Below are 57,671 nucleotides of genomic sequence, written 5' to 3'. Positions count from 1 at the left end.
ACAGTCCGGCCGCCCTCCTCCTGCCCCCCATTCGCCCTGGCGAAATAGCGATTGCCTGCCCTCAAGTTGCGCGGATCTTTGTCGATATGTCAATTGCATTGATTGTGGGCGCGGGGTGACGAATATGCAGCGTGGAGACAGCAAGATGGGGGATGGCGCACGAAATCCGGCCGCGTGGCCGGCGCCCATCGGGCCATGGCGCGTGCTTCACGCATGGAGCACGCAAAAAACACGGCTGGTCGCGCCGCTGGCGCTCGTTGCGATCCTGTCCGCGATCGCCCTGAATACCGTCATCGCCCTGCGGCAATCTCATGAGCAGCGCTATGCGCTCGCGCAGCAGCGTGCCGTCGAATCGGCCAAGCGGGACCTCGACGAACTGCAGAACGCGCTTCTCGACGAGCATGAGCAGCTCTACACGGTCATCGGCACGCGGCCGTTCTATCGGCGCGCCGCCTACATTTATCCGCTTCCGGCACTGATCGATAACGCCAACGCGGCGCAGCGGACCTGCCAAGGCCGCGAGCGCTGCATCGCCCTGCTCGATGAGCTGAAGGACATGATTCGCCATCTGGGTGCACTGAGCAACCGGCTCGCGATGTACTCCATGCTCAAGCCGGGCAGCGTGACGATGGATACGCCGTCGCTGGGCGAACTCGACGCGCGCTTTTTCCAGACGATGCAGAAAATCGGCGAGATCCGCATGGACGAAGACGCGCATCTCGACCGGTCGGTCACCCGGGCGTCGCGTGATTCGCAAATGGCCTCGGCGCTCCTGCTCGGCTCGGGACTGGCGGCGGCGTTACTGCTGCTGGCCTTTTTGCGCCGCAACGCGCGCATCACGAAATCGTTGCGCAAAGCGCTCCAGACGGCGGACGTCAACCGCAAGAAGTACAAGCGCCTCTTTCAGCTCAACCCGCTGCCGATCTGGATTGTCGACGACGCGTCCATGCGGCTCGTCGCCGTCAACGACATGGCGGCGAAGGCCTTGGGCTATCGCGCGAGCGAGATGCTCGAGCTGACGCTTGCCGACCTGCGCATGAACAAGACCGCGCTGCATGGGGCATCGTTCTCGCACGCGCGCGCCCAGGACGACGGCACGGCCATCTGGGAACACCGAACGAAAAGCGGGAAGTTGCGCTCGATGAACGTGTTCCAGCTGCAAACGGATTTCGACGGCCGCAGCGCGACCCTTTGCGTGATGGAGGACGTCACGGCGCAGCTCGCCGCCCAGGCCGAACTCAGGCACCGGGCCGAATACGACGCGCTCACCGGCCTCACGAACCGCAAATATTTCGACGAGCGTGCGACGCGCGAGCTGCAACAGGCGAGCCGCACGGGCAAGACGCTCGCGATGATCTTCCTCGATCTCGACAATTTCAAGGAGGTCAACGACTCGCTCGGCCACCGCATCGGCGACGCGCTGCTGGCCCAGATCGCGCGGCGCATCGAGCGCGTCGTCGGCGAGCGCGGGACGGTGGCGCGCTATGGCGGCGACGAATTCATGGTCATCGCCGACGGCGCCGCCGCGTTGCTCGAACCGCTGCTCGATGCGCTGCTCGCCGCGATGACGGAACCGATCCAGGTAGCGGGCCATGAACTCTTCATCGAGGCCAGCATCGGCGTCAGCCTCTACCCCGCCGACGGCGACGATGCCGACGCGCTGGTGCGCAATGCCGACGCCGCGATGTATCTGGCCAAGCAGAACGGCCGCAATCAGTACCAGTTCTATCGCCAGGAACTGAGCGAAGCCGCGACCTCGCGCTTGCGTATTTCGACGCGACTGCGCCAGGCGTTCCGCAACGGCGCGTTGACCGTGCTTTACCAGCCGCAATTCGATATGGCGTCGGGCGCGATGATCGGCGCCGAGGCGCTGCTGCGGTGGACCGACGCGGAACTCGGCAGCGTGTCGCCGGCCGTGTTCATCCCGGTCGCCGAGGAAACCGGCCTGATTCGCGGCATCGGCGAATGGGTGCTGCGCGAGGCATGCCGGGAAGCGGTGCGCTGGAATCTCGACCCGGCGCGGCCGATACGCGTCTCCGTCAACGTCTCGCCCTTGCAGTTCGAACATGGCGATCTGATGGGCCAGGTCAGGCACGCGCTGCGCGACTCCGGTCTGCCGCCGGCGCTGCTCGAACTCGAGGTGACCGAGGGCGCGCTCATGCGCACGCCCGATCTCGCCGCGCGCACGTTGGCCGGTTTGCGGGAGATGGGCGTGCGCGTCGCCATCGACGATTTCGGCACCGGTTATTCGAGCCTCGGGTATCTCAAGCGCTTTCGAGTCGATCGCCTCAAGATCGACCGCGAATTCGTGCGCGAGATCGGTCAGGACACGGAAACGGAAGCGATCACGCTTGCCGTCATCGCCGTGGCGAAAGCGCTCAATTTCGAACTGATCGCGGAAGGCGTCGAAACCAGCGGCCATCGCGATTTCCTGCTGCAGAACGGCTGCACGCATGCCCAAGGTTTCCTGTACAGCCACGCCGTGAGCGCCAGCGCGATCGCCGACATCGCGGCAAATGCCGCGGCAGGTCCGGTGCCGCTGCCCGCGTGAACCGTGCTGCGACGCGCTCGCGCGGTGCGACTGCTCGCGGCGAACACAGCGCACCGGCATCGAGCAGGCGAATGCGGCCGTCACGGTGATGGATCGCGTCACCCTGGCAGCAGTAGGACCAAAGTCCGATTGACGATTGATCCACGACATGGGATTCGTCTAGTTTCCGCTTCAGCGTGTTGAATGCAGTAGCCCACAGGAAGGAAGCGATGAGCCATTCGACGTAGGCGTGCGTCGGTAGTGTTCCCGTTCGTGGAGGCCACAGCATCATGCGCGATCAGTTCACGTCGCACCGCAAGTCCGGCTTTCGTCTCCCCGTTCTCGAATGGGTACGCGGCTACCAGACATCGTGGATCAAGCCCGACATCGTCGCGGGCGTCACGGCGGCGGCTGTCGTATTGCCCAAAGCGATGGCATACGCGACCGTTGCCGGACTGCCCGTCGAGGCCGGACTCTACACGGCGTTCGTGCCGATGGTGATCTACGCGCTCTTCGGCACGTCGAGGCCATTGAGCGTCAGCACCAGCGCGACGCTGGCCATCCTGAGCGCGGCCGCGCTCGCTGAGGTTGCACCGGGCGGCAATGCCGCCCAACTGGCCGTCGCGACCGCCACGCTTACCCTGCTCGTCGGCCTCTTCCTCGTTCTCGCTGCCTTGCTCAGGCTGGGGTTTGTCGCGAACTTCATTTCCGAGCCCGTGCTGACGGGTTTCAAGGCCGGCATCGCCGTCGTCATCGTGATCGATCAGCTGCCAAAACTGATTGGCATTCACGTCGTGAAAGGATCGTTCTTTCACAACGTATCTGCGCTCGCCGCGGGCCTTCCCCATGCGTCGATGGCGACGGTCGCAATGGGCGCACTGACGATCGCCGTGCTGGTCGCGCTCGAACACTGGTATCCGAAGTCCCCGGCCCCGCTCATTGCGGTGGCGCTAGGCATAACGTGTGTCGCTTTCACAGGCGTGCAGCGGTACGGCGTGGAGATCGTCGGCGAGATCCCGACCGGATTGCCTTCGTTCGTGATGCCGGATCTTTCGCTGATCGACGCGCTGTGGCCGGCGGCGGTGGGCATTGCCTTGATGAGTTTTACCGAAACGATTGCTTCGGGGCGCGCGTTCGCGCTCAGCGGGGAACCCGTTCCGCTGCCGAACCGCGAACTGCTGGCGACGGGTCTGGGCAACGCGCTGGGCGCGCTGTTCGGCTCGATGCCCGCGGGCGGCGGAACGACCCAGACGGCCGTCAACCGGCTGGCCGGTGCGCACTCCCAACTGGCCGAACTCGCCACCGCGGCCGTGACGCTCGGCACCATGGTGCTGCTCGCGCCCGTCATCGGGCTCATGCCGCATGCCACGCTCGCTGCCGTGGTGATCGTCTATTCGATCGGCCTGCTCAATCCGGCCGATTTTCGCGCGATCCTCGCTATCCGGAGTACCGAGTTTGTCTGGGCGGTCGTGGCGCTGGTGGGCGTCGTGCTGCTCGGAACGCTACAGGGCATTCTGATCGCCATCGTCGTTTCGCTCGTGGCGCTCGCCCATCAGGTCTCCGATCCGCCTGTGTACGTGCTGCGGCGCAAACGCGGCACGAACGTATTCCGGCCGATATCGGACGAGCATCCGGACGACGAGGACTTTCCCGGACTGCTGCTCCTGCGTCCCGAGGGGCGAATCTTCTTTCTCAACGCTTCCAACATCGTGCACAAGATCATGCCGCTCCTCGCCCAGACGCGCCCCAGGGTCATGGCGCTCGATATGCGTTCCGTATTCGATGTGGAGTACACAGCATTGAAGATGCTGACCGAGGCGGAGAGGAAATGTCGCGAGAGTGGGATCGAAGTCTGGGTCGTGGGCCTCAATCCCGAGGTGTTTGCCGTTGTCGAGAAAGCGCCGCTCGGCAGCGTGCTCGGACACGAGCGCATGTTTCTCAATCTCGAACAGGCGCTTGCGGCATGGTGGCAGGCGCAGCATGTCATTTCGCGCGATGGCGTATCGTCTGCCACTAGCCATCCCGGACAGAGAACGCCATGAGCGCTCATCTCCTCTTGCAAGAGGCCATATGAATACCACTACTCCGACACAGCAGAGCGCGGCCGAAAAGCGCGAGCCCGTACTCAATACGGTCGAGCGCGTGACCGAACTGTGCTTTGGCCTGTTCATGGCGTTGACGTTCGTCGGCGCGGTCAAGGCCGTCACAGCGGGCGAGGACGCCGGCCGCAAACTGTTCCTGGCCGCGCTCGGATGCAACCTCGCCTGGGGCCTCGCCGACGCCGTTATGTATCTTGTCCGCACACTCGCGGATCGCGGACAGCGACTGACACTCGCCTTGACCGTGAAGCGCGAACCGGAACGCGCCGCTGCGGTGCGGGCGTTGCGCGCCGCGTTGCCGAAGGCGCTGGAGCCGCTCGTCGACGATGAAGAACTCGAGTTGATTCGCGCGCGCCTGGCTGCGGCGCCTACGCTGCCACCTCGCGCGCATTTCAAGCGCGATGACTTCCTTGGGGCACTGGGCGTTTTTCTGCTCGTCGTCATATCGACGTTCCCCGTTGCGCTGCCCTTTATCCTCGTGAGGGATCACACAGTGGCGCTCGTCATCTCACGCGTACTCACGCTCGCGATGCTCTTCACTGCCGGTTTTGCGCTAGGACGCTACACCGGCGCGGGCGCGATGAAAGCGGGCTTCGCCATGACGCTGCTTGGGATCGTGCTGACGGTGGCGATCATCGCGCTGGGCGGCTAGCCGTCGGTTGCGATGGGCGAGGCCGCGGATGCTGGCGCTCGCGGCCCGGCAGCCGCGCATGCCGAAGACATCGCCCGGATGGCAATTCAGGTTTTCGCCTGGTTCGCCGGAGGATAGACGATCGATCCATCAGGCCGAACGACCGCACCCGCCGTCAGTTGCGCGGGTTCGTGCCGTTGCGCACTCAAGATGTGTAGAACCGTTTCACCGCGCGCGATCAGATAGTCGGCGATGATGCGTCGGTGGCACCGCCACCACACGGCTTCCGAGCACATCACGGCGCAACGCCTCGCGTGCCCCTGTTCGACCAGTCGATCGACGGCCGCGTGAAATGCTTCGGAAAGCGCGTAATCGGCGTAATGGTGAAAGCTGCTGTTGATCCAGAAGCCATTGATGTCCGCGCAGACGGTTCGCGATTTTCCGCGCAGCCCACCGAGAGCGGTTTCGTGCTCGTACGAGATATCGCATGCCGCAAGCGCCGCGGGCAGCGTTTCCTCGTTGAATTGCGGGTTGGTTCTCGACCTCGGCATTTTTCTCACGTCGACGAGCATGCCGATATCCGCACTCCTCAACAACCCGATGAATTCGTCGAGGGTGCGGTCGGAATGGCCTATCGTGAAGAATGGGAGGGTCACTTCCCGCCTGCGCATGAACAATAGCTGGATGATTCGCCGAGCGCTCATTATGCGCCTCCACGAAAGACGCGCGCGCTCGTGATTGCGCTCGCTATGCAGCGGCTAACCCATCGTCGCTCGTTATGCGTGGGCGCCGGTCGTGCGAACCTTGGCCGGCCGGTCGCGCAGCAGCAGCGGCATCAAGCGCCGGTTGGCGGTCTGCGCCGCCCACTCGCAATAGGCGGCGCTGCCGAGCACCCAGCCCTCGAGCGTCGCCCGCATCAGGTTATTGACCTCGGCTTCGTCGAGAGGCTGTGCGCCCAGATCGCGATAAGACTCGTTGCGCTCGAACGGCGTACTGCCGAGCGCGCGGTAGAGCGGATGGTCCTTGACGAACCTGTCGACACGCAGCCCGACGTGGTGCGTGTAGCTCGACCACGGATAGTTGCCCGGCTCTGCCACGAGACGGTTGCGCACCGGCGCATGATCGATCACCTGGCTCGCGAGCAGGAAATAGCGGTCGGGTTCGATCACGGTTGCGCGGTACTCGCCACGCCACATCGCACCGCGGCGTCCGTGGCGGCGATTGAAGGTCTCGACATAGCGGCGGCAAACCGCCTGCATCGCCATGGCTACGCTCGACTCGTACGAGGGCGTGACGAGGAACTGCACCGCGTCGGGCATGAGCACCCACGCGTGGACTGCGAGATCGGCGACGCGCGCGGCGTCCGCGAGGCAGGCGAGGAAGTAAAGGTAATCTCCTTCGTCGAGGAATGCGGGCCCCTTGAGCCCCTGCAAGATAACGTGCTGCGGTTGTTCTGGGACGTAGTGCCGTGCAAGCCGTGTCATGCTGAATTAACCGGAAATCCGATGTGGGGAAGCGATCCGACAGGTATCGGTCGCCTGACGCTGCGTGAGTGGATCTACGATCAAATTCTATGGGCCGCGCTCGCGCGTCTGCGTCGCGAACAGGCCTTTTTTATGGCCTCAATTCGCTGATTTGCCGGATCGCAACGCGCGCTTTTTTATGTCGCCGCTGAATAGCCGTCGCACCGCGATCCGGCACCACTAACTCATGGCAACACTAGCGCACGGTCTCCCTTGGCACGCACCTGAACCGGTCGAAGCCTGGCACGATGTGGCACATAAATTACGTTAGTAGTACTCCGAACGATAGCGGACGCGCCGAAGCCCGAAAACTTCGGCGAGCCGGACCCCGGCCTAACCCAACCGGCTCAGTCCGCGCGCGACGACGCCGCCACGAATGCTTCGGCCTGCAGCGCGACGCGCCACGGCGTCCACGTCATATCAAAAGCCAGCTCCGCGCGGCGCGCGTCGAGCCGGATGTCCTGTTGCCACAGCCGCGCGAGCGAAGACGGCAGCGGCGGCGGCACCTTCACGCCACCCAGTTTGCGCCCCGCGATCCCGGCAATCTTCAGCGCAGGCGCCCACAGCTTCGTTTCGAGCGCAAGACGCCGCGCGCCGATCCGCTCCACGGGCGTGACCCCCAAAATTCGCGCGTACGCGACGAAGTATTCGTTCCACCGCGGCGCATCCGCCATCGCCAGGTTGTAGGCCTGAGCGCCCGCAGCCGGTTTGCGCAGCGCGGCCAGCGCCGCTTGCACGACGTCGTCGATGTGGACGAGATTGCTGCAACCGTCGCCTGCGGCGCCGAGGTCGCCCAGCCGCCTCGCGCGCAGCAGTTGCGCAATGCGCGCCGACCACTGCGGACTGCCGCCTCCATAGATGCAGCCCGGGCGCAATATCGTGAGCGAAGGCAGCGCAGCGAGCAGTCGCTCCGACTCGACCTTCGCATGGCCATAGGAGCTCGCGGCGTCGAGTGCCGCCGCTTCGTCGATACGGCCTTCGGCGGCGCCGTACACCGCCATCGAACTGAAGTGGACCACGGGCAGCGGCGCACCGCGTGCCGCCAACGCGGCAGCCAGCGCGCGCGCATTCGCGACGATCGTCGCCGGCACACCTGCCACGCAGTTGACCACGCCGTCCACGTCGGCCAGCGCCGCGGCGAGCGACGCGGGGTCCGCGGCATCGACACGGCGCAGGCCGATGCCTTGCCTGCGCGAGGCGGCAATCGGCTCGGCCCAGTCGGTACTGTTTAGCGCTTTCACCAGATGGCGGCCGACAAAACCGGTCGCGCCGAGAACGAGAGTACGGGCTTTCATCACGCGGGTTCGGGCTGGATTGCAGTGGGAACGGACAGCGCGCCGAGATCGGCGGCGCCTTTGAGGTGTTCGGCGAGCCGCAGCGCGAGTGCGACGATGGTCAAGGTCGGATTTGCCTGGCCCGAAGTCGGAAACACGGCGGCGCCCGTCACATAAACGTTGTCCGCTTCGTGCAGCCGGCAGTCGGCATCGACCACGCTCGTGTGCACGTCGCGCCCCATGCGCGCGGTGCCAATGTGATGGCCGCCATACGCCCCGTAGCGCGTCATTTCGGCTTCGACCTGCGCGGCGTCATAGCTGAAACGGCCCACGCCCGCCCGCTCGACCTCTTGCGCGAGCGCGGCGAGCGCGCGGCTCACGGTCGCGACGTCCTGTTGCGTGTAGCGCCAGTCCACATGAATGCGGCGCAGGCCGAGCGCATCGGTTTCGTCGCCGAGCGTGATGCGGCTCGCCGGATTGGGCTCCTGCTCCGCATGGAAGTCGAGCGAGAAGCGCAGGTTCGCGGGCCGCACGATCACCGAGGGGAACTTGCGCGCGGCCAGCGTGCGCCGCCGCAGCCAGTGCCACAGGAAACGCGCCGTGTTCGGCGCGTCGGCGACTACGTTATTCAGGTGCGCGAGCGTGGAGCCCGCATAGCCTTCGGGCGTGCCGTCGTAGAGGCGCTTCGCGTACTCGTACGGCACGATGCCGCGCGCGAGATACAGCGCGGAGAGGATGCCATTGCCGTGCCCGGCGTCCGGAATGCGCGGATGATGCAGGCGCGCAATGAAGTTGCCCGCGCGCAGCGCCGCTTGCTGTTCCGGGCGCAGCGCGAGGCGGCGGCGGCAATAGATGCCCTCTTCCGTCACCTCGTAGCCGTGCCACACGGACTGCGCCGCCGCGAGATCGAGCGTGCCGATCGTGCCCGCGAGATGGCTCATGTAATAGCGGCCCACCGCGTCGTGGGCGTTGCCGAGCCCCCGGCCGCTCGGCCCCGGGCTGTTGAGCAACAGGCGCGGCACTTCGAGACCGCCGGCCGCGAGCACGTAGGCGCGCGCGGCCACCTCGAACGTCGCGCCGCCCGTCGCATCCGTCGCGCCCGTCGTGTTCAGTACGCGCACTTGGGCCGCGCCGACGCGTCGCGTCGAACCCGGCAGCATCGGCAAGCGGCACAGGTTCGCATGCTGGAGCACACGCACGCGGCCTTTCGCGAGGCGCGCCCGGTAACGCTGACCGAAATCGGTCGGGCAGCTGAAGCGCTCGAGCGTGTGCGTCGAAAATACGTCGCTGGCAAAGCCGCCGATCATCGGGCGCGGCAGCGCCGCGAACGCGCCTTCGGCCGTATAGGCGAATTCGCCCGCTTCGCACAGCGCGTTGGCTTGCGGGTAGTGGCGCAGCACATCGGCGAACGCGATCGGCCAGCCGCTGTGCGCAATGTAATCGCGCGCCTCGAAGTCGAGCGCGTCGAGCGGCATGCAGCGGCCGCCCCACAGCGTGGTCGATCCGCCGAAGCGCCGCACGCGGTAGTTGTCCGGCGGCGGATGAAGCGCCGCATTCGCCACCGTGCCCGCGTACAGCTGCTGGGTGGCGGGCTCAGGCGCGTCCCCGCCGCTTTCCAGCACGATCGCGTCGAGCCCGCTCTCCTCCAGCGCGAGCGCGAGCGCAATGCCGGCGGCGCCGGCGCCCACGATGCACAGGTCCGCGCGCAGCGTGGTGCCGGCGGGAATCTCACGGGCGTCGGTGATCATCGTCTGTTATGTATGGGAAAGGGAAAACGGGCCGCGGCGATAGTAGCCGATCGCTCGCGTGCAACCACCGGCGCAACCAGAGAAATTTCAGACGCATCCCGATTTTTGTCTCTAAAAAAACACTGTTGTATTACGCGACGCACCGACACAGCAGTAAGATTCTGTCTGAAGTCCAAAACGCCTTGGCAAAAGCCAGGAGACCAGAAAAAAACATAACGTACGTCGCATGACGGGGTAGCACGACGCCGGTTCAACGGGCGCCGTGCGTGGCTCACGTCGTGTGCGCACGTCGGGGTCACAAAAACAACATGAGTACGCCTTACATAACAGCGGCGCCGCAGGCGGCCGCACGGGGTGTCTTCAAGCCGAGCATTCCCTTGTTCGGCCTCAACATCGCCGCCGTGTCGTTCGACACCGCGCTCGACGTGCTTTGCACCGCCGCCTTGCAGCGCGACGGCCGGGCGCGTGTAGCGGTCACGCCGAACGTCGATCACCTGGTGCGTCTCGACACGCAGCCCGATCTTCAACGCCTCTACCGCACCGCCGACTTCCTGTTCGCGGACGGCATGCCCGTGGTCTGGGCGAGCCGCCTGTTCGGCGCGCCGCTGCCGGAACGCGTGACCGGCTCGGACCTGTTGCCCGCGCTGTGCGAGCGCGCCCGCGCGGGCGGCTGGAAAGTCGTGGTGGTGGGCGGCCGCCCCGGCGACGAAGCCACGCTCCTGAACGGCTTCGCACAGCACTATCCGGGCCTCGACGTCGAGGTGATCGCGCCTTCCATGACGTTCGATCCGACCGGCCCCGAGGGCGATGCGGTGGCCGAACGCGTGAGCGCGGCCGCGCCCGATATCGTGTTCGTTTGCCTCGGCATGCCCAAGCAGGAACGCTGGGCCCTGCATCACGCCAGCAAGCTGGAAGGCGGGCTCATGCTGTGCGCGGGAGCGGCCGTCGAGTTCGCCATCGGTCTGCAGCAACGCGCCCCCGCGTGGATGCAGCGCTGCGGTCTCGAATGGTGCTGGCGCATCAAACAGGACCCCGCGCGGCTGTGGCGCCGCTACCTCGTGGACGACCCCCGCTTCGTCGGCATCCTCTGGCGTCACTGGCGCATGGCGCGCGCACAGCAGAGCACGGCGTAAGGCCGCCGACGCGAGCACGGCCGGCTCACGTCCGGCCACGTCTCGCGCGGCGCAAGCGTTAAACCGCATTGCGGCCCGAGACGATCGACGGGATCGTCTTCAGCAGGATCTGCAGGTCGAGCCACAGCGACCAGTGCGTGATGTAGTAACGGTCGTACTCCACGCGGCGTTGCATCTTGTCGGGCGTATCGGTCAAGCCGCGCAGCCCGTTGATCTGCGCCCAGCCCGTAATGCCCGGCTTCACGCTATGGCGCAGCATGTAGCCGGGAATCAGCTGCCGGTACTCTTCGTTGTGCTCCGCCGCATGCGGACGCGGACCCACGAGACTCATCGAACCGCCCAGCACGTTGAAAAGCTGCGGCAACTCGTCAAGCGAAGTCCGGCGTAAATAGCGCCCCACGCCCGTGATCCGGTCGTCGCCGCTGCGGGCCTGGCGCACGCCCTGCTCTTGCGCATCGCCCTCGTTGTGCGCCGCGACGTGCATCGAGCGGAATTTGTGCACCACGATTGCCCGGCCGTGCTCGCCGTTGCGGCGCTGCCTGAACAGCACCGGGCCCGGCGAATCGAGCCGGATCACCAGAGCGATCGCGAGCATGACGGGCCACAGCACCGCGAGCAGCAAGGCCGCGCCGGCAATGTCGACCGCGCGCTTGAGCATGCGCGAAAGCCCCAGAATCGGCACGTCGTGCAGTGCGAGCAGCGGCACTCCGGCGAGGTCCGCGCCGGTCGTCGCGACGTCTTCGAGGTAGTGCAACTCGGGCACGAGATAGATGGCAGCCGTCGAATCGTAGAGGCGCGTCACGATGTCGGCCGTGATGTCCTTCACTTGCGCGGCGTCGGCTCGCGCCATCGCGGGCTGCCCCATCGCGAGGAACACGATCTCGTAGTCGTTCGCGTGGATGCGCACGGCGGCGTCTTCATAGCGGCCGAGATACGGCGGCAGCGTTTCCCCGTCACGCGGCGTGGCGGGCGCATCGTTGTAGTAGCCCATCACGTGGATACCGAGAATCGGAGAACGCTGCAGGCGCAGGTTCAGCTTGCGCGCCTCGCGGCCCATGCCGAAGAACACCGCGCGGCGCAGGTTGCCGGGCGCGTTGTTGACGCTGTGGGCCACGCCGCGCAATACAGCCAGGCCGACGAGCTGCAGCGGCAGCGCAATGATGGCCCACTGCGCGACCAGCGTGCGCAGGGCCGTCGTGCCGCTGTCGCCATGCGTCACGAACAGCAGCACCATGAGCGCGACCGGCAGCCGGCACCAGCGCCATGCGCCGCGGCCGAGCATCCACCAGAGATGACGCGCGCTGGCAATCAGGTGAAAGCGCGCAAACACGACGAACGCCGCCACGGCTAATGCGCCGGTCAACGCACGCGTGTAGGGCGTGTCGCCGCTCTGTCCGCGCAGCAACAACAGCGCCACGAGCGCGCCCGTATTGAGCGCCGCGCTGATGACACCGACCAGCGCCATAAAGAGGCGGTGATGGTGGGTCGACTGGGTGGACATGACGGGTTCGGCCAGTATGTGCGACTGTTTGATACGCCTTGTTGGCATGACGGCGGGATTAGACCGCGAGGGGAATGACCGTCTGCGCAAGGCGCAACAGCGGCAAGCGGCGGACGACGATTCGCTGGAAAGGCGAAACGCGAGTCTCAAACGCTTGCGAATAAACACACAATCCGAACGTACGCGCTTTTTCTAAACATGGAGCGCAATTCGTAGTGCAGACGGCCGCTCCCCGTCGGCCTGACGGCGCAGACTCCTGTTCCGGCGGCGCGAGTGGTCTAGATTCGCGCCGAGAGCCCGGAATGGAGAGCGGCCATCCCATATTCGCGCGTATCTTACCAGCGCATTATGAATTTGCGTGCGTCTGTAAGATGTCACCCTGCAAACGCGCGATATTGTGGCGAATTTGCCAATGCGGCTGATTTAACGCCGCCGTTATTAATGGGGCGGATTCGCGGCTCTAATAAAAATGATTAATGATTTCTTGCGCGCGAACGGGGCAAATTGCATCCGCGCAAACGTTTGATCAAGTGAATCGAAATGCACGGCGGCGCCCGGCGTTATCGCCGGGGCTGCTGCGCCGCGCTATGGCTCGCTCAGTGGCCAGCATAAATCGACCGCTCGCCGACGCTCGCCACGACCGGCGCACCCGCGTCCGAGCTGCCCGTCATCGCCACGCCGCCGACCGCCGTGCTGCCCGGCGCGGCCTGCTGGTTCTTTTGCGCCTGCTCCTCGGCCACGATCGCCTCCGCGTGCTGGATGTCATCCGGGTAGTTGACGTCCTTGGCCACAGGACGATACCCCGCCTGCTCCAACCGCACGAGATCGGCGATCACCTGGGCGCGCGTGACCGGCGCGTTGGCCGGGTCGGCGGGGGTGGCGCTCTGTGCGAAAGCGGCAGCCGGAGCGGCCAGGGCGCAGGCAACGAGCAATGTGGAAACGAGTGCTTTCATGATGTTCGCCTCTCAATGAATGGCCGCTGCATCGGGAAGTGATGCCGCCTCAGCCACCCTCGGCAATGTCGCGAAGGTTGAACGCATTCTGGTCGCGCGGCGCTGACCCAAAGCTGACCTGCTGATTACGAGTTCGTTATCTGGGCGCAGCGCGCCCCCGGCGGCCAGCGTGCTTGCGCGGCAAAGATGACAAATCCGTAATGTCGAGGTCAGCACCGGGTAAGCGCGCCCTCCCGATACTTGCGCCACTCCCGCCTCAACCCGGACCCCGTCATGTGGATCGTCAAACTGGCTCTCAGACGGCCTTACACGTTCATCGTGCTGGCCGTACTGCTCTTTGTCCTCGGGCCGCTCGCCATCATGCGCACGCCCACGGACATTTTTCCGAACATCAATATCCCGGTGGTCAGCATCGTCTGGACCTACAACGGCTTCTCCGCTGAGGACATGGCGCACCGCATCACCTCGAACTACGAGCGCGCGCTGACTTCGGACGTGGACGACATCGAGCACATCGAATCCCAGTCGCTCAACGGCGTGTCGGTCGTGAAGGTGTTCTTCCATCCTGGCGCCGACATCAACCGCGCGATTGCCGAGGCCGCGTCCAACTCCGCGTCGATCCTGCGTGTGCTGCCGCCCGGCACGCTGCCCCCGAACATCATCACGTACAACGCCTCCACGGTGCCAGTGCTGCAACTGGGCCTGTCCAGCGCGACCTTGCCCGAGCAGTCGCTTTACGACCTCGGCAACAGCTTCATCCGCACGCAGCTCGCGACCGTCCAGGGCGCGGCCGTGCCGCTGCCCTACGGCGGCAAGATCCGCCAGATCATGGTGCAGCTCGATCCGAAAGCGTTGCAGGCCAAAGGTCTCGCGCCCGCGGACGTCGTCAACGCCGTGAACGCGCAGAACCTCATCCTGCCCGGCGGCACGGCGAAGATCGGCTCGCGCGAATACAACGTGGAGATGAACGGCAGCACGCAAACCGTCGCGGCGCTCAACGACCTGCCCATCAAGACCGTGAACGGCAGCGTGGTCTATGTGCGCGACGTCGCGCACGTGATCGACGGCTACGCGCCGCAAACGAACATCGTGCGCGCGGACGGAAAACGCGCTGCACTCCTTACGGTCGAAAAGACCGGCAGCGCCTCGACGCTCACGATCATCCAGCAGGTGAAGGCCATGCTGCCGACGATCGCCGCGGGCCTGCCGAGCGCGCTCAAGATCACGCCGCTCTCCGATCAGTCCGTGTTCGTGAAGTCGGCGATCTCGGGCGTGGTGCGCGAGGCGCTCATTGCGGCTTGCCTCACCGCCGCGATGATCCTGCTCTTCCTCGGCAGCTGGCGCGCCACGCTCATCATCGCCGTGACGATTCCGCTCGCCGTGCTCACGTCGCTCATCGCGCTCGCGGCGCTCGGCGAGACCATCAACATCATGACCCTCGGCGGGCTCGCGCTTGCGGTCGGCATCCTCGTTGACGACGCCACCGTCGCTATCGAAAACATCACGCATCATCTGGAGCGCGGCGCGCCGCTGCACGACGCCATTCTCAACGGCTCCGGCGAGATCGCCGTGCCGACGTTCGTTTCGACGCTCTCCATCTGCATCGTGTTCGTGCCGATGTTCCTGCTTTCGGGCGTGGCGCGCTATCTGTTCGTACCGCTCGCCGAGGCCGTGGTGTTCGCGATGTGCGCGTCGTACTTCTTCTCGCGCACGCTGATTCCCACGCTCGCCATGTATCTGCTGCGTGCGCGCAAGCCGGACGCTGCCCCCAGGCGCGGCATCGCCGGTGCGTTGACGCGCTTTCAGGCGGGCTTCGAGCGCCGCTTCGAAGCGGTGCGCAACCGCTACCGCGCGCTGCTTCAGGCTGCGATTGCGCAGCGCCGCCGTTTCGTCGTGCTGTGGGTCGCGCTGTGCCTCGGCTCGCTCGTGCTCGTGCCGTTCACCGGCCGCGACTTCTTTCCCGCTGTCGATACCGGCGAAATCCGCCTGCATCTGCGCGCGCCAACCGGCACGCGCATCGAGGAAACGGCGCGCATCACCGACGAAGTCGAAGCGAAAATCCGCAGCGTGATTCCGCCCGCCGAACAGGCCGCGGTGCTCGACAACATCGGCGTGCCGGTGAGCGGCATTAACCTCACATATGACTCGTCGGACCCCATCGGTCCCGGAGATGCGGATATCCTCATCACGCTCGCGCCAAAGCACGCGCCCACCGCGCAATATGTGGCGAAGCTGCGCAACGCGCTCAACGCCGCGTTTCCGGGCGTGACCTTCGCGTTCCTGCCCGCCGACATCGTGAGCCAGATCCTGAACTTCGGCCTGCCCGCGCCCATCGACGTGCAGATCGTCGGCAACAAACTCGCGCAGAACCGCGTCGTGGCGAACCACCTGCTCGACCAGATGCGCGGCGTGCGCGGCCTCGTCGACGCGCGCATCCAGCAGCCCGGCGACGAGCCCACCATCAACGTCGACGTGGATCGCACGAAGGCCTTGCAAGCGGGCCTCACGCAGCACGACGTGGCGCAGAACCTGCTCATCGCGCTCTCGGGCAGTTCGCAAACCACGCCCAATTTCTGGCTCGATCCGAAGAACGGCGTGAGCTATCCGCTCGTGACCGAGGTGCCGCAATACGATATCCATTCGCTGCAAACACTCGCCAATATTCCGCTGACGACGTCGCAATCGGTCACGTTCGCGCCGCAGAACCAGCTCGGCACGCTCGGCACGGTTTCGCGAAGCTCGCAGGAAGCCGTGGTCTCGCACTACAACGTGCAGCCCGTGCTCGATATCTTCGCATCGACACAAGGACGCGACCTGGGCGGCGTCGCCTCCGACGTGAACCGCCTCGTGAACGCCGCGCGCGCGCAGTTGCCGCCGGGCTCGTCGATCGTGATGCGCGGCCAGGTGCAGTCGATGAACGCCTCGTTCAGCGGCCTTGCGGCGGGCCTGGTGTTCGCCATCGCGCTCGTGTACCTGCTGATGGTCGTGAATTTCCAGTCGTGGCTCGATCCGCTCATCATCGTGAGCGGCCTGCCGGCCTCGCTTGCCGGCATCGCGTGGATGCTGTTCGTCACGCAGACCACGCTCAGCGTGCCGGCGCTCACGGGCACGATCCTCTGCATGGGCATCGCCACGGCCAACAGCATTCTCGTCATCAACACGGCGCGCGAGTCGCTCGCCGCGGGCATGGAGCCGCTCGCCGCCGCACTCGATGCGGGCTTCAACCGCTTCCGCCCCGTGCTCATGACGGCGCTCGCGATGCTGATCGGCATGTTGCCGATGGCGCTGGGTCTCGGCGACGGCGGCGAACAGAACGCGCCGCTCGGGCGCGCCGTGATCGGCGGCCTCGCGATCGGCACGCTTTCCACGCTCGTGTTCGTGCCGGTCGTGTTCGGCATGGTGCATGGCTGGCTCGCGCAACGCCGCGCCGCGCGCGATGCCAGCAACGATGCGCAAGCCAGTGCAACCACTCACGTTGAATAAGGATTCCAGAATGAAATCGCAGACACCGCACGAAGAACGCGATGCCGCGGCGCGAACCGCAAAGCGAGGTCGCTCGGCTGTCGTCGTCGGCCTTACCTGCCTCGCTATCGCCGCGACGCTCCTCTCGGCGGGCATTGTGCCGCGCCTCGAAGCACGCACGGCCCAAGCCCGGCAGGTCGCGGCGCAGCGCGAACTGATCGTCTCGACGCTCACGCCCACGCGCGCACCTGCCACGCAGGACCTGTTGCTGCCCGGCTCGGTGATGTCGTGGGCCGACGCCTCGATCTACGCGCGCACGAGCGGGTACGTGCAGCACTGGTACACGGATATCGGCGCGCACGTGAAGGCGGGGCAGACGCTCGCGCAGATCGACACGCCCGAGCTCGACGCGCAACTCCAGCAGGCGCGCGCCGACGAAGCCACCGCGCAGGCCAACTATCGCTTCGCCAGCAGCACGGCACAGCGCTGGCAGACGATGCTGCAGACGCAATCGGTCTCCGAGCAGGACGCCCAGGCGAAAACGAGCGACGCCGCCGCGAAACTCGCCACGCTCCAGGCGGCGCAGGCCAATGTGGCGCGGCTGCAGGAGCTGGTTGCCTACCAGAACGTAACGGCGCCTTTCGACGGCGTCATCACGGCGCGCAACGTGCAGGTGGGCGCGCTCGTCACCGCGGGCGGCACGCCCGGCCTCGCCACGATGCCGGGCGAGTTGTTCCATATCTCCCAGACCGACCGGCTGCGCGTGTACGTGGACGTGCCCCAGGACGACGCGAGCCTCGTGACGCCGGGCACGACCGTCTGGCTGACGACGCAGCAATATCCGGGGCGACGCTTCGAGGCGAGCGTGGCGCGCAGCGCGAACGTGATCGATCCCGTGAGCCGCACGTTGCGCGTAGAAGTCGATGTGGACAACCACGACGGCGCGCTGATGCCCGGCGCCTACGCGCAGGTGCATCTTGCGCTCACGGCGGCCGCGCCTTCGCTCGAACTGCCTGTGAGCGCGCTGCTGTTCCGCCCGGACGGCGTGACAGTCGCGGTGGTGGATGCAAAGAACACGGTGCAATTGCGCAAGGTGACCATCGGCCGCGACTTCGGCACCTACGTGGAAATCGCAACCGGACTCGCGCCGACCGATCGCGTCATCAACAATCCCGGCGACGCCATTGCGAGCGGCCAGAGCGTGCGCGTGGTCGCGGCTTCGACGGCTGCGAAAGCGAACGCGTAAGTGAGGCTCATCATGTTCGAACACCCTCTTCCAGCGCTTCGCCGGATCGTCGTCGCCTGCACGGCGGCATCGCTCGCGGCGTGCACCACGTTGCCCCATTACAGCGTGCCCTCGGCGGACGTGCCTGCGCACTTCGCGACACAAACAACGCAACCGGCGGCGGCGCCCGGCTGGACCGTCGCCGCGCCCGCCGACGCCCAAACGCGCGGCCCATGGTGGACGCTCTTCGGCGACGACGACCTCGACCAGCTCGAAGCCCGCGTCGACGTGTCGAACCAGAGCGTGCGCCAGGCCGTTGCCAATCTCGAAGCCGCGCGCGCGATGATCGACTATCAGCGCGCGGGCTATGCGCCGACCGTCACGGCTGGTGTGGCGGCGCAGCGTTACCGGACCTCGCAGAATCTCGTCGACCATTCGCTCGCGGGCAAGACGATTCCCGATTATTCGACGGGCCTCACGGCAAGCTGGGAACCCGACCTGTTCGGGCGCGTGAAGGACGCGACCACCCAGGCCCACGCCAACGCCCAGGCCACGCAAGCCGACCTCGAATCGGTGCGCCTTTCGGTTGCGAGCCAGCTTGCTACGGCTTACTTCGATTTGCGTTCGCTCGATCGCCAGAAGAAGCTGCTCGACGACACCGTGACCGCCTACACGGCCGCGCTGCGCATCGTGCAGCAGCAGCTCGCCGACGGCGCGATTGACGCCTCGGCGGTCGCCCAGGCACAAACCCAGCTCGAAAGCGCGCGCACGGCGGATAGCGACATCGACGTTCAGCGCGCGCAGCTTCAGCACGCCATCGCCACGCTGATCGGCGTGCCCGCTTCGACGTTCAGTCTGCCGCCGCGTGTCGATCCCGCCGTCGTGCCGTCGATTCCCGCGGGCGTGCCCTCCGCGCTGCTCGAGCGGCGGCCCGACATCGCGGCGGCCGAGCGGCGCGTGGCCGCGGCCAATGCAGGAATCGGCGCAGCGCGCGCGGCCTTTTATCCCGATCTTACGCTCTCCGCGACGGCGGGCCTCGAAAGCACGTTCTTCGCGCCGTGGCTGAGCGCGCCCAGCCTCTTCTGGTCGCTCGGCTCGCAACTGGCGGGCACACTCTTCGACGGGGGCCGGCGCGACGCCACGCTCAAAGGCGCGAACGCACAATACGATGCGGCAGTAGCCGGCTACCGGCAAACCGTGCTGACGGCGTTCCAGCAAGTCGAAGACAACCTGAGCGCGCTCGACACGCTGGCGAGCGAAGCGCAAAGCCAGCAGCGCGCCACCGCCGCCGCGCAACTCTCGCTCAAGCTCACCACCAACCGCTACCAGGCGGGCGCGGTGAACTATCTCGATGTCGTGACGGCACAGACCATCGCGCTCTCGAACGAACGCAACGAGGAGCAGATCGCAGGAAGAAGGCTCGATGCGAGCGTGCATCTGCTCCAGGCGCTCGGCGGCGGCTGGGACCGCGCGGCGCTGAGCGACTTGAGCGCTAAGGGCGGGCAAACGTCAGGATGAACCGCGTGCTCGTCGCATCGCTTTCGGCGCGCGCCGAGCCGCCGTGCAGCGCCATGATCGTGCGCACGATCGCGAGCCCCAGACCCGCGGATGCGCCCGCGCGCGCCTCGCGGTGGCGCGACGCATCCGCGCGATAGAAGCGGTCGAAAATGCGCTCCAGCAGCGCGGCTTCGATCGGCGTGCCCGGATTGGCCACCGTGACCTCGACGGCATTTGGCGTCTGCTCGACGCTCAGCGTGATCGCCGCGCCGCGCGGCGCATAGCGCAGCGCATTGGCGAGCAGGTTGCCCACGGCGCGCCGGAACAGCTCCTTGTCCGCGCGCAGGCGGCCCTCGCCCTGCACACGGATTTGCACGCCCGCCTCTTCGGCGAGACCTTCGAAGTAGTCGGCAATCTGCGTGAGCGCGTCGTGCACGTCGAACTCAGCGAGCGTCGTCATGAACTGCGGGTGCTCCGCGCGCGCGAGAAAAATCACGCTTTCGATCATGCGCGAAAGCCGTTCGCATTCCTCCAGATTCGATTCGAGCAACGCTTCGTACTCCGCCGTGGTGCGCTCGCGCGCGAGCGCCACTTCGTTCGCGCCGCGCAGGTTGCCGAGCGGCGTGCGCATGTCATGCGCGAGATCCGCCGTGTATTGCGACATGCGCTCGAAGCCCCCGTGCAAACGGTCGAGCATGGCGTTGAGCGATTTCGTGAGCGCTTCGAGCTCGCTCGGCGCGCGTTCGACTTCGATGGGCGTATCGAGCCGGTCGACCGTGACCGTGGCCGCACGCGCCGCCATCTCGCGCAGCGGACGCAGCGACTCGCGCACGAGCAGCCAGCTCATGAGGAAAGCCAGCAGCATGCCTGCCAGGCCGAAGCCGTAGAGCCGCTCGCGATAGTGATCGAGCAGCTGCCAGCGATCGGTCATGTCGCGTGCGATGACGATGGTGACGGGCGTGCCGTCCGCCAGCGCGGCGTCGGTAGCGAGTCCGCGCACGGGTACGCCGCGCGCGTTGCGCCATGCCACCACGTCGCCCTCGGTAATGCGTTGCGTCGGCGGGAGGCGCCGTGCGAGCGCTGCTTCTGGAAACGCGGCGTCCGCAATGCCCGCCGTGTTGTGCTCGGCGAGTTGCGCGCCGCCGGTTCCGAGTATTTCCATGGAAAGCGCGGGATTGCCGAGCACCTGGCTCGTGAGGCGCTCCGCATGCTCGCGGACGTCGTGCTCGTTGTGCAGCTCCTGCGCGAGGCGGCGCGTGTGACGCGAAATCAGCACGATATCGAGGTCGTCCTGCCGCTTCACTTCGCGGTCCAGCGTGAAATAAAGCGTGCTGCCCACGAGCGCGAATACGGCGAGCGTGGTGCCCGCGAAACTCAGCGCGAGCCCTGTGGCGAGCGAGCGCACAGCCATGCGCGGCATCAGGCGTTCCCTTTGATTTCGGCGACGTAGCCCACGCCGCGCACCGTGTGGATCAGCTTGACGTCGAACGCGTCGTCCACCTTCGCGCGCAGGCGGCGGATGGCGACTTCCACGACGTTCGTGTCGCTGTCGAAGTTCATGTCCCACACGTACGAGGCGATCTGCGTGCGTGTGAGCACTTCGCCCTGGCGGCGCACGAGCAGTTGCAGCAGCGAGAACTCCTTCGGCGTGAGGTCGATGCGCGTGGTCCCGCGTTTCACGCGCCGGCGCGTGACGTCCACTTCGAGGTCGCCGAGCAGCAGCACGTCGCTCTCGCGCGGGGGGCCGCGGCGGGCCAGCGTGCGCACGCGCGCGAGCAGTTCGACGAAGGCGAACGGCTTGACCAGGTAGTCGTCCGCGCCCAGTTCGAGGCCCTTCACGCGGTCGCTGATATCGTCGCGCGCGGTAAGGAAAAGCACCGGCGTGGTGTGCGTGGCGCGCAGTGTTTTGAGCACCGTCCAGCCGTCCATTTCGGGCAGCATGACGTCGAGCACGATCACGTCGTACGCGGCCTCTTTCGCGAGAATCAGGCCTTCCGCGCCGTCCGCGGCCACGTCCACGGCATAGCCGGATTCCTCGAAGCCCTTCTTCAGATACGCGCCGGTCTTCGGCTCGTCTTCGATCACGAGAATGCGCATCGCCGTTCAATTTAGAGTGGGTCCGGCGTAATTGTATGCGTTGTGCCGCTTGCTGCGCTTCGGGGCGGCGCGCCTGGCGTAGCCGCCCAGGTCCTGCGGGATGCATTTCGAACGGTCGTATCGAATCTGCTTTGAGGGACTTGCGAGCCGCGGCGCCCCGGCCCCACGCCCCGGCGCCCCGCTCCATTTATCGCCCTCCTTCGCCGCGGCGACGAATTCGGGCCCCGAACCGCCCCATTCATGATCGAAAACACCGGCCGATAAGCAGCGGTCAGCGGGACAACCCGATCGAAAAACGACGGAGACCACGAGGGCACAGCCGCTAGTGGCCGGCGAATTCAGCGCCGCAATCGACACCTACCGCACGTTGATATCCAGCGGTTTGCATGGAAGCCGTTATCCGCATGCTGTGCCGCAGTAGTCCAAAAACTATAGTCAGCATAACTGACAGAACGCGACATGCACGTCGCCAGCGAAGCGTAAGCAATGCGAATCAGGTATCTCAAAATTTAATTAGCCTTAATTCTTGTCGATCGTCATTTCGCTTAACGATTGTTGACGGATTTCTTTCGCCACCCAGGTGATGATTTAGCCTTTCGCGCGCGCCTTAATTTGTCGCGATGCCGGACCGATATCGCGTGAAGCTGCCGGATATCGCTCCTGCAATGCCGGGCGTCATCTAGCCTCAAGGGTTAATAAGAATGAATGACCGTTGTTATCGGCTTGTCTTCAGCAAGCTGCGGGGCATGTTGGTCGCAGTTTCAGAAACAGCGACGGGACACAGCAGCGCCTGTCATGAAGAAACCGGCCCGGCGCGCGCGCTTCAGTCCTTTACGCTCTTTTCAATGCGTCATGCAGCGTTTGCTGCGCTCGTTCTCTTTGCTCTCCCGCCAGCGCTCTCGGAAGCGCAGGTGGTGCCGTCCGGGCCGCACGCGCCAAACGTAATCACTACGGCAAACGGGCTGCCGCAAGTGAACGTTACCAAGCCCTCCGGGGCTGGCGTATCACTTAATACATATTCACAATTCGACGTCCAGAAGAACGGAACAATTCTCAATAATTCACCTGTTATTACAGGCACGCAACTCGCCGGGCAAATATCGGGGAATCCGAATTTTGGCCCGAATGACGCAGCGAAGATTATCGTCAACCAGGTTAACAGCAATAATCCATCCCAGTTGAGAGGTTACGTCGAGGTCGCGGGAACAAAGGCCGATGCCGTGATTTCGAACAGTTCCGGGATCGTGGTCGACGGCGGCGGCTTTATCAATACCGCACGTGGAATTTTAACGACCGGTAATCCGCTTATCGATGGCAGTGGGAATCTGACGGGCTTCAGTGTAAGGGGCGGCCTGATTACTGTCCAGGGCGCGGGCCTGAACGCCTCGAATATCGATGAGGTCGATTTGTTGTCCAGAGCCCTCGAAGTGAATGCGGCCATATACGGCGGCAATACACTTCATGTCGTGACGGGCGCCAACAACATCGATTACACGAGCCTCGTTCCCACGCCCATCGCAGGTACGGGACCTGCGCCCGGCGTCGCCATCGACGTATCGCAACTGGGCGGTATGTACAGTAATCGAATCGTTCTAGTGGGCACGGAGAATGGCGTGGGTGTCGCGAATGCGGGCGCCATTGCAGCGCAGGCGGGCGACCTCATCCTCACGAGCGCGGGTCAGCTTGTGCAGTCCGGCAAGGTCAATGCGAGCGCCAATGTCGGAATCAGGGCGACGGGCGTCGCGAATACGGGCACCATCTACGCGCAGGGGAATACCGCCATTGGCACGGCGGGAACCGTTTCGAACAGCGGGACGCTTGCTGCACAACAAAGCACGTCGATTACCGCTGGCAATATCGCGTCGACTGGCACACTCGGTGCGAGTGTGAACGGCGACGGCTCGGTGGGCAGCAGCGGTGACCTGCTGCTTTCCGCGTCGGGGCAGCTTGACGCCACTGGGCTGAACCTGGCGGGCGGCAACGCGACGCTTACGGGTAGCGGCGTGAATCTGGTGGGCAGCGAGACAGCAGCGAACCGCAACCTGTCGCTGGCCGCCTATGGCGGTGACGTGAACCTTGCTGGCGCGACCACCAGCGCTGGCGGCGCCGTGAACGCACAGGCGACCGGGGCACTCGTCAACGACTCCGGCTCCCTGAGTGCTGGCAGCGGCATCACACTTGATACGGGCAGCATCTCGAACCACCAGGGCGAGATGTCTTCGCAGGGCGCGTTCGTCGCGCAGACCTCGGGACAGATGGCGAACCAGGGCGGCCAGTTTGTCTCTCAGGGCGCAATGCAGGTTAGCAGCGGGGGTGCCATTGCGAACAACGCGGGGGTCATGCAGGGTGCTGCGGGCGTATCGGTCGCAGGTTCGTCACTGGACAATACGGCGGGGCGCATCACCTCCCTCTCCAGCGACGGGCTGTCGGTCACCACAACCGGGCAGCTTCTGAACGCAGCGGGGAGCATGGCAGGCGGCGCGCAGGGCGGCGTAATCGGCGGCAATGGTGCCGTGACGTTGCAGGGTGGAGGCATTGTCAACCACGGCGCGGTGAGCGCACAAACAGACCTCCAGGTTGATACGCAGTCCCTGAATAACGACGCGGGCGTGCTTCAGGCCCAGAACAATGCAACGATCAACGCCGGAGCGCAACTCACCGATAACGGCGGTGCCATTGTTGCGGGCCAGGCCGCGCGCCTCAGCGCCAGGACGCTGGATAACAGTGGGGGCGTCACCCAGGCCGCGCTACTCGCCCTCAACGCAACGAACCTTGTCAACCACGCGGGCACGATCACGCAGAGCGGTTCGGGGCCGATGAGCGTGAACGTCAGCAACACGCTCGACAATTCGGCAGGCGGCACGCTTCAGACCAACAGTACCGACCTCTCGCTCGCCTCCGCTGCAATTGAAAACGATGGCGGCACAATCACGCATGCAGGGACCGGCACCCTGACGCTCGACGCGGGTAATGGCAGGGGCACGCTGTCGAACGTCAATGGCAAGATTCAGAGCAACGGCGAAGTGGTTGCCCAGGCTAGTGCATTCAACAACACCCAGGGCCAGGTTGTCGGCCAGAACGGCCTCACCGCCGCGGTAGGCGGCGCGCTCAACAACACAAACGGCAAACTGCTGTCGAATGCGGACCTGAGCCTTACAAGCGGCACACTGAACAACAATGACGGTCAGGCTGGCGCGGGTGCGAACGAAACGATCCATGCTGGCTCAGTCACAAACAGCGGCGGCGTTTTTGTGGCACCGAACCTGTCGATTACGACCGGTGGCACGTTCGATAACAGTGGCGGCGAAACGCAGGCCAATCAGCTTGCATTGTCGGCGACGGATCTGCTGAACCACGGCGGTACCATTACGCAGTTTGGCGCATCACCGATGGCACTCGATGTCAGCGATACGCTGGACAATTCCGCGAATGGTGTCATCCAGACCAACAGTACGGACCTCACGCTCGCCCCTGCCAGTCTCATCAACGACAATGGCGGTACGATCACGCACGCGGGTACTGGCACGCTCACGATTGATCCGGGCAATGGTTCGGGCTCCTTCTCGAATGCGGGCGGCCAGGTCCTTACGGCGGGGCAGCTTCACGTCAAGGCTGGCAGCGTCAACAATCAGGCCGGAGCACTCGCGGCACAGGGGGCCATCTCGGCAACCGTTGCGGGGGGCGTGAACAACAACCAGGGCGTCGTGCGATCGCTGTCCTCGATTGACCTCGCGAGCGGCGGTGCGCTGACGAACGTGAACGGGCAAATCCAGTCCGGCACGGGTTCGTCCGGTGACACCAGCACGCTCGGTGTCCAGGCCGCGTCGATTGATTCCACAAATGGCCTCATTAGCAACCTCGGCACGGGCGATACCACCGTGCAGGGCGGCAGCCAGATCGTCAACAGTAACGGGCTCATTGCGGGTAACGGGGCCGTGAGGCTCAACGCGTCGTTCATCTCGAACACGCAGAACGGCCAGGTGGCCGGCGCGGCCGTCTCGATCCAGACGGGCACGCTCGACGACACTGCGGGCAAGATTGGCACCTTTACCGGTTCGGGTGGCGATGTCGATATTACGGCCACGGGCGCCGTGTCGAATACCAACGGCCAGATCGGCGCCGATCATGACCTGCTGATCAGTGCCGCAACGCTCACGGGGGGAGGCGCATACAGTGCAGCCAATGACGTGACGGCAAACCTGCTGGGTGACTTCGCGCCGACGTCGGCCATGCAGTTCACGGCCGGTCACGACCTCACCTTCACACTGCCTGGCACGTTCACCAATTCTGCAACGCTCGAAGCCGTCAATAACTTGGGCATCAACGCAAACGACATCAACAACAGCGGCGCCATGATGGCGGGCGGCACGCTCTCTACGCACTCGAACACGCTGGAAAACTCGGGCGCGATTGTGGGCAGCAGCGTATCGCTGAACGCGACCACCCGTATTTCGAACGTGGGTCCGACCGCGCTTATTGGCGCCACCAACAGTAACGGCCTGCTTGAACTCCTCGCGCCCGACATCGAGAACCGTGACGACACCACGGCCACCGACACGCAGGCCACCACCGCGATTTTCGGTCTTGGGCGGGTCGTGCTCGCGGGCGGCAAGGGTGCAAGCGGCAACTACACCAACGCGAACCTGATCGACAACGTGTCAGCGCTCATCCAGTCCTCGGCTGACATGGCGATGTACTCGAATCAGGTCACGAACACGCGACGGGTGATGACGACCGACGGGGCCTACACCGAAGCAGTCGATCCGTCGATCATCGAGCAGCTTGGTATCAGCCTTTCGGGGTGTACGGCAGCGTACATTGCCGCATGCGGTCCTGGCAATCCGCAGGTCATGGGCATCCGGTTCGATCCGAATGCTTCCGACTACGATCCCGCCGTCATCGCTGCACTGCAGGCCGGGCCAGGCGGCATGCCGATCGATCCGCCGCACGGCGGCCAGTGGAACAGTACGTACCAGTACACGACCTATACGGGCGTGGCGCTCGGCAACCTGATTACCGCCATCAGCCCGAAGGCGCAGATTATGGCGGGTGGCAACCTGGACCTGTCGAATGTGGGCCTGTTCCAGAACTACTGGAGCGCGGTGGCTGCCGTGGGCAACATTGCGATGCCGGCCTACCTCGACGCGAATAGCTGGGCCGGACAGCTTGCACCGGGCGTGCAGGTGACGTACTCGGGCCAGTATCACTACGACAACTACGACAACTCGGAACATAACTGGCAGTTGCCGTTCGGCAATGCGACATTCGTCACCTCCAATCCGGGTGGCTACCAGGTGGCCCCGGCTAGCATCAAGCTCTATAGTCTGCCCGACTACGAATCCACCTGGGGCGCGGGCGGCACGATCTCCGGTAACGGCGTAAGCATCAACAATACTGCCGGCAACGCTGGCATTCCGTCGCTCGGCCTGGTCAACGGTCAGTCGATCTCGGGCGTCAATGTCGGCTCGGTTAGCGGCAGTGCGAACGGCACAAAGAGCGGCGCGGCCTCTATCCAGGGCAACGCGACCCAGGTCGATCCGGTCATCGCACACGCGACGGCGGTGAGCGTCCTGAGCAACCTGTCGGTTCCCCAGGGCGGGCTGTTCAATCGCGATACGGCACCGAACGCGCCGTATCTGATCGAGTCGAATCCGGCCTTTACGAGCGCGAAATCGTTCATCTCAAGCGACTACTATCTCCAGCAGCTTGGCCTGAATCCGCAGACGGTGGAGAAGCGCCTGGGCGATGGTCTCTACGAGCAGCAGCTCCTGCAGAACCAGATCACGTCGCTGACCGGCAAGGCTGTGCTTGGCCCCTACACCGATACGCAGTCGATGTATCAGGCACTGCTCGCAGCGGGCGCTTCGCTTTCCGAATCCCTGAACCTGCCGCTGGGCATGGCGCTGTCACCCGCGCAGGTTGCGGCCCTGACGACCAACGTCGTCATCATGCAGACCGAGATGGTTGACGGGCAGTCGGTGCTCGTTCCCGTCGTCTATCTCGCGCAGGCCAGCCAGCAGAACATGAACGGGCCGCTCATCACAGCGACCGACATCGACCTCCAGAATGCACAGACCTTCACGAATAGCGGCACGATGCAGGCCAGCAATTCGTTGACGATCAACGGCAAGTCGATCGACAACGCGTTCGGCACGCTGCAAAGTGGCGGCCTCATGTCGCTGGCGACAAGCGGGGACGTGAATTTCACCTCCGCGACGGTAAACGCCGGAAGTCTGGCGCTGAACGCAGGCGGCAATCTGCTGCTGAACACGGCAACGAACACGGTGAACCAGGTCAGCGCAACGGGTGCCACGCGAACCACGACCATGCTTGGACCCATCGCGAACCTGAACGTCAAGGGCGATGCTGCGATTGTGACGGGCGGCAACTTCGAGCAGAACGGGGCCAACCTGAATGTGGGCGGCAACCTTGGCATGGCCGTTGGCGGCAACTACGACATCGGCACGGTGCAGACCGGCGAGCAGAAGGTGGTCCATGGCGCGAATGGGGTGTCCGACACGAACATCAACAGCGCGACGGGCAGTTCCGTGAAGGTGGGCGGGGTTTCGCTGATTGGCGTGGGTGGCGATCTGACTGCAACAGGCGCGAACATCAACCTGGGCGGTGGCGGTACCATTGCGGCCAACGGCAATGTGACGCTGCAGGCGGCAACGACCACATCGACCATCGACAGCAGCCATGCAACCAGCGATCACAATGGCAACTACTCCGATGCGGAGCACCTGTCCAGCCAGGCCCTAACCAGCACGACCCTCACGAGTGGCAACACGCTGAACGTCGTGTCGGGCAACAACATCAACGTGAGCGGCAGTTCGATTGTGCTGACTCAGGGCAATGCGAACCTTCAGGCGGCCAATGACGTGAATATCGGCGGGACCACTGCGACCCAGGTTTCAGATACGCAGCAGACATCGAGCACCAGTCACATTGTGAGCAGCAAGCAGGTCGCAAGCACGCGCGACACGACCACCACGCAGACGCTTGGCAGCACGATTTCGGCGGACGGCGTGTCCATCAGTAGCGGACACGACATCAACGTCGCGGGTAGCACGATTGTCGGCACGAACGACGTGGCGTTGAGTGCCGCGCATGACCTGACCGTTACGACGACGCAGGACACCATGCAGTCCTCCGGCACGTATCAGGAGCAGCATTCTGGCTTGGGCACAAGCGGTCTGACGGTCACGGCTGGCACCAGCAAGCTTACCCAGACCGACCAGGAGTCGAGCGTCACGAATAACGGAAGTCTGATCGGCAGCCTTGACGGCAACGTATCGATGACGGCAGGCAACAACCTGCACATCACCAGCAGCGATGTCATCGCTGCGCAAAACGTGACGGGCAAAGCTGCGAACGTCACCATCGACTCAGCAACCAACACCTCGAACTACAGTGAGACCACGCAGACCAGGAAGAGCGGTTTCACACTCGGTCTTTCGGGCAGCGTGGGCGACGCCATCAACGGGGCGTACCAGCAGGGGCAAGCAGTCGCAAGCGGCAACAGCGACAGCCGCGCGACGGCGCTGCACGCCATCGCGGCGGCAGGCGATGCAGCGATTGCCGGTGCCGGTGCGACAGGTGGCGCGCTGGCGGGCCAGAGTCCGAGCATTGGTGTGCAATTGAGTTTTGGGTCCAGCCAGAGCAGCAGTACGTTCAGCGAGAGCCAGGCCGCGCAACAGGGTTCGACCGTCCAGGCAGGCGGCACCGCGAGCTTTACGGCAACGGGCAATGGCACGCCCGGGTCAGGCAATGTCACGATTGCCGGTTCGAACGTGAGCGCGAACGATGTCGCCCTCACTGCGAAGAACGCGGTGAATATCGTCAACACCACGAATACGGACCAGACGGCCAGCACGAACAAATCGAGCAGCGCAAATGTTGGCGTTTCGTATGGCACGCAGGGCTTCGGCGTATCAGCGTCAATGTCAAACGCGCACGGCGACGCGAACAGCGACGCGGCGATCCAGAACAACTCGCATATCACGGGCGCTAACAGCGTGACGATCACGAGTGGAGGCGATACGAATATCGTCGGCTCAGATGTCGCGGGCGGTACGGTGACGGCGAATGTCGGCGGCAACCTCAACATCCGGAGTGTGCAGGACACGACCGTGAGCACCGCGCACCAGAGCAGTACGGGCGGTGGCTTCAGCATCAGCCAGGGCGGCGGCAGCGCGAGCTTCAGCGCCCAGAACGGTCACGCCGATTCGAATTTTGCGCAGGTCACCGAGCAGGCGGGCATCGAGGCCGGTAGCGGTGGTTTCAATGTCAACGTCAACGGCAATACGAACCTGACGGGCGCGGTGATTTCGAGCACCGCTGACCCGTCGAAGAACAGTTTGACGACCGGTACCCTCACGTTCAGCGATATCCAGAACCAGTCGCATTATGACGCGACGAGCAACGGTATTAGCGCGGGCGTAGGCGTTGGCAGTACCGGCAAGGCAATCGGGCCGGGCTCGGTCGGGGGGACAGGTGGCGTATCACCGATGATGTCGCAGAACGAAAGCGGTGATTCGAGCGCGACCACGCGCAGCGCGATCAGCGCGGGTTCGATCAACATCACGAACCGGGCAGCGCAGACGCAGGATGTATCGACCCTGAGCCGCGATACGACCAATACCAACGGCACTGTCGCGCAGACGCCGGACGTGAATGCAATCCTGAACCAGCAGGCCGACACGATGCAGGCTGCGCAGGCGGCAGGCCAGGTCGTAGCGCAGGGTATTGGCGCGTATGCTGATTCACAACGGCAGGCGGCGGTAGACCAAGCGAAGATAGATGCCGCGAACGGCGATACGGCAGCCTTTGCCGCAGACGCGGCTACTGCCAAGCAGTGGGATGAAGGTGGGGAGAGCCGCGCGATATTGCAGGCGGCAGGCGGTGCGCTTATTGGCGGTCTTGGCGGCGGGAGCGTCTTTACGGCGGTCGGGGGCGCGGCTGGCGCCGGCATTGCCTCGACGATGGCGAACCAACTGGATAGCCTTTCGAAAGGCGTGGCGTCGGAGACGGGTTCCAGCCTCCTGGGCAACCTTGCAGCGAACGTCGCAGCGGGCGCGGGCGGCGCACTGGTCGGCGGAGGTACAGCAGGCGCAGCAACTGCAACGAACGTGGACCTCTACAATCGTCAACTCGATCCCAAGGAGAAGTCCCTCGCGCAGCAACTCGCCGATGCGAGCGGTGGGAGATATACCGTAGCCCAGATCGAGGACCAGATGCGCCAGATGGAAATGAGCGTCAACGGCACAACGACATCGGGCGCGCCCGCCACCCTCGTGGGTCGGACGCCAACCGATTCTGGAGCAAAATGGATGTCTGCCGGGACAACTGCAAACGGGCAGCCGGTGTTGACGCAAATACTTGCGCCGTCCGATCCCGCATTGCAGAGCTACATTCTGGCGAACTACAACAGCGTTTCGCCGGGGCAGGTGCCTAGCCAATTCACATATCCATCGAGCGGCGGTGGCGGCTCGATCAACGTGACAGGACCTTTCACCAATTTCGATCATTCGGACGTAAACTACATGCGCAGCACGACTGCGGACGCGGCTTCGATGATATCGACTACGGCTGGTCGATTTGGGTCGGCGACTGCGGCTGCAGCATCTATCCCCTCGCCCTATACGCCTTTGCTTGATTCGGCGACGTTTGGTGCAACCGTAGTTGGGATGGCAGCCGATGGTGTTAGCCAGTTAGTGCAGCCGAATGTAGGTCAATATTGGCAAAGCGGATTGACTTCAGTTGTTTCAGACCGGGTTTCGGCAATAAATCCAATCGCCACGCCTGTTGTTAACGAGGCTGCGAACGCGTTCAATGCGAGTGGTATCGCTACGTCTATCCAAGATTCAATCAATTCGTTTTGGGGTGGACTTGTTAATTCGGTGAAGAAATGAAACTCATAGAAGACGGAAATCTATCGGGATGGGTATGTTCCGCTTTTATAGCGATAGGTATTGGAATTTGCTACGTGACATTCAAGTACCTCACTCCTTCGATCTGGAGCGCGCTCTTTTCGTTGTTTGGATTCGGACTTGCTGCGGTGGGCGGGATGTGTTCTCGCGCACGACTAGCGCATATCAAGCCATTCGATAGCAGCTACAAGAAGGCCCGCAAGAGCGGCGAAAATGACGATGACGAAAGCAACAAGTGAAAATAAGCAAGAAGAAATTTTTGTTAGTTCCGCTTGCTGTTCTCGTTCCTCTCGCGGTCCTCGCGCAGACTCCGCCCGATGCGGCGGTCCGCACGACCGCCGAACAGTAGCGACAGGTCCAGCAGCAGCGGGATGCGTATCCGGAGCGCGAGGGGTGCGCTCTGTTGAACCGCCAGAGTTTGGGCTTTTCCATCACGTTGATCATTCACTTCTTCGTCGTGGGGTCGGCAACGGCGAAGATAGATAAGGCCGACACTATTAAAGGGAACAAGGCAGTGTTCTACAAAAATATCGCTACTGGGTTGATCGTTGCTGCCGTACTAGCGGGCTGCGCAAGTGCGGGCGTCCAGAAACTCAAGGATGAGAGCGCCGCATCGGTCGGCGAGAAAATTACCAAGGGCAAGAGCACGAAGGATGACGTGCGCGCTACATTCGGGGACCCAACCGAAACATCGTTTACCGACAGCGGCAATGAAATCTGGCGTTACCGCTATTCGCACTCCACTGCCAAGGGGATCAATTTTGTGCCTCTCGCCAACATATTCATGTCTGGGCAGGACGTGGACAAAAAGGAACTTGTTGTGTTTTTTGACGACAAGGGTGTCGTGAAGAATTTCGCCATGCAGTCGAGCAAGGAAGAAGTAAAGGGCGGCATTCTTCCGCAATAACCCGGTTATCACGAAAAATGACTCGCACCAAGCGGCTGTCAGCGGGGACACTGACGGCCTTGATTCCGCTCGCTGTCCACGCGCAGACCCCGCCCGATGTGGCGGCCCGTACCAACGCCGAACAGCAACAGCAGGTCGAGCAGCGACGCGACGCGCAGCAGCGCGCTGCGACCGTCGCCGCGCCCGTTGTACGCTCGACCGAGCCCGTAGTCGGCGAGTACCCCGTACTGCCCGTCGAGACGCCGTGCTTCCGTATCGACACCTTCACGGTCGAGGTTCCCGATACGCTGCCTGAGGTAGTTCGTGTAAAGGGTGCATCGGCGTTGCCGCTCGATCCGTTCGGATTCCTGCACGACTGGCTGGGCCACTATGAGGGCCAATGTGTTGGCAAGCAAGGCGTTGACATGCTGGCGAAGGGCCTGCAAGGCGTCATCCTGAGCCACGGTTACATCACGACACGCGTACTCGTGCCGACCCAGGACCTCTCGAAAGGGACGATGAAATTCACGCTCATACCGGGCGTGATCCGCAACCTGAAGTTTGCCGACGCCAGTACACGGGGCACGCTGAAAACCGCCTTTCCGGCTCGCGACGGCGACATCCTCCAGTTGCGCGACCTTGAACAGGGACTGGAGCAGATGAAGCGCGTCCCGAACCAGGACGCCTCCATGGAGATAGTGCCCGGTACCGAGCCCGGCCAGAGTGATGTCGTGGTTACGGTCAAGCGCGCGAAACCATGGTCGCTCGTCGTCTCGGCGGATAACTCGGGCAGCGACGCTACGGGCCGTTACATCGGCAACGTGTCGCTCGCGCTCTATAACCTCCTGGGCATCAACGACGTGCTTTCAGGTGGCTACAACCAGGATTTGCAGTTCGGCAACCACGACCTCGGTACACACGGCTGGAATGCCTCGTATGCGGTACCGTGGGGCTACTGGACGGGCACGCTGTTCGGCTACACGAACACGTATTACCAGCAGATTGCCGGGGTCAACCAGACGTTCGTTTCGAGCGGAAACGCGCAGACAGCGGGTCTGAAGCTGGAGCGCGTCATTCGTCGTAGCCAGAACGATGTTTCGGGCGTCGAGTTTCAGCTAATCAAGCGCTTTGGCGCGAGCTTCATCGATGACGTCGAAATCCCACAGCAGAAGCGCGACAACACCTTCATCGAGGCCGGGCTGACCAATCGCCATTACTTCGGCGCGGCGCAGTTCGACGGCACGCTCGCCTACCGGCAGGGTATCGGCTGGCTCGGGGCGATGCCGGATACAGCGAGTGGGCCTACGTACTATTTCCACATGGCGACGCTCGACGCCAATCTCTCGGTTCCGTTCGCGGTGGCCGGCAAGACGCTGCGTTATGTCGGCACTCTGCACGGGCAGTTCACCAACGACGAACTGAACTATATCGATGACCTGACCATCGGCAGCCGCTACACGGTTCGCGGCTTCAGCGGTGAAACGATGCTGGCCGCGGAGAAGGGCTTCTACTGGCGCAACGAACTCCAGTATCCGCTTGGGGCAACAGGCCAGATGCTTTATGCGGGCCTCGACTACGGCCACCTTTGGGGACCATCTACGGCGTTTCTTGCCGGGACGCAACTCGCGGGCGCGGTCCTCGGCTTCAAGGGCTCCGTGCCCTCGCGCCTGGGCGCGTTCAGCTATGACGTGTTCGCCGGCACGCCGGTCTACGCGCCGCGCGGCTTCCCCGCGCCAAGCGTGACGCTGGGCTTTCAGGTGACGGGGCAATTCTGATGTGCGATTCACTGACCATAAGGAGCTAACAATGCTGATGAGCCGAATATTTTCGATGGGTCTGATCGGTGCCGCCGTGCTGCTGGCCGCGTGTGGTGGAGGCAGCGGCGGCAGTGGCGGAGCATCCGGTGCGGATTCATCGGCCTCCGCGGGCGTATCCTCGCCAGGTGCGGCCTCTGCGCCGGATACGGCCTCATCGCCGCAATCGAGCACGTTTAACTGTCCGGCCAGCTACAGTCGCCTCGATATCCCCCTGAGTATCGCTGCGGGCACGGCGATGACGATGGTCTCCAATGACAATATCGCAACGCTGACATTCAAGACCCCCACAGGTGGCGTTACGCGCGCCTTGACGCTCTGCCTGGGCAAACCTGACCCGGTGCCCGCAGGCATCACGACGCCCTTCGCCTACGAAATCACGGAAGGCGGCGCTGGCGATATCACGCAGTTTGACAACCGGATGCTGACGTTCAATTTCTCGACAACGCAGCCTGTGACGGGCACTCCTGCACTCGAGCTGGCGACCGTTACGGCTGCGGGCGTGACCTATTCTCCGACGGTTCCAGGACCGCTGATGGCCGTCAGCCCGAATTACAGCGTCGCCGGCTCTCCGAACCAGGCGGCGCTGTACGTTGTGCGCCTGACGAAGTAACGGATGAGTGGGCGACACAGGCGATGACCAGCAGGCTCTCGATCCTATCTAAGCGCTCACGCAGGAAGACAGCGCACTCGTGAATCACTTTTCGATTTCGGCCCACACGCTGGGCAGGAATGCGCAGACCATGATCGAAACGGTGGGTGCGTTCAGGATTTGACTAGCCGAACGGCACTAAAGCGGAGGCGCTGCCTCCGCTCTCACACCAAATAAAAAAACGGCGCGGCAGTGCAATTCGCACCGCCGCGCCGATCAGTCCAGCGCTGTTGTTAAATCCAGCTCAGTGAGCCGCGCTCACCTGCGTAGCCGGTTCCGAATGACGCGCACGCTGCGAAACCAGGATCGCAAGCGCCGCGAGCACCGCCGGTACGGCGAGCATGGCGAGAATCGCAGCGAATTCCCAGCCGAGACCCAGCAGCGCACCGCCGATGGCCGAGCCGAAGATGCTGCCAAAGCGGCCCATGCCCAACATCCAGCTCACACCCGTTGCACGCGCAACCGTCGGATAGCGGCCCGGTGCGTAGGCGTTCAGGCCCGTTTGCGCACCGCTCATGCAGAAGCCCGCGGCAAACACTAGCAGCGCGAGCGACGAGGAAAGCGCCCCCACACCGGCCAGCGCCAGCACGCAGATGCCGCCGCCGACATACGCCGCGCTGATCACGCGCGCCGGACGCACCTTGTCCATGATCCAGCCCACCAGCACGGCGCCGATCGTGCCGCCGATCTGGAACATGGCCGTGACGTTCGCCGCCACGGTGATGGAGAGGCCCGCGTCCTTGATTAGCGTGGGCAGCCAGCCGGTCAGCAGATAGATGACGAGCAGGCCCATGAAATACGTGACCCACAGTGCGAGGGTCATCACGCCATAGCCTTCCGAGAACAGCACGCCGATCGGCTTGCGCGTGGGCAGCGGCGGCTCCGTAGAAACGAAGTTCTCGTCGCCCGCGAAATCCGCGCCGGTCACGCGGTTCAGCGTCGCGGCAATGCGCTTGCTTGTCGCGCCCCGCACGGCGAGCAGACGCGCCGATTCCGGCAGCAGCCAGGCCTGCAGCGGCACGAGTGCGAGCGGAATGGCGCCGCCGAAAATCAGCACCGCGCGCCAGCCGTGGTTCGGCACGAGCCAGCCCGCCGCGAAGCCGATCAACGCGGAGCCGAGGTTGAAACCCGTGAACATGATCGTGATGAGCAGCGCGCGGCGGCGTTGCGGCGAGTACTCCGAGAGCAGCGTCGTCGAGTTCGGCATGGCCGCGCCAAGACCGATACCGGTCAGCACGCGCAGCACCGCCATTGACGCCGGCGACTGCGTGAATGCCGTGAGAATCGTGAACACGCCGAAGAGGAACACGGAGGTGATGAGCACCCACTTGCGGCCAACGCGGTCCGAGGCCGGCCCCGCGGCGAGCGCGCCGATCACGAGACCGATGGGCGCGGCGCTCATGACAAGCCCGAACTCGGGGCGCGAAATGCCCCACTCGTGAATGATGGAGGGCGCGACGAAGCCCATGATAGCCACGTCCATGCCGTCGGCGGTCACCGCGAGGAAGCACAGCGCCACCAGTAGCCACTGATAGGCCGAAATGTGGCGTTCGTCGATGAACGCCTTGATATCGATTGTTTTGCTGCCAGGCATTTCTAGTCTCCTGTCCGTTCTGTGGTCTGCCGCTCGCTCGTGCCCGAGTCGAATTTCAACGAACTGCTATCCGTCGGGGGCACGATAGGTGGCCAACCCCTCGTCCGAAAGTGCGGGTTAACCACATATTGGATACGTCCGTGCCCATCTGCATGGGCGATTTCGGCACGCCCGCACTTGCGATACCGTCCGCGAAGCCGCGCCGCATAAGGGCCGCGGGTAATCGGCCCGCGCCTTGTCCGACCTGGCCCGCGGCTCCAATCGAATCCGGCGTGATAAGCAAAATCGATGCTCTCCGAAAGGATTCGCAAACACGCCGGACGATCGTGCGGAATTCAGTTGCCGCTACATCGCCAGCCGGCGCTCCTATACGCGCCGCTTTTCGAGGCGGCGGCGCCGTTCGATCCGCTGCCTTTGTCATGCGATTCAGTTATCGGGATGCAAAAGAAACCAGCCCCGAAGGGCTGGCCGGTTCAACGGTGAATCAAGCGAGTGCGCCTGAAGTTTTCACGTTAAGGCGCGGCAACACCCAGCGTAGCCGGCGTGTACGTCGCATAGAAGCTCGAGCCTGCCCAGGTATGGGTGGACTGGTTGTACAGCGGTGCGCCCTGCGTCCAGTTCGCGCCGAGATGCCAGTCGCCGGTGCCCGTGAACTGCGCGACTGCGGGGTACGGATAGACTGGGCGGCTGGCCGTCACGTTGTTCGACGAATCGGTCTGATACGTCATGACCGCGTTCGGCGCCGTGCCCTGCTCGGCCCACGCCGTGATCTGCGAGACGAGGTCGATGTTCGGGAAGCCTTCGCCGCCGCCGCAGTGAGCCACGCCGGGCACGAGGTACATGCGCGCGAAATCGCTCACGTTCGAAGCGCCCATCGTGTTCTGCATCGCTTCGTAGTACTGGATCGTGAAGAGCGGCGAAATGTGTTGATCCGCCCAGCCGTGCCACAGGATCAGTTTGCCGCCCGCCTTCTTGAACGCCGAGAGGTCGGGGTTTGTCGCGTCCATCAGCGGATGGTTGGCCTGCAGGTAGGTCGGGTAGAAGTTCGCATCCGTGTAGCCGAAGGTGTCGATGGTCGGCATGGTGGGCGAGCCCGTGAAGATCAGGTTATAGGCACCCGTCACGATCATGTAGCTGAACAGGTTCTTCACCGAAACCGGCGTGGCCGTCGAATTCGTCGTGGGCACCTCCACGCCCACCCAGTTCTCCTCCGAACCCATCTGCGGAGAGCCCGCCAACATGCGCTCACCCGTTGTCGCGTCCACCGGTCCGCCATAGATCTTGCTCGCGGTAGCGACTTCGGCTGCGGTGAGGCAGTTGCTCGTGTTCGTCGCGCCCTGTGCACACTGGATCGATGCGGGATCGAAGTTGCAGGTGCGCGGATCGGCGATCAGACCATCGGGCACCCCCGCCTGGCCGCCGCATGCCGCAACGACGGCCTTGTGCAGCACGAGCGCGTTGTCGGCGTAGAGTGTCGCGTTGCCGGTGCTGTCGCCGGTCGTGCTTTGCGACTCCACGCTCCAGCCGTGATACAGCGAGTTCTGGATCTGGAAGTGCGCAGCCGGCGCGCCCGCAATGATGCCGTTATAGTCGTTCGGATAGCGTTGGGCGGCCATCAGCGCTTCGCGGCCGCCGTCCGAGCAGCCGATGAAGTACGCGTACTTCTGCGTCTGGCCGTAGTACGCCTTGATGAGCTTCTCCGCCGTGAGCGTCGTGATGTGCTGCCCGCGATAAGCGAAATCGGCCTGCTTTTGCGGGTCCGTGGTCCACGTCGCGTCGTTGCCCGAGTGGCCCATGTCGGTCGCCGCCGTCACGAAGCCGCCTTCCTGCACGAGCGGGCACGTGTAGCTGAAGCTGAACGACGACTGCTGGGTCGGGTCGCTCAGGTTACCGCACAGGCCCCCGCAGCCCAGCGCCGCAAAACGCTGCGTCCACGTGCTCACCGGCAGCGCCACTTCAAATGTATTCGAAGGCGCTAGCGTGCCCTTTACGGTACAGAAGTTGACCGAAGCACCGTTGATGGTCGCCGTGGTCACGCTAGCCGAAGTAATCGCGCTGCCCGCGCCGCCAATATCGGTGATGTCGACCGACGCCAGCTTCGAGCAATCCACCACGGGCGCCACGACTGCGAGCGGCGCTTTCGACGTATCGGCGCTACTGCTGCCACTGCCGCCGCTGCCGCACGCGGCCGCGAGGGTGGCCGCCGCGAAGAGTGCGAACAGCGAGAGCAGCGACGCTGCTCGAGCGCGCACGCTCGTGAAAAGCCGTCGGGTATGCAGGTTTCTCATGCTTGCCTCCTGGTGTCGTACGTCCTGGTTTTTTTCTGATTCACTTTCACGCCTCCGATTCTGTTTTTTCTGATTAGTAAGCCTAATTACTGTGGATACGTGGACCATGCGACATGAAATGTCCAATGCAATCGCCTTGTTGCCCCTTCTATATTGCCCCTTCTATTTCCCTTATTGCCGTCTTGCTCGTGCCCTGCTACGGCCCGTACGCCGCGTTGCCGGCCGGCTCCATGCCGAACGCCCGCTTGGTCGCCTCGGCGCGCGCCGAACCGAGGAACGCGAGGAAATCCGCTGCCGCCTGCCGCTGCTGCGACACCGCACAGATCGCCGCGGAAAAGACCGTGACGAGTTGCGCCCCGGCCGGGAGCGGCCCGATCACGTCCACGCCCGGCACATCCTTTAGCTCGCTCAATTGCTGAAAGCCGATCTCGACCTCACCGGCCGCGATCAGGCTCGCCACCGGCACGCCCGGCCGCACCATCACGAGGCGCGGCCTGAGCGTTTCGGCCACGCCCCAGCGCTCGACCAGCCGCAACAGATGGTCGCCGCTAGGCCCCGTCGAATAGCCGATGCGCGCCGCGCGCAGCATCGTCTCGCGCAGTGCGCCCTCGGTGCCGATATCCGGGTGCGCCGCGCCGGAGGCGACGGCCGCCGCCATGCCGGAGCGCACGACGTCCATGCGCGCACCGACGAGGTGCCCGCCCGCCGCCAGGCGGTCGATCGCCGCCGAGGCCAGCACGGCGAAATCGAATGCCGCGCCGGCCTGCACGCGGCGCGCGGCTTCCACGCCGCCTATCGCCGCAACGGTCAGCCGCTGCCCCGTTTCACGCTCGTATTGCTCGGCGAGGCCCGCGAGCAGGAGACGCGTCGCCATCGACCCGACCCCCGCCAGTGCGGCGTTGCTTTTCACATCGTCCTTTGTCATTGACTTCCGTTTCAGTCCAGAGTGAGCGAGGCCGCCTTGTCTTGCGCTTCGCTGGTGTCGCATGGACTGCGAGCCGCTACGCGCGCGCTCACAACCCCTTTGCCTTGAGCCGCGCGTCGAGGCGCGGATACACGCGGCGCGCGTTGCCTTCGTAAATCTTGTAGCGATCCGCGGCATCGACATGCGCGGCTTCGATATAGCGCTTCGTGTCGTCGTAGTTGTGGCCCGTTTCCGGGTCGATGCCGCGCACCGCACCGATCATTTCGCTCGCGAACAGAATGTTGTCCACGGGAATCACGCGCGTGAGCAAGTCGATGCCGGGCTGGTGATAGACGCAGGTGTCGAAGAACACGTTATTCAGCAGATGCTCGCTGAGCGGCGGCTTCTTCAGCTCCTGCGCGAGGCCCCGGAAGCGCCCCCAGTGATAAGGCACCGCGCCGCCGCCGTGCGGAATCACGAACCGCAGCGTGGGGAAATCGCGGAACAGGTCCGACGTCAGGCACTGCATGAACGCAGTCGTATCCGCGTTCAGGTAGTGCGCGCCCGTGGTGTGGAAGCACGCGTTGCAGCTCGTGCTTACGTGGATCATCGCGGGAATGTCGTATTCGACGAGCTTCTCGTAGATCGGGTACCAGTGGCGATCGGAAAGCGGCGGGCTCGTCCAGTGGCCGCCCGAGGGATCGGGGTTCAGGTTGACCGCTACATTGCCGTACTGCTCCACGCACTTGACGAGTTCCGGCACGCACGTGGCGGGATCGACACCCGGGCTTTGCGGCAGCATCGCGGCCGGCACGAAATGCTCCGGAAAAAGCTCGCTCACGCGGTGGCACAACTCATTGCAGATGGCGGCCCAGGTGCTCGACACCTCGAAGTCGCCAATGTGATGGGCCATGAAACTCGCGCGCGGGCTGAAAATCGTCAGATCGAGACCGCGCTCGCGCATCAGCTTGAGCTGATTGAGTTCGATCGATTCGCGCAATTCGTCGTCGCTGATATTCAGCTCCGATGCCTTCGGCATCCCGGACGGATGGGCGATGCCCGCTATCTGGCGTTTGCGCCACGCCTCCAGCGCTGCGGGCGCCGTAGTGTAGTGGCCGTGAATGTCGATGATCATTGGGACCTCTGCTGCTGATTCGAATCGTGGCGCTACGGTACGAATTGGCCCCACCGCGCTAGTAGCCAGGGCTATTACCTAGACTGCCCAAATAATACCGCTGGCGCCAATAAGCGAGTGCGGGAGCCGACGGCTGAAAATACCGGCAACCATGGACGCGGTGGGGTTTGCGCCGCAGCGGCGCGCCCGGATGAGGCGGCGCGCCGCCCCGCCTCGCTGGCCAAACTCCGATAACTTAAATCGATGCCTCGATAAACATCTGGTAAGCGATCGATGGAATTCGAAGGGTCCCTGAGGCGGCCGATGCGCTGCGGCGAATTCGCTCATAATCGTCAGTTCCTCGGCCTGCCAGCGTACGGATGAACCACCATGCATATCGACCGATTCGAAATTCGCGTTCCCGAAGAGGCACTCGACGACCTGCGCCGGCGTTTGCGCGCCACGCGCTGGGCCAACGCTACGCCCTCGCCGGCGTGGCAACAAGGGGCCGACAGTGCGTGGCTGCGCGAGCTCGTCGCGTATTGGACAGACGAATACGACTGGCGCGCCGCCGAACGCGCGCTGAACCGGCTGCCGCAATTTATGGCTGAAGTGGGGGGTGCGGGTGGCGCAGGTGCCCAGCGCGTGCACTTCGTGCATCGGCGCGGCGCGGGCCCGAAGCCCTACCCGCTCGTCATCACGCACGGCTGGCCGGGGTCGTTCGTCGAATTCCATGCGCTGCTCGACCGGCTCTGCGACCCCGCCGCATTCGGCGCGGACCCGGCCGAAGCGTTCGACGTCGTCGTCCCGTCGCTGCCGGGCTTTGCCTTTTCACCCGCGCCGGGAGCGCCCGGCACCTCCGCGTTCCAAATCGCAGACCTGTGGGCCGCGCTGATGCGCGGTCTCGGCTACGAGCGTTTCGGTGCGCAGGGCGGCGACCTCGGCGCGGGCGTGTCCATTGCGCTCGCCGCGCGGCACAGCCCGGCCGTCGAGGGCATCCACCTGAACTTCCTGCCCAGCTCGTACGAACCCGCAATCGACGCCGCGCAAGCCCCACTCACTGAGGCGGAACAGGCCTATCTGCGTGAGAAGACCGACTGGGCGGCGCTGGAGGGCGGCTACGCGCATATGCACAGCACGAAGCCGCAAACGGCGGCAGCGGCGCTCAACGACTCTCCCGCGGGACTGGCCGCGTGGATCGGCGAGAAGTTTCGCGCATGGAGCGACTGCGACGGTGACATCGAGCGCCGGTTCTCGAAGGACACCTTGCTGACGGACCTTTCGCTGTACTGGTTCACGGGCAGCATCGGCACATCCATGCAGATGTACTGGGAGAACCGTCTTCAGCCGTTTCGCTTCGCGGCCGGGCAACGCGTGGCGCCGCCCGTCGCCTTTGCGCGCTTTCCCAAGGAGATCAATCATCCGCCGCGGTCGTGGCTCGAGCGCGTGTTCGATGTCACGCAATGGACCGACATGCCGCGCGGCGGCCATTTCGCCGCCATGGAAGAGCCCGATCTTCTCGCGGCCGACATTCGCCGCTTCTTTAAACGGTTTCGGGAATGAAGGTCACTGCGCGGCGTTGTCGCCGAACGGATGCGCGGGGGCATCCGTAGCGCGCCACGCGTAACGCCTAAGCAGCGCGGCGTAGCCTTCGATCACGAATCCGCCGCATTTGCGCCGATAGTCGTCGCGCCGCATGCGATAGGCGCGCGCCAGTTGAAACCACGGCAAGCGCGGCAGATCGTGGTGCACGAGATGGTAGTTGTTGTTCAGATACAGAAAGCGCATGACAAGCCCGGCCTCGTTGATGGCGATGCGCGCCTTCGGATGCGACGCCGCGCGATGCTCGTACAGCGAGCGGACCATCGCGAGCCCGAGCGCGGGCCAGGTGACGGCGGCGAGATACCACCACCACGGCACGCCCGCGTAACGCTGCACCCACGCGAGAAGCACCACGACGGCCGCGCAGTGCGCGAGCCACATCGGCACGGCTCGCCAGTCGCCGCTTCGCAGCGCTTTCGCCGCACCGACGAGCATCGCTGCCACGCTCATGGGCGGGCCGATCACCACACGGCCCACGAAACTCTTGCGTGCGCGCCACAGCACGCGATGCCAGCGCGGCAGGCGGGCCCACTGCTCGTGCTGCACGTAGTTGGTTTCGGGGTCGATGCCGGGCACTGTCAACGCTTCGTCGCGATGATGCGCCATATGGCTCTCGCGGTACACCGCATAGGGAAACCAGACGGCGAGCGGGGGCCAGCCCAGCGCCATGTTCAGCCATGCGAACCGTGTGGGATGACCGTGCAGCAGTTCGTGCTGGAGCGACATGTGCCATGCGCACAGCACGATGAGGCACGGCGTGGCGGCCACGAGCGTGAGCAGGCCTGAGCGCAGGAACGCCAGCACCGCAAACCAGCCGCCGTAGATCGCGGCGATGAGCAGCCACGTGGGCCATTCCGTGCGTGCGGTGAACCCGGTGGCGAGCGCGGCGACTTCCCGCGCGTGGTCTGCGTCGAAGTATTCGGCCATGTTCGCCAGCTCCCGCGATGAAGGATGGTGCCACTCCCTACGGAGAGCAAAGGAACGCAGGTCCTCACCATACCGAACGCGCGGGGCCTCACCAACCAACGAATTGCCATTTGCTTATCTCACTGTGCCGCGCGACGCGCCACGAACGCGCGCGTAGAATGCGCCCATGACCCGCTGGATCGCCTCCCTGCCGATGTACAACGTGACGCCGCAACATGCGGCGGCGTGGCGCTCGCTGTTGAGCGACAGTCTGGGCATCGTGGCGCGCTCGTTCGACATAGGCGACGTCACGATCGAGAACGCGCCGGAGGGCGAACTCATGCCGCACTGGCGCCGCGAGGACTTGCTGCTCTCGCAGACGTGCGGGTTTCCGTACCGCATGCTCGGCCTGGCCAACGAAGTCTGCCTGATTGCGACCCCGATATTCGACGCACTCGGTTGCGAAGGCCCGCGCTATCGAAGCGTGCTCGCCGTTTCATCTCAGGCGTGGGAACGCGGCGCGAAAACGCTGGAAGCGTGCCGCGGCCTGCGCGCCGCATGCAACAGCGCGGATTCGCATAGCGGCATGAACGCGTTGCGCCACGCGGTCGCGCCGCTTGCACGCGAGGGCCGCTTCTTCGCCTCGGTGCTCTGGACAGGCTCGCACGCGGCCACGTTAGATGCGCTGGCAAGCGGCGCCGCCGACGTGGGCGCCATCGACTGCGTCACGTTCGCATTGCTGCACGATTCGCACCCCGAACGGTTTGATGGCGTGCAAACCATCGGCATGACAGCGTCCGCACCCGGACTCCCGCTCATCGCCTCGCACGCACTCAGCGACGATCAGAAGCAGGCGCTGCGAGATGCGCTAGATGCCGCTCATGCAGCCGACGCCGAGCGCGCAGGCAGGTTGCGCCTGCGCGGATTCGCGCGACTCAGGGGAGAGACGTACGCCGAGATCGAAGCAATCGCGAATGCCGCCGCGCAGCAAGGCTATCCCGAACTTCGTTGAATGCCTCACGCGATGCGCGCAACAAATGCCGCGCAGCGGTCCTCCGGTTGAGTCAAACGGTCGTGCCGCAGACATAACCGGCTCTCCCCGACACTCGCCCCATAAGCCGAGCCGAACGAAGCCAACCCGGGGATGCGTGCCTCCAGCAACGCGCGGTCTTCGGCCCAATGCGCACACTGCCCACACAGTGGGCGCTTCCCGGATTGCGCCGCGCCATTCAAGTTCATTTTCCGAGCGCAAGCCAGTACGGCGCGAACAGGTGCGCCGAAAGCAAATACCCGAGCACCACGTTCACGGCCACCCCGACAGTGAACGCGACGAGCGGCCTGACGCCCGTTGACGAAAGCGCGGCGAAGCGAGTCGTGAGGCCGATGCTGAGAAAGCAGAACGTGAACGCCCACGTGCGCAACGCGACGATCGGCGCGACGAAGCCTGGCGTTACGGCGCCGCGGTATTCGGCCAGCGTGTAATGCGAAGCGACCCACGTGACAAACGCCGAAGCAATCACGAACCCGACCACGAACTTGGGAAACCGCGTCCAGATTTCGCGGGCGCGCGTCGTGGTCTGCACTTCGTCACCGGCCTCGCGGTCCCAGCGCGTGGTCGCCACGATCGCCAGCACGAAGGCCCAGATGCCGATCCAGATGTCGCGGCCCACCACCTTCATCAACACGAATGCTTGCAGCGATGCATCGGGCGCACCCGCCACTGCGCCGCTAGCGTGTCGCGCAAAGTCGCCGTAGGCCTGGGCGGCAGCAATGCCCGCCGCGTCCGCGAACTCCGAGGTGCCGATCCACGCCCCAGCCACACCGGTCGGCAGGCCGAACGCACGCGAAAGCGCCGGCAGCGCGAACACCATCACGATCGCCCATACCACGACCAGCGTGATCGCAACCGAAGCCTGCTCGCGCCGTGCGCGCACCGCGCCCGCAATCGCAATCGCCGCCGAAACGCCGCACACCGCGCCGCCCACGCCGAGCACTGCGGCGAAGCGTTGGTCGATCTTCAGCGCCCGCGCCGCGCCATAGATCACGAAAAACGTGACGAGCGAAACGATGGTAGCCTGCCCCACGGCAACTGGCCCCGCCCACACGATCAACGTGAGCGGCAGCGTCGCGCCGAGCAGCACGATCCCGACCTTGATGTAGAACTCCACGCGCAGCGCCGGCGCAAGCCAGGCGGGCACAGTGAAAATATTCGACACGATGAGCCCGAGCGCCAGTGCGATGAGCGGCGGCTCAAGGTTGTAGCGCGTGGCCTGCGCCCAGGCGCCCACGATGAAGATGGCCGCCGACGCCACGAAGAGGACGAAGAATCCCCGAATGAATTGCGCGACCGGCAAGCCGAGCGCCGCAATGGCCACCGAGAACACGGCCGCAAACCCCGCGAAAAGCGCGACATAGGCTCCCGCATGCGCGGCGAGGTTGCGAGCGAGCTCGTCGAAGTCGTTCCAGCGCCCGGGCGCCACGGCAAGGCTCTTGATACTGCCGCCCGAAGCAAACAGCCCATACGCGATCGCAATCAAGAACAGCCCGATTGCAACCGCCCACCAGTCTTCCGTCCCGAACGGCCGGCGTTGCGCGGTTACGGTTTCACCCGCACGCTTGCCACCCTCATCCGCAAGAGTCGTATGGCTCATAGTTAGTTTTCCCCTGTTCAAACCTCGTGTCGCCGGTAAACAGGCGCTACACATCCCGAAGCACGCGCCTCGCACTCAGTATGGAATGCGCATGTTCGAAACGAAAATGACTTATTCCTCTTTGCTTATGCTGCAATTGCAGCGTCTTCGCGCTCATCCGCATAATCCTCGCTATCGATGTCGTAGCCCGAGGGTTCCCAGCGGATCGCGAGCAACACGAGCAGCGACGTGAGCGGCGCGACGGCAATCACCCAGAAAACCTTCGTGCCGAGCGCCGCGGCGAGCACGGGAAAAAGGAATAGCGACACCGTGGAAGCGGAGCGCACGAGCGTCTGATTGAAGCCCACGCCAATGCCGCGCAGAGAAGTCGGATAGCTGAGCGACGCATAAGTCATGGAATGCGAGCCGGGGCCGAACCCCTGCCCGAACAGATAACCGCCCAGCAGCACAATAGCGACCACAACGAAAAAAGCGCTGCCCGGATGGCCGATCAGCGCAAGACCGATGAGCGAGACGAACTGCAGTGTGTGACCGAGCACGGTCATTTTCCACGCGCCGACGGTGGGCGCGGTACGCACGCCAATCAACCCGCCAAGGAAAGCGAACAACAGGTTCAGCGTGAGCGAAGCAACGATGGTTGTGAGCGGACCCTGCTGGAGAAAGCTCGCGATGATCACGGGCAGGCCGAAAATGATCGCGTTGTAACCGAAAGAGGACGCCGCGCCGATCGTTGCGGCAAGAATCGTGCGGCGACGATACGTGGCGTTGAAAAGCACGCCGTAGTTGCGCCATGAAGCGGCACGCGGCGCTCGCGTGGGCGCTTCGCCGCGCTCGACCACGGCATCGACGCCATACGAGCGCTTGAGAATGCGCGCCGCGCCTTCCAGATCGCCCTGATTCGCGGCCCACACGGGCGACTCGCTGATATAGCGGCTACGCACGGCAATGATGACGAGCGCCGGCACCGCGCCGAACGCGAGCGTGATACGCCAGAGCCAGCCGAGCTGATGCTCGGGCAGGATCGCATAGAGGCCGAGAATGAGCAGATAGCAGGTGCTCGTGGCCGCGTACCACGCGGGGCACCACGCCGCCACGCTGGCCGCCTTGTTGCCCTTGCCCGCCACGCGCGAGAACTCGGCGAGAAACGCCATGGCGACCGGCAGATCGAGCCCCACCCCGAAGCCCATGAGAAAGCGTGCGCCGCCCAGCACCCAGGCGTTGGGCGCGAGCCCGGCCGCGATTGCGGCCACCACGAAGAACAGCATGTCGGCCATGAATACGCGGTAGCGCCCGACGCGGTCCGTGAGATAGCCGCCGAACAGGGCGCCGAGAATCGCGCCGAACGTAATGGCCGCCGAAACGAAGCCGACTTGCACTGGCGATAGCGAGAATTCGCGTGCGATATCCTTGATGCCATAGGCGAGCGAGGTGAGATCGTAGGCATCGAGAAACACACCGCCCAGTGCGATCGCGATCACGATACGCGCGTTGCTGCCCTGCGCTGCGCCGGCGTTGACGATACGGGAGACGTCCTGAGCGGAGCGGATCACGGCATGTTGCGGGGCTTGCGCTTGCCCGGCGGCGTCGACGAGTTCCGAAGCGGGAACGGCGAGAGTGGACATGGAACGAGACTCGCGTGAGGAATGGAATCGCTGCATCCTAGCCACGTCGCTGCGTGCCGCAAAACGACGAATATAGCTAAGCAATCCTCCCAAAATTGGTTGTCCGCTTGCCGCGCGCTCTCTAGCATCGCCCTATCCACAACTCTTCGAATAATGGATTCTATGAAGAAAAGAACCTTGCTGGGCGCGATGCTGGCTTCGCTCGCGCTGGGCGTAAGTATTGGGGGCGCGACGCTCGCGCACGCGGCAGATCAGACGTTGCGCGTTGGCATCATGTCGGGTGAAGACGAGGACGTATGGCGCGTGGTGGCCGCCAACGCCGCGAAGCGCGGCCTCACGATCAAGGTGACCACGTTCTCCGAATACACGCAGCCCAACGAAGCGCTTTCCAGCCACGACCTCGACGCCAATTCGTTCCAGCACAAGCCGTATCTGGACGCGCAGATCAAGGCGCGCGGCTACAAGATCGTGCCGGTCGGCTTTACCTACGTGCAGCCTATCGGGCTGTATTCGCGCAAGGTGAAGTCAGTGGCAGACCTGCCGCAGGGCGCGACCATTGGCGTGCCGAACGATCCGAGCAACGAAGGCCGCTCGCTGCTGCTGCTCCAGGCACAGGGACTCATTACGTTGCGCGAGGACGTCGGCCTGCTGCCGACCGCACGCGACATCGCGAAGAACCCGAAGAATATCCATATCAAGGAACTTGATTCGGGTATCGTCGGGCGCGCGATTGGCGATCTGGATGCGGCCGTTGTCAATACGGACTGGGCCGTCAAATCCGGCATCAAGATTCCGCAGGAGCGGATTGCTCAGGAGAAGGTGACTGGCAATCCTTATCGCAACTTCATTGCCGTGAATGAGAAGGACGCTAACGCGGGTTGGGTGCGTGCGCTTGTGGAGAGCTATCAGCAGCCTAATGTGGCGTCGGAGATTATTGCTGTGTATCACGGGGCTACGTTGCCTGCCTGGCAGGGGGCGCCGCAGCAGTAAGGGAGTGGGTGGGGTTTGCCGCGGGGCGCCGTGATGCTTTTTGTTCGCGGCTCCCCGGCGCTTTGGCCTCTCCCATTAAATCCCATTCAAACCACTTCAGTCCCCCACCGATACCCCGCCCCAGCATGCCGCTGCGGCAAGGTAGCCTCCCCCCCAAACAACTTCTCCCGCAACGTCCCCGGCGCATACGCCGTCTTATACCGCCCACGCGCCTGCAACTCCGGCACGACGAGATCCACGAAATCCTCGTAGCTCTCGGGCACGACAGTGCGGCTCAGGTTGAACCCATCCACATCCGCCTCGTCAATCCACGCCTGCAGTTCATCCGCCACCTGCGAAGCGCTGCCGACAATCGCCGGATAGCGCCCACCCAGCTCGAACATCTCCAGCAGCTTGCGCCGCGTCCAGCCGTGTTGCTTCGCCGTCCGCGTGGCGGATTCGATCGCATTGCCCGGCGCATAATCCACGGGCGCGTCCAGATCGTATTGCGAATAATCGACACCCGTGCTCGACGCGAAATGCGCCAACCCCGCTTCACGGCTCGCATATTGCCGGTAGTCGGCATACTTCTCGCGCGCTTCGCGCTCAGTGGAGCCCGGCACCACCGCCACGCCGACGAAGACCTTCACATCGTCGGGCCGGCGCCCCGCTTGCACCAATTGTTCGCGCAACGCGCGCACTGTCTCGCGCGCGGCGGCGCGGCTTGGCGGCGAAATGAACACGCATTCCGCGTGACGCGCCGCAAAGCGCTGCCCGCGCCCCGAACTGCCCGCCTGGAACAGCACCGGCGTGCGCTGCGGCGAAGGTTCCGCCAGGTGATAACCGTCCACGCGGTAGTAACGTCCCGCATGCTCCACGCGATGCAGCTTCGCTGGATCGGCGAAAACACGCGCGGCCTTGTCGCGCCGCACGGCGTCCGCTTCCCAGCTGCCCTCCCAGAGTTTGTAGAGGACTTCCAGGTATTCGTCCGCCCGGTCGTAGCGCTCGTCGTGCGGCAGTTGCTGCTCGAGTCCCATGGCGCGCGCCGCGCTGTCCAGATAGCCCGTCACGATGTTCCACCCGATGCGGCCCTGCGTGAGGTGATCAAGCGTCGAAAATCGCCGCGCCAGCAAATAAGGCTGCTCGTAAGTCAGGTTCACCGTCACGCCAAAGCCGAGATGCTCGGTCACAGCGGCCATGGCCGGCACGACGAGCGTGGGGTCGTTCACCGGCAACTGGATCGACTCGCGCAGCGTCACGTCCACGTTGCGCTGATAGACGTCGTAGACGCCCACGATATCGGCGAGAAAAAGCCCGTCGAAGAGCCCGCGCTCCAGCGTACGCGCGAGATTCGTCCAGTACGCGAGCGTGCGGTAGTCGGTCGAGCGGTCGCGCGGGTGCGTCCACAGCCCGTGATTGATATGCCCCACGCAATTCATGTTGAACGCGTTGAGCAAAATGGGTTTGTTCGTTTTCGCCATCGTAAGGCTCGCTCCTGCGGCATCGAAGGTCCAAATGCCCATTGGAACAGCCTGCGTCCCGATCCCCTACCAGTTAATTCGCAATTGCATATCAGCTTTGCGGATGTGGACCCGGCCTACGCTTTCACGGCGTCCTGTGCTTCAATCCGCGCATCGGCCTGCGGTTCGCCCTTGAGCGCGAAAAGCGAAGCGGCCACGATCAGCATGCCGCCGATCCATGCGGGCAAGGTAAGCCGCTCGCCCAGCCACACGCCTGCAAAGAGCGCGCCGAACACCGGCTCGCTGCCCATGAGCAACGCCACGCGCGTGGGGCTGCTGCGGCTCACGGCGTAGTTCTGCACGAAGAAGGCGAACAGCGTGCAGCCCGCCACGAGATAGATCACGCTGCCCCAGAACACGCCGTGCCCCTGCCAGGGCGGCAACGGCCGCCACTGTTCGGGCGCAACAGTCAACGCGAGCGCGGCGCAGCCAATCGAAACGACGGCGGACTGGACCGCCGTCACCGTGAGCGGCGGCACGGCGCCCGACTTCATCACGCGCTTGACCGCACAGGTCGTCAATGCGCGCAGCAGCGCGGCCAGCACGACCAGCAGATCGCCGGGGCTCGCCGCCACATGGCCGCCCGTCAGGAGCAGCGCGCCAAACAGCGACACGCCAGCCGCCGCCCATTCCACCGGCCGCGGCGCGCGCTTGAGCCACGCCCACTCCACGAGCGGCGTGAGGACCACGCACAGGCTGATGAGGAACGCGGCGTTCGAGGCGTTCGTGAGCGACACGCCAAACGTCTCGGCCAGAAAGATGCCGAGCAGCAGGAGTCCTGCGCCGAACACGCCGATCCGCTCGCGCCACATCACATGACGTAGACCGCGCAGCGTGGGCGACAGCAGCACGAACGTGATGCCAAAGCGCAGCGCGAGCAGGCCGAGCACCGGGTAGACGAGCAGCGCGCCCTTCACCACGCCATAGCTCGTGCCCCAGATTAGCGCGACAGCAACAAGCAATAGATCGACGGTGCGGGGCGAACGGGTCAGGGCATTCATGGGGAACGAGCGTGCAGATTGGCCGGGAATGGGCACATTGTGCGGCAATGACTTCCCAGCGATAATCCGCTTCGACGGAACATCATTTATGCTCTGGATGCACAGATGGCACTGCCATGAATCCCGCCGACCTCCTGCCTCTGCTTCCCGACCTGGCCACCTTCGCCCGCGTGGTCGACGCCGGTAATTTCTCGGTCGCGGCGCGCCAGCTCGGCAGCACGCCTTCCACCGTGAGCCGCCAGATGCAGCGGCTCGAACGCGCGCTCGGCACGCGCCTGCTGGAGCGCTCCACGCGCAGCCTGCGGCTCACGGAATCGGGCGCCGAGGTCTACCGTCACTGCGCGGACATGGTCGAAGCCGCCGCGAGCGCGGCGCAAGCCGCCAGCCGCCTCACCGACCGCCCGCATGGCCGCGTTAGCATCAGCGCGCCGATTTCATTCGCGCAAAGCGTCATTCATCCGCTGATTTCCGGCTTCCTGCGCGCGTATGAGGAGGTGGCGGTGCAACTCATCTTTACCGACCGCGACGTCGATCCGGTGCGCGACAGCGTCGATATCGTGATTCGCCCGACGCCCACGCCGCCGCCGGGGCTCGCGGCGCGGCGGCTCGGCGCGCTGCAGTGGATGCCGTGCGCGTCGCCCGCCTATCTGCGCGCGCACGGCACGCCGAAGCACCCGAAGGATCTCGCGCGCCACGACTGCCTGTATCTCGGCGAAACGCCCGACGACAACCGCTGGACCTTCCGGCGCGGCGCGCAGGCGCATGCCGTCGAGGTGAAGGGCCGCTATATCGCCAACGACGTGGGCGCTCGCCGCGATGCGGCGCTCGCGGACTGGGGCATTGCGAGCCTGCCCGAATTCGCCGCGGCGGATGCTCTGCGCGACGGTCTGCTCGTTCGTGTGCTGCCCGATTGGTCGCTGGAGCCGCGCGCGTACAGCGGCCCGGTGTGGATGCTCTATCCGCCCAACCGGTTTTTGCCGCCGAAGGTGCGCGTGTTGATCGACTGGCTCGCGCAGCACATGCCCGGTTGACCGGCGGCCCGCGCCCCGCCGCCCGTGAGACGATCGGGCATGAACTTGAGCAGCGCCGACATTCACCCGCGCGTGTGGACCTCCTAGACTGGGTCATGGAAACGAATGCATGAACCCCTCAAGGAAACACGATGCAAACCCTGCGAACGGATGTCGCCATCATCGGCGCCGGCACGGCCGGACTTTCCGCTTACCGCGCCGCGAAGGCGGAAGGTGCAAGCGCAATCATCATTGAAAACGGCGCTTACGGCACGACGTGCGCGCGCGTGGGCTGTATGCCCTCGAAGCTGCTGATCGCAGCGGCCGAGGCGGCGCACGCGGTAACGATGGCGCCGCGTTTCGGCGTGAATCCGCTCGGTATGGAGATCGACGGCCGGGCTGTGATGGAGCGCGTGCGCCGCGAGCGGGACCGGTTCGTCGGTTTCGTCGTTGACAGCACGCTCGCGCTGCCCGAAGCGGACCGCCTGGTCGGGCACGCCCGCTTCATCGATGACGGGCTGCTCCAGGTTGGCGAGCACACGCAGGTGCGCGCAAAGAGCGTCGTGATCGCCACGGGCTCGACACCCACGGTACCCGAGTCCCTCGCGGGACTTGGCGAGCGGCTGATCGTCAACGACGACGTGTTCGCGTGGGAGGACTTGCCGCGCAGCGTGGCGGTGGTCGGTGCGGGTGTAATCGGTCTGGAACTCGGCCAGGCGCTCGCGCGGCTCGGCGTGCGGGTGACGTTGTACGGCGGCTCGCACGGCAGCGTGGGGCCGCTCACCGACCCGCGTCTGATCAGCGAAGCGCACCGCGTGTTCGGCGCGGAAATGCAGTTCGAGACGCGGGGACGTGTGGTATCGGCTACGCGCAGCGACGCGGGCGTGACGCTGCGCTATGCCCGTGCGGATGGCACGCAGTCCGAAGCAACGTTTGATTACGTCCTGGCAGCAACGGGCCGGAATCCCAACGTGGCGAAGCTGGGCCTCGCAAACACCTCGCTCGAACTCGACGCGCACGGCGTGCCGCGTTTCGACGCGGCCACGCTGCAGATCGGCACCGCGCCGGTGTTTTTGGCGGGCGACGCGAACGATATGCTGCCGCTGCTGCACGAAGCCGCCGACGAGGGCCGCGCCGCGGGCCGCAATGCGGCTCGCTTTCCCGAAGTCGAACCCGTTGCGCGCCGTGCACCGCTTGCAATCGTGTTTTCCGATCCGCAGATCGCCATGGTCGGCAAGTCACATCGGGAACTGGTGGAAGGCAGCTTCGTGACTGGCGCCGTGAGCTTCGAAGATCAGGGGCGCAGCCGCGTGATGCTCAAGAACCACGGCTTGGGCCACGTGTACGTGGACCGTACGACGCGGCGCTTCGTGGGTGCGGAATGGCTCGGGCCGGCGGCGGAACATATCGGGCACCTGCTCGCGTGGAGCGTGCAGATGGGATTGAGCGTGGACGACATGCTGGCGATGCCGTTCTATCACCCGGTGGTCGAAGAAGGCTTGCGCACGGCTTTGCGAGACGCTGCCTCGCAGCTGAATCACAAGGGCTGAGTGAATCTCGCGTGGCTAACCATTTCAATTCGCAACGGCACACACACTAACAATGAAAGCACTCGTCCTCAGCCAATACGATGGTCCGCTCGAACTGACCACGCTCGATCGCCCGGAACCGCAAACGGGCCAGGTGCTCGTGCGCGTTCATGCTGCAGGCCTCAATCCGCTCGACGTCAAGATTCGTGCGGGGAAGGCCGATCATGCGAAGCATCCGCTGCCGCTCGTGCTCGGCATCGACATGGCAGGCGTGGTGGAAGCGGTCGGCGCGGGCGTCACGCGTTTCGCGCCCGGCGACGAGGTGTACGGCATGACGGGCGGCGTGGGCGGCATCCAAGGTTCGCTGGCCGAGTACGCTGCCGTCGACGCGGACCTCCTCGCGCGCAAGCCCGCGAATCTTTCGATGCGCGAAGCCGCCGCGTTGCCGCTTGCGTTCATCACGGCGTGGTCGGGCATCGTCGATCGCGCTCACCTGGCGGCGGGTCAGAGCGTGCTGGTTCAGGGCGGCGCGGGTGGCGTCGGCCACGTGGCCGTGCAGATTGCGCGCGCGCTTCATGCGACTGTCTTCGCGACGGGGAGCACGCGCAATGCCGATGTGATTTCGCAACTGGGTGCGACGCCTATCGATTACGGCGCGCTGAGCGTCGAGCAGTACGTTCAAGCTCATACGGCAGGTGCCGGGTTTGATCTCGTCGTGGACACGGTGGGTGGCAAGACGCTCGATGCTTCGTTTGTCGCGGTCAAGCATTTTGGGCACGTGGTGAGCGCGCTTGGGTGGGGCACGCATGCGCTCGCGCCGCTGTCGTTTCGTGAGGCGACTTATTCGGGGGTGTTTACGCTTTATCCCCTTTTGAGTGGGAAGAACCGTGGGCATCACGGTGAGATGCTTGGTGAGGCTACGCGGCTTGTCGAGGCGGGGCAGCTTGAGCCGCGGGTGGATTCGCGGCGCTTCTCGTTGAACGACATCGAGCGGGCTTATGAGGCTGTCGCCGACGGGAGTGCGGCTAGCAAGGTTGTGGTTGAGATTGGTTGAGGGTAGGTTGTGCTGCGTCGCGGCGCTATACATCCGGCGACCTTGCGTCGTAACCCTTGTCTGCATCCAGCGTGATTTCTGCGTCCGGACCCTCTGCCGCTTGCCGAGCGTCGTGGCTCATGATCTTGGCCGCTTCACGCTCGGCATGACCGTCGGCGCGTGTCACGCGTGCGTTGACCGTCGCACATTGAATCCTTCGACTGCTTCGACGCATAGAACTAAGCGGTTGCTGAGTGGCCTTATTTAACGGCTTTTGCTGAAAGGCAACAGCTTTGCTCAAAGCGAGAAACGCGGAGCCGCTCGATAGCTGCCTTGGCGACGCCATGGAAATCGTTCAGAATGTCGACGACCGAATGAGAGATTACATCTACGTGGACCGCTCGGAATACACCCCGCCGGCATTTGCCGAGAGATTAAGCGAACGCATGGTCGCAATATAGCCCACCGATCGAGCAAATCGAAGAACTGCCGGACAATTTCATGGGATTGGACGACGTGCTGGCGTTCGCCGGTGCTGCCCGCCCCGTATCTCGAACGGCAAATCGCTACCGCAAGGAAATGACTTCATAACTCGGTAGCGCGTGCCCCGGATAAAGCTTCCAGTCCTTACGTATCTCGCGAACGTGGGATTGGACTGATGGTGTACGGTCGGCACACATGCTGCATCCCTCCGCCGGATACTGTCTGGGAAAACAGAAAATGCTCGCTCCTTTGCTTGCTGCATTCTACGAAACGGTTCGACAGGGCAGCGTCACGGCTGCCGCGCGACGGTTGGGGATAAGTCAGCCAACCGTCACAGCGCGCATCCAGCAGCTCGAGAAACGGTACGGCGTGCAACTCTTTCACCGGCGCGGCAGCCGCCTTGACGTGACGAAGACCGGCGCGGCGCTCATGCCGTTCATTGACCGAATGACGCAGGCGGAGAGCGACATCGACTTCGTACTGCGCAACGAGTGCGAGTTGTTCGCGGGCAGCTTCCGGCTCGGGACCACTGGCCCCTACTACGTCCTGCCGACCATCGCCGCATTTCGTCGCCGCTATCCTCACGTCCAGATCGGCATCGAGATCGGCAACTCGCAAGCCGTGCTCGACGCACTCGCGGAGCATCGCGTCGATATCGCGGTCTCATCCCATCACGTGGACGACGAAAGCCTCGAGTTGCATCGCATCGCCAGTGATCGGCTCGTACTCGTCGTCGAACCTCGCCATCCGCTTGCGGGGCAGCGCAGCGTCGACTTGAACGTGCTCGCGGCCGAAACGCTGCTGCTGCGCGAACAGGGCTCGTGCACGCGCGACGCAACGGAGGCCGCCCTTGGGCAGCGCCGCGTGGAGCCTCGGGCGCTCATCGAGATCGGCAGCCGCGAAGCGATCTGTGAAGCGATCCGCCTCGGCCTCGGCTGCGCCCTGATGCCAGCGGGCGAGGTGCCCCTCGGCTCAGCGCTCGTTTCGGTGTCCATCGAGCCGGAATGCCCTGCCGTATACGAATATCTCTACCACCTGCGCAGCCGTTCGGGCGCGCGTCTCATCACCACATTCATGGCGACGTTGGCCGAGACCATCGGGCTCCCCATAAAAAAAACCGATACGTGAATCGGGGATCTTTCGCAGAACGCAATATAGGCGTCTTGCCTGCTGCCTAATATCGCCCTCAATCGCTGGATACACCGGCGAATCTTTGCAGGGGGATAACCATGACAAGACAGGCATTCGTATACGCCGCGTATGGTCTCGCACTCGTCACCGCGCTCAGCGGTTGCGGCGACGGAGGCATGCAATCGGCGGCAAACCGGACCTTTTCAGGCGACGCGGCGATCGGATCATCGGGCACAGCCAGCGGCACGCTCAACAAGATGCTCGTGATCGAGCTCGACGGCGCAACCTATAGCGCCCTCACTGCAGGCATCTCGGGCGGCACTCTGCCGAACCTCGCGAAGCTGAACATTGCGCCTGCCTATAGTGGCGGCGTGAACAGCACGCTCAGCCAGCAACCGAATCTCGATATGCCCGGCTGGGCCACGATCGTGACCGGTTCCTGGGCCGACCGCCATCAGATCGAATCCGACGCGCCAAAACAGGCGCTGCACGCGCCCACCGTATTCTCAATATTGAAGTCCGCGGGTGCGGGCAAGTTGGGTGCAGCCGTCGATTCGCCTGGTTTCGCCTCGATCCTAACGCCCGACCAGAACGCCGGCTACATCGACACCGTGGTCAACTGCGCCTCAGTCGACAGCTGCGTGACGACTCAAGGCAAGAGCATGATCGACAACGGCTACTCGCTCGTCGTCGCCCAGTATCACTCCGCCGAAGACGCCGCTCTCAACTGGGGCCTCAACTCGTCGAATTATTCAGCCACGCTCGCACAACTCGACAGTGCCGTCGGCACGCTCGTCGGCGACGTGTCGCAACGCAGCGGGGAGAATTGGCTCGTGCTCGTGACAACCAGCCACGGCCTCAATGCCGCGGGTGGCACCGACGCCCTGCCCCTCGCGCCGGAGTCGACGAGCTTCATCGGCATCAACCAGCAACCCAACGGGCGCCTCACCAATCCGGCCGCCCCCACCTCGCTCGCGGACCTATATACCCGCGCCAGCATTGCAGACATCACGCCCACGCTGCTCGCCTATTGGGGTGCGCTGCCGAGCGCGGTGACCTATGCACTGGATGGCGGCGAACTGATCGGCCAGCAGCCGGTGTCGCAGCTCATCGGTGTCACCGGCAGCGACAATGCGAGTACGGTCCTCAGTTGGACCCCGCCTTCGAGCGGCGCGATCTCGGTGCTACGCAACGGCCAGCAGATCGCCACGCTCCCTGCAGGCACGACGACGTACACAGACAGCCAGCTCGGCGTCAGCACGACCGGCGCCTATACGTTCAACTACGTGGTGGCCGCGGGCAATGCGCCGCTCGCGTCGCTGATCCAGATCGAGTATGTGGCACCCCCTCCGCCCCC

The 57,671-nt window shown here is 64.4% G+C and carries 36 protein-coding genes and 2 pseudogenes; 20 read left to right on the top strand and 18 right to left on the bottom strand.

The window, feature by feature from the left end; genetic code table 11:
* Positions 1–145: 145 nt before the first annotated feature.
* The 3 genes from M3I53_RS25720 (at position 146) to M3I53_RS25710 (ending at position 5,281) form a co-directional block, all read left to right on the top strand.
* Positions 146–2,551 (top strand): bifunctional diguanylate cyclase/phosphodiesterase, encoded by a 2,406-nt coding sequence (locus tag M3I53_RS25720; protein WP_254318657.1) that lies wholly within the window; start codon positions 146–148, stop codon positions 2,549–2,551.
* Between the two features lie 269 nt (positions 2,552–2,820).
* Positions 2,821–4,572, top strand: coding sequence for a SulP family inorganic anion transporter (locus tag M3I53_RS25715; RefSeq protein WP_254318656.1), 1,752 nt, complete (start codon positions 2,821–2,823; stop codon positions 4,570–4,572).
* 28 nt (positions 4,573–4,600) lie between these two features.
* Positions 4,601–5,281 (top strand): VIT1/CCC1 transporter family protein, encoded by a 681-nt coding sequence (locus tag M3I53_RS25710; protein WP_254318655.1) that lies wholly within the window; start codon positions 4,601–4,603, stop codon positions 5,279–5,281.
* Between the two features lie 86 nt (positions 5,282–5,367).
* Here the strand turns inward: M3I53_RS25710 and M3I53_RS25705 are convergent, their stop codons facing one another.
* The 4 genes from M3I53_RS25705 to M3I53_RS25690 all read right to left on the bottom strand — a co-directional run bounded on the left by M3I53_RS25705 (position 5,368) and on the right by M3I53_RS25690 (position 9,805).
* Positions 5,368–5,916: a DUF488 domain-containing protein gene (locus M3I53_RS25705; RefSeq protein WP_254318702.1), complete on the bottom strand. Its 549-nt coding sequence runs from the start codon at positions 5,914–5,916 to the stop codon at positions 5,368–5,370.
* A 120-nt stretch (positions 5,917–6,036) separates the two neighbouring features.
* Positions 6,037–6,744, bottom strand: coding sequence for a transposase (locus tag M3I53_RS25700; RefSeq protein ID WP_254318654.1), 708 nt, complete (start codon positions 6,742–6,744; stop codon positions 6,037–6,039).
* 386 nt (positions 6,745–7,130) lie between these two features.
* Positions 7,131–8,078: an NAD(P)-dependent oxidoreductase gene (locus M3I53_RS25695; RefSeq protein WP_254318653.1), complete on the bottom strand. Its 948-nt coding sequence runs from the start codon at positions 8,076–8,078 to the stop codon at positions 7,131–7,133.
* Positions 8,078–9,805 (bottom strand): FAD-dependent oxidoreductase, encoded by a 1,728-nt coding sequence (locus M3I53_RS25690; protein ID WP_254318652.1) that lies wholly within the window; start codon positions 9,803–9,805, stop codon positions 8,078–8,080. The genes M3I53_RS25695 and M3I53_RS25690 overlap by 1 nt, the downstream gene beginning before the upstream one ends.
* A gap of 308 nt (positions 9,806–10,113) precedes the next feature.
* Here M3I53_RS25690 and M3I53_RS25685 point away from each other — a divergent pair, with 308 nt between their 5' ends.
* The gene (locus M3I53_RS25685) at positions 10,114–10,938 is read left to right on the top strand and encodes a WecB/TagA/CpsF family glycosyltransferase (RefSeq protein ID WP_254318651.1); all 825 of its coding nucleotides are present in this window, start codon (positions 10,114–10,116) and stop codon (positions 10,936–10,938) included.
* Between the two features lie 58 nt (positions 10,939–10,996).
* Here the strand turns inward: M3I53_RS25685 and M3I53_RS25680 are convergent, their stop codons facing one another.
* Complete coding sequence (locus M3I53_RS25680) at positions 10,997–12,439, bottom strand: undecaprenyl-phosphate glucose phosphotransferase (protein ID WP_254318650.1); 1,443 nt, start codon at positions 12,437–12,439, stop codon at positions 10,997–10,999.
* A 596-nt stretch (positions 12,440–13,035) separates the two neighbouring features.
* The gene (locus M3I53_RS25675; RefSeq protein ID WP_254318649.1) at positions 13,036–13,392 is read right to left on the bottom strand and encodes a DUF4148 domain-containing protein; all 357 of its coding nucleotides are present in this window, start codon (positions 13,390–13,392) and stop codon (positions 13,036–13,038) included.
* Between the two features lie 273 nt (positions 13,393–13,665).
* Between M3I53_RS25675 and M3I53_RS25670 the strand changes: the two genes are divergently transcribed.
* The 3 genes from M3I53_RS25670 to M3I53_RS25660 are packed head-to-tail and all read left to right on the top strand — an operon-like array spanning position 13,666 to position 19,597.
* Positions 13,666–16,875 carry an efflux RND transporter permease subunit gene (locus M3I53_RS25670; RefSeq protein ID WP_254318648.1) on the top strand — a complete coding sequence of 1,070 codons (3,210 nt, stop codon included), beginning with the start codon at positions 13,666–13,668 and terminating at the stop codon, positions 16,873–16,875.
* Between the two features lie 10 nt (positions 16,876–16,885).
* Positions 16,886–18,100 (top strand): efflux RND transporter periplasmic adaptor subunit, encoded by a 1,215-nt coding sequence (locus M3I53_RS25665; RefSeq protein WP_254318647.1) that lies wholly within the window; start codon positions 16,886–16,888, stop codon positions 18,098–18,100.
* Positions 18,101–18,112: 12 nt separating this feature from the next.
* Positions 18,113–19,597: an efflux transporter outer membrane subunit gene (locus M3I53_RS25660; RefSeq protein ID WP_254318646.1), complete on the top strand. Its 1,485-nt coding sequence runs from the start codon at positions 18,113–18,115 to the stop codon at positions 19,595–19,597.
* Here the strand turns inward: M3I53_RS25660 and M3I53_RS25655 are convergent.
* A complete protein-coding gene (locus M3I53_RS25655) occupies positions 19,572–20,987 on the bottom strand; it encodes a heavy metal sensor histidine kinase (protein ID WP_254318701.1) in 1,416 nt (471 codons plus the stop codon). The genes M3I53_RS25660 and M3I53_RS25655 overlap by 26 nt on opposite strands.
* A gap of 8 nt (positions 20,988–20,995) precedes the next feature.
* Positions 20,996–21,673 (bottom strand): heavy metal response regulator transcription factor, encoded by a 678-nt coding sequence (locus tag M3I53_RS25650; protein WP_254318645.1) that lies wholly within the window; start codon positions 21,671–21,673, stop codon positions 20,996–20,998.
* 701 nt (positions 21,674–22,374) lie between these two features.
* Between M3I53_RS25650 and M3I53_RS25645 the strand changes: the two genes are divergently transcribed.
* The 5 genes from M3I53_RS25645 to M3I53_RS25625 all read left to right on the top strand — a co-directional run bounded on the left by M3I53_RS25645 (position 22,375) and on the right by M3I53_RS25625 (position 34,918).
* On the top strand, positions 22,375–31,587 hold the full coding sequence (locus M3I53_RS25645) for a hemagglutinin repeat-containing protein (protein ID WP_254318644.1): 9,213 nt from the start codon (positions 22,375–22,377) through the stop codon (positions 31,585–31,587).
* Positions 31,588–31,661: 74 nt separating this feature from the next.
* The gene (locus M3I53_RS25640) at positions 31,662–31,844 is read left to right on the top strand and encodes a hypothetical protein (protein ID WP_254318643.1); all 183 of its coding nucleotides are present in this window, start codon (positions 31,662–31,664) and stop codon (positions 31,842–31,844) included.
* A 164-nt stretch (positions 31,845–32,008) separates the two neighbouring features.
* Positions 32,009–32,512 (top strand): outer membrane protein assembly factor BamE, encoded by a 504-nt coding sequence (gene bamE / locus M3I53_RS25635; RefSeq protein WP_254318642.1) that lies wholly within the window; start codon positions 32,009–32,011, stop codon positions 32,510–32,512.
* Positions 32,513–32,529: 17 nt separating this feature from the next.
* On the top strand, positions 32,530–34,266 hold the full coding sequence (locus tag M3I53_RS25630) for a ShlB/FhaC/HecB family hemolysin secretion/activation protein (protein WP_254318641.1): 1,737 nt from the start codon (positions 32,530–32,532) through the stop codon (positions 34,264–34,266).
* 31 nt (positions 34,267–34,297) lie between these two features.
* Positions 34,298–34,918 (top strand): hypothetical protein, encoded by a 621-nt coding sequence (locus M3I53_RS25625; RefSeq protein WP_254318640.1) that lies wholly within the window; start codon positions 34,298–34,300, stop codon positions 34,916–34,918.
* Positions 34,919–35,201: 283 nt separating this feature from the next.
* Here the strand turns inward: M3I53_RS25625 and M3I53_RS25620 are convergent, their stop codons facing one another.
* The 4 genes from M3I53_RS25620 to M3I53_RS25605 all read right to left on the bottom strand — a co-directional run bounded on the left by M3I53_RS25620 (position 35,202) and on the right by M3I53_RS25605 (position 40,878).
* Positions 35,202–36,551: an MFS transporter gene (locus tag M3I53_RS25620; RefSeq protein WP_254318639.1), complete on the bottom strand. Its 1,350-nt coding sequence runs from the start codon at positions 36,549–36,551 to the stop codon at positions 35,202–35,204.
* A gap of 512 nt (positions 36,552–37,063) precedes the next feature.
* Positions 37,064–38,839, bottom strand: coding sequence for a tannase/feruloyl esterase family alpha/beta hydrolase (locus tag M3I53_RS25615; protein WP_254318638.1), 1,776 nt, complete (start codon positions 38,837–38,839; stop codon positions 37,064–37,066).
* Positions 38,840–39,035: 196 nt separating this feature from the next.
* Entirely contained in the window at positions 39,036–39,764 is a 729-nt protein-coding gene (locus M3I53_RS25610) for a substrate-binding domain-containing protein (RefSeq protein WP_254318637.1), read from the bottom strand.
* 88 nt (positions 39,765–39,852) lie between these two features.
* Positions 39,853–40,878, bottom strand: a complete 1,026-nt coding sequence (locus M3I53_RS25605; protein ID WP_254318636.1) for an amidohydrolase family protein — start codon at positions 40,876–40,878, stop codon at positions 39,853–39,855.
* Positions 40,879–41,247: 369 nt separating this feature from the next.
* Between M3I53_RS25605 and M3I53_RS25600 the strand changes: the two genes are divergently transcribed.
* A complete protein-coding gene (locus M3I53_RS25600; protein WP_254318635.1) occupies positions 41,248–42,420 on the top strand; it encodes an epoxide hydrolase family protein in 1,173 nt (390 codons plus the stop codon).
* A 3-nt stretch (positions 42,421–42,423) separates the two neighbouring features.
* Here M3I53_RS25600 and M3I53_RS25595 read toward each other — a convergent pair whose 3' ends face one another.
* Complete coding sequence (locus M3I53_RS25595) at positions 42,424–43,386, bottom strand: fatty acid desaturase (protein ID WP_254318634.1); 963 nt, start codon at positions 43,384–43,386, stop codon at positions 42,424–42,426.
* A 166-nt stretch (positions 43,387–43,552) separates the two neighbouring features.
* Here M3I53_RS25595 and M3I53_RS25590 point away from each other — a divergent pair, with 166 nt between their 5' ends.
* On the top strand, positions 43,553–44,377 hold the full coding sequence (locus M3I53_RS25590; protein WP_254318633.1) for a phosphate/phosphite/phosphonate ABC transporter substrate-binding protein: 825 nt from the start codon (positions 43,553–43,555) through the stop codon (positions 44,375–44,377).
* A gap of 223 nt (positions 44,378–44,600) precedes the next feature.
* Here the strand turns inward: M3I53_RS25590 and M3I53_RS25585 are convergent, their stop codons facing one another.
* Both M3I53_RS25585 and M3I53_RS25580 read right to left on the bottom strand, forming a co-directional pair.
* Positions 44,601–46,016 carry a YeiH family protein gene (locus M3I53_RS25585; protein ID WP_254318632.1) on the bottom strand — a complete coding sequence of 472 codons (1,416 nt, stop codon included), beginning with the start codon at positions 46,014–46,016 and terminating at the stop codon, positions 44,601–44,603.
* A 125-nt stretch (positions 46,017–46,141) separates the two neighbouring features.
* Positions 46,142–47,638, bottom strand: coding sequence for an MFS transporter (locus M3I53_RS25580; RefSeq protein ID WP_254318631.1), 1,497 nt, complete (start codon positions 47,636–47,638; stop codon positions 46,142–46,144).
* Between the two features lie 189 nt (positions 47,639–47,827).
* Here M3I53_RS25580 and M3I53_RS25575 point away from each other — a divergent pair, with 189 nt between their 5' ends.
* Positions 47,828–48,628, top strand: a complete 801-nt coding sequence (locus tag M3I53_RS25575; RefSeq protein ID WP_254318700.1) for a MetQ/NlpA family lipoprotein — start codon at positions 47,828–47,830, stop codon at positions 48,626–48,628.
* Positions 48,629–48,714: 86 nt separating this feature from the next.
* Here the strand turns inward: M3I53_RS25575 and M3I53_RS25570 are convergent, their stop codons facing one another.
* A complete protein-coding gene (locus M3I53_RS25570; protein ID WP_069263300.1) occupies positions 48,715–50,088 on the bottom strand; it encodes an LLM class flavin-dependent oxidoreductase in 1,374 nt (457 codons plus the stop codon).
* Positions 50,089–50,204: 116 nt separating this feature from the next.
* A complete protein-coding gene (locus M3I53_RS25565; protein WP_254318630.1) occupies positions 50,205–51,128 on the bottom strand; it encodes a DMT family transporter in 924 nt (307 codons plus the stop codon).
* Positions 51,129–51,244: 116 nt separating this feature from the next.
* Here M3I53_RS25565 and M3I53_RS25560 point away from each other — a divergent pair, with 116 nt between their 5' ends.
* The 3 genes from M3I53_RS25560 (at position 51,245) to M3I53_RS25550 (ending at position 54,721) form a co-directional block, all read left to right on the top strand.
* Positions 51,245–52,159: a LysR family transcriptional regulator gene (locus M3I53_RS25560; RefSeq protein ID WP_254318629.1), complete on the top strand. Its 915-nt coding sequence runs from the start codon at positions 51,245–51,247 to the stop codon at positions 52,157–52,159.
* A gap of 131 nt (positions 52,160–52,290) precedes the next feature.
* A complete protein-coding gene (locus M3I53_RS25555; protein WP_254318628.1) occupies positions 52,291–53,688 on the top strand; it encodes a dihydrolipoyl dehydrogenase in 1,398 nt (465 codons plus the stop codon).
* Positions 53,689–53,740: 52 nt separating this feature from the next.
* Positions 53,741–54,721, top strand: coding sequence for a zinc-dependent alcohol dehydrogenase family protein (locus M3I53_RS25550; RefSeq protein WP_254318627.1), 981 nt, complete (start codon positions 53,741–53,743; stop codon positions 54,719–54,721).
* 43 nt (positions 54,722–54,764) lie between these two features.
* Here the strand turns inward: M3I53_RS25550 and M3I53_RS25545 are convergent.
* Positions 54,765–54,899 (bottom strand): annotated as a pseudogene (locus M3I53_RS25545) (IS5/IS1182 family transposase); the annotation flags it as partial.
* Positions 54,900–55,420: 521 nt separating this feature from the next.
* Between M3I53_RS25545 and M3I53_RS25540 the strand changes: the two are divergent.
* On the top strand, positions 55,421–56,311 hold the full coding sequence (locus tag M3I53_RS25540) for a LysR substrate-binding domain-containing protein (protein ID WP_254318626.1): 891 nt from the start codon (positions 55,421–55,423) through the stop codon (positions 56,309–56,311).
* 101 nt (positions 56,312–56,412) lie between these two features.
* Positions 56,413–57,671 (top strand): annotated as a pseudogene (locus M3I53_RS25535) (alkaline phosphatase family protein); the annotation flags it as partial.

It is taken from the genome of Paraburkholderia sp. CNPSo 3272, from assembly GCF_024206495.1.
Taxonomy (GTDB): domain Bacteria; phylum Pseudomonadota; class Gammaproteobacteria; order Burkholderiales; family Burkholderiaceae; genus Paraburkholderia.
This window is presented reverse-complemented; position numbering and strand designations above follow the sequence as displayed.

Coding starts and splice junctions, on each gene's coding strand:
- M3I53_RS25600 (WP_254318635.1), top strand. CDS start 41,248: ATGCATATCGACCGATTCGAAATTCGCGTTCCCGAAGAGGCACTCGAC.
- M3I53_RS25620 (WP_254318639.1), bottom strand. CDS start 36,551: ATGCCTGGCAGCAAAACAATCGATATCAAGGCGTTCATCGACGAACGC.
- M3I53_RS25665 (WP_254318647.1), top strand. CDS start 16,886: ATGAAATCGCAGACACCGCACGAAGAACGCGATGCCGCGGCGCGAACC.
- M3I53_RS25685 (WP_254318651.1), top strand. CDS start 10,114: ATGAGTACGCCTTACATAACAGCGGCGCCGCAGGCGGCCGCACGGGGT.
- M3I53_RS25575 (WP_254318700.1), top strand. CDS start 47,828: ATGCTGGCTTCGCTCGCGCTGGGCGTAAGTATTGGGGGCGCGACGCTC.
- M3I53_RS25695 (WP_254318653.1), bottom strand. CDS start 8,078: ATGAAAGCCCGTACTCTCGTTCTCGGCGCGACCGGTTTTGTCGGCCGC.
- M3I53_RS25570 (WP_069263300.1), bottom strand. CDS start 50,088: ATGGCGAAAACGAACAAACCCATTTTGCTCAACGCGTTCAACATGAAT.
- M3I53_RS25670 (WP_254318648.1), top strand. CDS start 13,666: ATGTGGATCGTCAAACTGGCTCTCAGACGGCCTTACACGTTCATCGTG.
- M3I53_RS25645 (WP_254318644.1), top strand. CDS start 22,375: ATGAATGACCGTTGTTATCGGCTTGTCTTCAGCAAGCTGCGGGGCATG.
- M3I53_RS25550 (WP_254318627.1), top strand. CDS start 53,741: ATGAAAGCACTCGTCCTCAGCCAATACGATGGTCCGCTCGAACTGACC.
- M3I53_RS25655 (WP_254318701.1), bottom strand. CDS start 20,987: ATGGCTGTGCGCTCGCTCGCCACAGGGCTCGCGCTGAGTTTCGCGGGC.
- M3I53_RS25675 (WP_254318649.1), bottom strand. CDS start 13,392: ATGAAAGCACTCGTTTCCACATTGCTCGTTGCCTGCGCCCTGGCCGCT.
- M3I53_RS25680 (WP_254318650.1), bottom strand. CDS start 12,439: ATGTCCACCCAGTCGACCCACCATCACCGCCTCTTTATGGCGCTGGTC.
- M3I53_RS25560 (WP_254318629.1), top strand. CDS start 51,245: ATGAATCCCGCCGACCTCCTGCCTCTGCTTCCCGACCTGGCCACCTTC.
- M3I53_RS25660 (WP_254318646.1), top strand. CDS start 18,113: ATGTTCGAACACCCTCTTCCAGCGCTTCGCCGGATCGTCGTCGCCTGC.
- M3I53_RS25590 (WP_254318633.1), top strand. CDS start 43,553: ATGACCCGCTGGATCGCCTCCCTGCCGATGTACAACGTGACGCCGCAA.
- M3I53_RS25580 (WP_254318631.1), bottom strand. CDS start 47,638: ATGTCCACTCTCGCCGTTCCCGCTTCGGAACTCGTCGACGCCGCCGGG.
- M3I53_RS25610 (WP_254318637.1), bottom strand. CDS start 39,764: ATGACAAAGGACGATGTGAAAAGCAACGCCGCACTGGCGGGGGTCGGG.
- M3I53_RS25690 (WP_254318652.1), bottom strand. CDS start 9,805: ATGATCACCGACGCCCGTGAGATTCCCGCCGGCACCACGCTGCGCGCG.
- M3I53_RS25615 (WP_254318638.1), bottom strand. CDS start 38,839: ATGAGAAACCTGCATACCCGACGGCTTTTCACGAGCGTGCGCGCTCGA.
- M3I53_RS25540 (WP_254318626.1), top strand. CDS start 55,421: ATGCTCGCTCCTTTGCTTGCTGCATTCTACGAAACGGTTCGACAGGGC.
- M3I53_RS25700 (WP_254318654.1), bottom strand. CDS start 6,744: ATGACACGGCTTGCACGGCACTACGTCCCAGAACAACCGCAGCACGTT.
- M3I53_RS25650 (WP_254318645.1), bottom strand. CDS start 21,673: ATGCGCATTCTCGTGATCGAAGACGAGCCGAAGACCGGCGCGTATCTG.
- M3I53_RS25565 (WP_254318630.1), bottom strand. CDS start 51,128: ATGAATGCCCTGACCCGTTCGCCCCGCACCGTCGATCTATTGCTTGTT.
- M3I53_RS25595 (WP_254318634.1), bottom strand. CDS start 43,386: ATGGCCGAATACTTCGACGCAGACCACGCGCGGGAAGTCGCCGCGCTC.
- M3I53_RS25555 (WP_254318628.1), top strand. CDS start 52,291: ATGCAAACCCTGCGAACGGATGTCGCCATCATCGGCGCCGGCACGGCC.
- M3I53_RS25715 (WP_254318656.1), top strand. CDS start 2,821: ATGCGCGATCAGTTCACGTCGCACCGCAAGTCCGGCTTTCGTCTCCCC.
- M3I53_RS25585 (WP_254318632.1), bottom strand. CDS start 46,016: ATGAGCCATACGACTCTTGCGGATGAGGGTGGCAAGCGTGCGGGTGAA.
- M3I53_RS25625 (WP_254318640.1), top strand. CDS start 34,298: ATGCTGATGAGCCGAATATTTTCGATGGGTCTGATCGGTGCCGCCGTG.
- M3I53_RS25710 (WP_254318655.1), top strand. CDS start 4,601: ATGAATACCACTACTCCGACACAGCAGAGCGCGGCCGAAAAGCGCGAG.
- M3I53_RS25720 (WP_254318657.1), top strand. CDS start 146: ATGGGGGATGGCGCACGAAATCCGGCCGCGTGGCCGGCGCCCATCGGG.
- M3I53_RS25605 (WP_254318636.1), bottom strand. CDS start 40,878: ATGATCATCGACATTCACGGCCACTACACTACGGCGCCCGCAGCGCTG.
- M3I53_RS25630 (WP_254318641.1), top strand. CDS start 32,530: ATGACTCGCACCAAGCGGCTGTCAGCGGGGACACTGACGGCCTTGATT.